Annotated in this window: 49 protein-coding genes, 7 tRNA genes, 1 rRNA gene and 1 other RNA gene (1 of these 58 running past the window's edge); 52 read left to right on the plus strand and 6 right to left on the minus strand. The window is 50.8% G+C overall.

Annotation, left to right across the window (positions count from 1 at the left end):
* The 30 genes from AC0YNS_RS30715 to AC0YNS_RS30860 all read left to right on the plus strand — a co-directional run.
* Window positions 1–107 (plus strand): 23S ribosomal RNA (locus AC0YNS_RS30715); the annotation flags it as partial.
* A gap of 152 nt (window positions 108–259) precedes the next feature.
* Window positions 260–336 (plus strand) — tRNA-Met (locus AC0YNS_RS30720).
* 9 nt (window positions 337–345) lie between these two features.
* Window positions 346–421: transfer RNA gene (locus AC0YNS_RS30725), tRNA-Val, on the plus strand.
* Between the two features lie 14 nt (window positions 422–435).
* A tRNA-Asp gene (locus AC0YNS_RS30730) sits at window positions 436–512 on the plus strand.
* Window positions 513–529: 17 nt separating this feature from the next.
* Window positions 530–605 (plus strand) — tRNA-Phe (locus AC0YNS_RS30735).
* Between the two features lie 9 nt (window positions 606–614).
* Window positions 615–698 (plus strand) — tRNA-Tyr (locus tag AC0YNS_RS30740).
* Between the two features lie 14 nt (window positions 699–712).
* Window positions 713–788 (plus strand) — tRNA-Lys (locus AC0YNS_RS30745).
* Between the two features lie 141 nt (window positions 789–929).
* Window positions 930–1,871: an MraY family glycosyltransferase gene (locus AC0YNS_RS30750; protein WP_475784683.1), complete on the plus strand. Its 942-nt coding sequence runs from the start codon at window positions 930–932 to the stop codon at window positions 1,869–1,871.
* Between the two features lie 168 nt (window positions 1,872–2,039).
* A complete protein-coding gene (locus tag AC0YNS_RS30755; RefSeq protein ID WP_475784684.1) occupies window positions 2,040–3,185 on the plus strand; it encodes a PucR family transcriptional regulator in 1,146 nt (381 codons plus the stop codon).
* Between the two features lie 91 nt (window positions 3,186–3,276).
* Window positions 3,277–4,398 (plus strand): ABC transporter ATP-binding protein, encoded by a 1,122-nt coding sequence (locus AC0YNS_RS30760; RefSeq protein WP_475784685.1) that lies wholly within the window; start codon window positions 3,277–3,279, stop codon window positions 4,396–4,398.
* Between the two features lie 140 nt (window positions 4,399–4,538).
* The gene (gene hprK, locus AC0YNS_RS30765; RefSeq protein WP_475784686.1) at window positions 4,539–5,477 is read left to right on the plus strand and encodes an HPr(Ser) kinase/phosphatase; all 939 of its coding nucleotides are present in this window, start codon (window positions 4,539–4,541) and stop codon (window positions 5,475–5,477) included.
* Between the two features lie 73 nt (window positions 5,478–5,550).
* Window positions 5,551–6,567: a prolipoprotein diacylglyceryl transferase gene (gene lgt, locus AC0YNS_RS30770; protein ID WP_475784687.1), complete on the plus strand. Its 1,017-nt coding sequence runs from the start codon at window positions 5,551–5,553 to the stop codon at window positions 6,565–6,567.
* An 11-nt stretch (window positions 6,568–6,578) separates the two neighbouring features.
* Window positions 6,579–7,235: a pyrophosphatase PpaX gene (gene ppaX / locus AC0YNS_RS30775; RefSeq protein ID WP_475784688.1), complete on the plus strand. Its 657-nt coding sequence runs from the start codon at window positions 6,579–6,581 to the stop codon at window positions 7,233–7,235.
* Window positions 7,236–7,243: 8 nt separating this feature from the next.
* Window positions 7,244–7,741, plus strand: a complete 498-nt coding sequence (locus tag AC0YNS_RS30780) for an acyltransferase (RefSeq protein WP_475784689.1) — start codon at window positions 7,244–7,246, stop codon at window positions 7,739–7,741.
* Window positions 7,742–7,943: 202 nt separating this feature from the next.
* Window positions 7,944–9,212 (plus strand): ATP phosphoribosyltransferase regulatory subunit, encoded by a 1,269-nt coding sequence (locus AC0YNS_RS30785; RefSeq protein WP_475784690.1) that lies wholly within the window; start codon window positions 7,944–7,946, stop codon window positions 9,210–9,212.
* Window positions 9,209–9,889 carry an ATP phosphoribosyltransferase gene (gene hisG / locus AC0YNS_RS30790; protein WP_475784691.1) on the plus strand — a complete coding sequence of 227 codons (681 nt, stop codon included), beginning with the start codon at window positions 9,209–9,211 and terminating at the stop codon, window positions 9,887–9,889. The genes AC0YNS_RS30785 and hisG overlap by 4 nt, the downstream gene beginning before the upstream one ends.
* 76 nt (window positions 9,890–9,965) lie before the next feature.
* Window positions 9,966–11,255, plus strand: a complete 1,290-nt coding sequence (hisD, locus tag AC0YNS_RS30795) for a histidinol dehydrogenase (protein WP_475784692.1) — start codon at window positions 9,966–9,968, stop codon at window positions 11,253–11,255.
* 69 nt (window positions 11,256–11,324) lie between these two features.
* Window positions 11,325–11,927, plus strand: a complete 603-nt coding sequence (gene hisB, locus AC0YNS_RS30800; protein WP_090986089.1) for an imidazoleglycerol-phosphate dehydratase HisB — start codon at window positions 11,325–11,327, stop codon at window positions 11,925–11,927.
* 1 nt (window position 11,928) lies between these two features.
* Window positions 11,929–12,552, plus strand: a complete 624-nt coding sequence (gene hisH, locus AC0YNS_RS30805; RefSeq protein WP_475784693.1) for an imidazole glycerol phosphate synthase subunit HisH — start codon at window positions 11,929–11,931, stop codon at window positions 12,550–12,552.
* A 48-nt stretch (window positions 12,553–12,600) separates the two neighbouring features.
* On the plus strand, window positions 12,601–13,359 hold the full coding sequence (gene hisF / locus AC0YNS_RS30810; protein WP_090986093.1) for an imidazole glycerol phosphate synthase subunit HisF: 759 nt from the start codon (window positions 12,601–12,603) through the stop codon (window positions 13,357–13,359).
* Window positions 13,356–14,039, plus strand: a complete 684-nt coding sequence (gene hisIE / locus AC0YNS_RS30815; RefSeq protein WP_475784694.1) for a bifunctional phosphoribosyl-AMP cyclohydrolase/phosphoribosyl-ATP diphosphatase HisIE — start codon at window positions 13,356–13,358, stop codon at window positions 14,037–14,039. Before hisF ends, hisIE begins: the two co-directional genes overlap by 4 nt.
* A gap of 273 nt (window positions 14,040–14,312) precedes the next feature.
* Window positions 14,313–15,263, plus strand: coding sequence for a ribose-phosphate diphosphokinase (locus AC0YNS_RS30820; RefSeq protein WP_475784721.1), 951 nt, complete (start codon window positions 14,313–14,315; stop codon window positions 15,261–15,263).
* A 143-nt stretch (window positions 15,264–15,406) separates the two neighbouring features.
* Window positions 15,407–17,149: a tetratricopeptide repeat protein gene (locus AC0YNS_RS30825; RefSeq protein ID WP_475784695.1), complete on the plus strand. Its 1,743-nt coding sequence runs from the start codon at window positions 15,407–15,409 to the stop codon at window positions 17,147–17,149.
* Window positions 17,150–17,177: 28 nt separating this feature from the next.
* On the plus strand, window positions 17,178–18,125 hold the full coding sequence (gene trxB / locus AC0YNS_RS30830) for a thioredoxin-disulfide reductase (RefSeq protein WP_475784696.1): 948 nt from the start codon (window positions 17,178–17,180) through the stop codon (window positions 18,123–18,125).
* Window positions 18,126–18,475: 350 nt separating this feature from the next.
* A complete protein-coding gene (locus AC0YNS_RS30835; RefSeq protein ID WP_090986100.1) occupies window positions 18,476–19,426 on the plus strand; it encodes an ROK family glucokinase in 951 nt (316 codons plus the stop codon).
* Between the two features lie 50 nt (window positions 19,427–19,476).
* A complete protein-coding gene (rapZ, locus tag AC0YNS_RS30840; RefSeq protein WP_090986174.1) occupies window positions 19,477–20,346 on the plus strand; it encodes an RNase adapter RapZ in 870 nt (289 codons plus the stop codon).
* Between the two features lie 4 nt (window positions 20,347–20,350).
* Window positions 20,351–21,337 carry a gluconeogenesis factor YvcK family protein gene (locus AC0YNS_RS30845; RefSeq protein WP_475784722.1) on the plus strand — a complete coding sequence of 329 codons (987 nt, stop codon included), beginning with the start codon at window positions 20,351–20,353 and terminating at the stop codon, window positions 21,335–21,337.
* Between the two features lie 6 nt (window positions 21,338–21,343).
* Window positions 21,344–22,273 carry a DNA-binding protein WhiA gene (gene whiA, locus AC0YNS_RS30850; RefSeq protein ID WP_475784697.1) on the plus strand — a complete coding sequence of 310 codons (930 nt, stop codon included), beginning with the start codon at window positions 21,344–21,346 and terminating at the stop codon, window positions 22,271–22,273.
* Between the two features lie 103 nt (window positions 22,274–22,376).
* Complete coding sequence (locus tag AC0YNS_RS30855) at window positions 22,377–22,646, plus strand: HPr family phosphocarrier protein (protein WP_090583454.1); 270 nt, start codon at window positions 22,377–22,379, stop codon at window positions 22,644–22,646.
* A 147-nt stretch (window positions 22,647–22,793) separates the two neighbouring features.
* Window positions 22,794–23,567, plus strand: a complete 774-nt coding sequence (locus AC0YNS_RS30860; protein ID WP_475784723.1) for an SIMPL domain-containing protein — start codon at window positions 22,794–22,796, stop codon at window positions 23,565–23,567.
* 91 nt (window positions 23,568–23,658) lie between these two features.
* On the opposite strand, the gene sda is transcribed toward AC0YNS_RS30860, so the two are convergent.
* From sda to AC0YNS_RS30875, 3 genes are all read right to left on the minus strand, one after another.
* Window positions 23,659–23,973: a sporulation histidine kinase inhibitor Sda gene (sda, locus tag AC0YNS_RS30865; protein ID WP_475784698.1), complete on the minus strand. Its 315-nt coding sequence runs from the start codon at window positions 23,971–23,973 to the stop codon at window positions 23,659–23,661.
* Window positions 23,974–24,212: 239 nt separating this feature from the next.
* Complete coding sequence (clpP, locus tag AC0YNS_RS30870) at window positions 24,213–24,794, minus strand: ATP-dependent Clp endopeptidase proteolytic subunit ClpP (RefSeq protein WP_475784699.1); 582 nt, start codon at window positions 24,792–24,794, stop codon at window positions 24,213–24,215.
* Between the two features lie 292 nt (window positions 24,795–25,086).
* Window positions 25,087–25,161 (minus strand) — tRNA-Arg (locus tag AC0YNS_RS30875).
* A 242-nt stretch (window positions 25,162–25,403) separates the two neighbouring features.
* Here AC0YNS_RS30875 and AC0YNS_RS30880 point away from each other — a divergent pair.
* The 7 genes from AC0YNS_RS30880 (at window position 25,404) to AC0YNS_RS30910 (ending at window position 33,814) form a co-directional block, all read left to right on the plus strand.
* On the plus strand, window positions 25,404–26,438 hold the full coding sequence (locus tag AC0YNS_RS30880) for a sugar-binding transcriptional regulator (RefSeq protein WP_475784700.1): 1,035 nt from the start codon (window positions 25,404–25,406) through the stop codon (window positions 26,436–26,438).
* Window positions 26,439–26,528: 90 nt separating this feature from the next.
* Window positions 26,529–27,533 (plus strand): type I glyceraldehyde-3-phosphate dehydrogenase, encoded by a 1,005-nt coding sequence (gap, locus tag AC0YNS_RS30885; RefSeq protein ID WP_475784701.1) that lies wholly within the window; start codon window positions 26,529–26,531, stop codon window positions 27,531–27,533.
* Between the two features lie 430 nt (window positions 27,534–27,963).
* Window positions 27,964–29,145, plus strand: coding sequence for a phosphoglycerate kinase (locus AC0YNS_RS30890; protein WP_475784702.1), 1,182 nt, complete (start codon window positions 27,964–27,966; stop codon window positions 29,143–29,145).
* Window positions 29,146–29,165: 20 nt separating this feature from the next.
* Window positions 29,166–29,918, plus strand: a complete 753-nt coding sequence (gene tpiA, locus AC0YNS_RS30895; RefSeq protein ID WP_475784703.1) for a triose-phosphate isomerase — start codon at window positions 29,166–29,168, stop codon at window positions 29,916–29,918.
* 1 nt (window position 29,919) lies between these two features.
* Window positions 29,920–31,452, plus strand: coding sequence for a 2,3-bisphosphoglycerate-independent phosphoglycerate mutase (gpmI, locus tag AC0YNS_RS30900; protein WP_475784704.1), 1,533 nt, complete (start codon window positions 29,920–29,922; stop codon window positions 31,450–31,452).
* Window positions 31,453–31,566: 114 nt separating this feature from the next.
* Complete coding sequence (gene eno / locus AC0YNS_RS30905; RefSeq protein ID WP_091225610.1) at window positions 31,567–32,859, plus strand: phosphopyruvate hydratase; 1,293 nt, start codon at window positions 31,567–31,569, stop codon at window positions 32,857–32,859.
* A gap of 178 nt (window positions 32,860–33,037) precedes the next feature.
* Window positions 33,038–33,814 (plus strand): sugar phosphate isomerase/epimerase family protein, encoded by a 777-nt coding sequence (locus AC0YNS_RS30910; RefSeq protein WP_475784705.1) that lies wholly within the window; start codon window positions 33,038–33,040, stop codon window positions 33,812–33,814.
* A 76-nt stretch (window positions 33,815–33,890) separates the two neighbouring features.
* Here the strand turns inward: AC0YNS_RS30910 and AC0YNS_RS30915 are convergent, their stop codons facing one another.
* On the minus strand, window positions 33,891–34,811 hold the full coding sequence (locus AC0YNS_RS30915) for a helix-turn-helix domain-containing protein (RefSeq protein ID WP_475784706.1): 921 nt from the start codon (window positions 34,809–34,811) through the stop codon (window positions 33,891–33,893).
* Between the two features lie 150 nt (window positions 34,812–34,961).
* On the opposite strand from AC0YNS_RS30915, the gene AC0YNS_RS30920 reads away from it, so the two are divergent.
* The 5 genes from AC0YNS_RS30920 to ssrA all read left to right on the plus strand — a co-directional run bounded on the left by AC0YNS_RS30920 (window position 34,962) and on the right by ssrA (window position 40,693).
* Window positions 34,962–35,897 carry a phytanoyl-CoA dioxygenase family protein gene (locus AC0YNS_RS30920; RefSeq protein ID WP_475784707.1) on the plus strand — a complete coding sequence of 312 codons (936 nt, stop codon included), beginning with the start codon at window positions 34,962–34,964 and terminating at the stop codon, window positions 35,895–35,897.
* Window positions 35,898–36,010: 113 nt separating this feature from the next.
* On the plus strand, window positions 36,011–36,247 hold the full coding sequence (gene secG / locus AC0YNS_RS30925) for a preprotein translocase subunit SecG (RefSeq protein WP_090986128.1): 237 nt from the start codon (window positions 36,011–36,013) through the stop codon (window positions 36,245–36,247).
* Between the two features lie 202 nt (window positions 36,248–36,449).
* Window positions 36,450–39,509 (plus strand): ribonuclease R, encoded by a 3,060-nt coding sequence (gene rnr / locus AC0YNS_RS30930; RefSeq protein ID WP_475784708.1) that lies wholly within the window; start codon window positions 36,450–36,452, stop codon window positions 39,507–39,509.
* Between the two features lie 115 nt (window positions 39,510–39,624).
* Window positions 39,625–40,104, plus strand: a complete 480-nt coding sequence (gene smpB / locus AC0YNS_RS30935) for an SsrA-binding protein SmpB (RefSeq protein ID WP_091225616.1) — start codon at window positions 39,625–39,627, stop codon at window positions 40,102–40,104.
* Window positions 40,105–40,327: 223 nt separating this feature from the next.
* Window positions 40,328–40,693: a transfer-messenger RNA gene (ssrA, locus tag AC0YNS_RS30940) on the plus strand.
* 96 nt (window positions 40,694–40,789) lie between these two features.
* On the opposite strand, the gene AC0YNS_RS30945 is transcribed toward ssrA, so the two are convergent.
* Together AC0YNS_RS30945 and AC0YNS_RS30950 are read right to left on the minus strand one after the other, a co-directional pair.
* A complete protein-coding gene (locus AC0YNS_RS30945) occupies window positions 40,790–41,734 on the minus strand; it encodes an ABC transporter permease (protein ID WP_475784709.1) in 945 nt (314 codons plus the stop codon).
* Complete coding sequence (locus AC0YNS_RS30950) at window positions 41,727–42,656, minus strand: ABC transporter ATP-binding protein (protein WP_475784710.1); 930 nt, start codon at window positions 42,654–42,656, stop codon at window positions 41,727–41,729. The genes AC0YNS_RS30945 and AC0YNS_RS30950 overlap by 8 nt, the downstream gene beginning before the upstream one ends.
* Before the next feature lie 330 nt (window positions 42,657–42,986).
* Here AC0YNS_RS30950 and AC0YNS_RS30955 point away from each other — a divergent pair, with 330 nt between their 5' ends.
* The 10 genes from AC0YNS_RS30955 to AC0YNS_RS31000 all read left to right on the plus strand — a co-directional run.
* Window positions 42,987–45,689 (plus strand): UxaA family hydrolase, encoded by a 2,703-nt coding sequence (locus tag AC0YNS_RS30955; RefSeq protein WP_475784711.1) that lies wholly within the window; start codon window positions 42,987–42,989, stop codon window positions 45,687–45,689.
* 31 nt (window positions 45,690–45,720) lie between these two features.
* On the plus strand, window positions 45,721–46,686 hold the full coding sequence (locus AC0YNS_RS30960; RefSeq protein WP_475784712.1) for an aldo/keto reductase: 966 nt from the start codon (window positions 45,721–45,723) through the stop codon (window positions 46,684–46,686).
* Between the two features lie 232 nt (window positions 46,687–46,918).
* Window positions 46,919–48,838, plus strand: a complete 1,920-nt coding sequence (locus AC0YNS_RS30965; RefSeq protein WP_475784713.1) for a YhgE/Pip family protein — start codon at window positions 46,919–46,921, stop codon at window positions 48,836–48,838.
* 163 nt (window positions 48,839–49,001) lie between these two features.
* On the plus strand, window positions 49,002–49,553 hold the full coding sequence (locus AC0YNS_RS30970; RefSeq protein WP_475784714.1) for a GNAT family N-acetyltransferase: 552 nt from the start codon (window positions 49,002–49,004) through the stop codon (window positions 49,551–49,553).
* A 49-nt stretch (window positions 49,554–49,602) separates the two neighbouring features.
* On the plus strand, window positions 49,603–51,399 hold the full coding sequence (locus AC0YNS_RS30975; protein WP_475784715.1) for a sensor histidine kinase: 1,797 nt from the start codon (window positions 49,603–49,605) through the stop codon (window positions 51,397–51,399).
* Entirely contained in the window at window positions 51,396–52,472 is a 1,077-nt protein-coding gene (locus AC0YNS_RS30980) for a response regulator transcription factor (protein ID WP_475784716.1), read from the plus strand. Before AC0YNS_RS30975 ends, AC0YNS_RS30980 begins: the two co-directional genes overlap by 4 nt.
* Before the next feature lie 127 nt (window positions 52,473–52,599).
* On the plus strand, window positions 52,600–54,318 hold the full coding sequence (locus tag AC0YNS_RS30985) for a type 2 periplasmic-binding domain-containing protein (protein WP_475784717.1): 1,719 nt from the start codon (window positions 52,600–52,602) through the stop codon (window positions 54,316–54,318).
* Between the two features lie 117 nt (window positions 54,319–54,435).
* Entirely contained in the window at window positions 54,436–55,326 is an 891-nt protein-coding gene (locus AC0YNS_RS30990) for an ABC transporter permease (protein WP_475784718.1), read from the plus strand.
* 14 nt (window positions 55,327–55,340) lie between these two features.
* Complete coding sequence (locus tag AC0YNS_RS30995; protein WP_475784719.1) at window positions 55,341–56,228, plus strand: carbohydrate ABC transporter permease; 888 nt, start codon at window positions 55,341–55,343, stop codon at window positions 56,226–56,228.
* Between the two features lie 177 nt (window positions 56,229–56,405).
* On the plus strand, window positions 56,406–57,671 hold the 5' portion of the coding sequence (locus AC0YNS_RS31000; protein ID WP_475784720.1) for a hypothetical protein. 12 nt of this gene lie beyond the right edge of the window; only the first 1,266 of its 1,278 coding nucleotides appear in the window; the start codon lies at window positions 56,406–56,408; its stop codon lies beyond the right edge, outside the window.

Genomic DNA, 57,671 nt, shown 5'->3' on the forward strand with positions numbered 1-57,671 from the left:
TTCCCAGTATGTAAGACCCCTGGAAGACGACCAGGTTGATAGGTTCGAGGTGGAAGTGCAGCAATGCATGCAGCTGACGAATACTAATCGGTCGAGGGCTTATCCTACGAATATCTGCTCGGATGTTCAACTTCGGACAATAATCAGCTAATGAAAAACCTTCGCAAAGGTTCGTATCCAGTTTTCAGGGCGTAAGTTAACCTGGTTATTACGGCTGCCTCAGTCGTGATGGACAAGCAGTACTATGAGGCAATTGTGTGGCGGTGTAGCTCAGCTGGCTAGAGCATTCGGTTCATACCCGGAGGGTCGGGGGTTCGAGTCCCTTCGCCGCTACCACACCTATATGGAGGCTTAGCTCAGCTGGGAGAGCATCTGCCTTACAAGCAGAGGGTCGGCGGTTCGATCCCGTCAGCCTCCACCATAATTTTTAAATGCGGAGCCGTGGTGTAGTGGCCCAACATGCCTGCCTGTCACGCAGGAGACCGCGGGTTCGAATCCCGTCGGCTCCGCCATTTAACTTTAAAAGTAAGGCTCGGTAGCTCAGTCGGTAGAGCAGAGGACTGAAAATCCTCGTGTCGGCGGTTCGATTCCGTCCCGAGCCACCATTATCTTGTGGAGGGCTAGCGAAGTGGCCAAACGCGGGAGACTGTAAATCTCTTCCTCACGGTTCGGTGGTTCGAATCCATCGCCCTCCACCATTCCTTTACAGTAAGAGTCATTAGCTCAGTTGGTAGAGCACCTGACTTTTAATCAGGGTGTCGTAGGTTCGAATCCTACATGACTCACCATTTCATAAACCATTCACCTGTAGGTCATTGACCTACAGGTTTTTTGTTGTTTTCTGCCCAAATATTACATGAGAGGTCAGAGTATTTCACCCTACTGCGGGTAAACTGAACACAAAGGGCTGTTCAGGGGGTCATATAGAGATGAAATACGTATTTGCTGCCATGCTTTGCTTTGCCATTGTTGTCGTATTGGTACCGATACTAAGGAAATATGCGATTCGTATGGGTTTTGTAGACAAACCATCTTCGCGTAAAATTCATCGCACTCCCATTCCGCTGATGGGCGGAGCTGCGCTGTATGCAGGTATTGTGATTACCTTGTTTATATTTCAAGGCGCAACCCCGCTAAGTATGGTCATCAGTATTGGCGGCCTGATGCTCGTAGTCATTGGTTTAGCGGATGATGCGGCGAAGGCAAACGGAGCGGAATTCCCGGTATGGCCCCGGGTGCTGATCTATTTGGCTGCGGCGATTCTGCCGCTATTCTTTGGTATTCGAATCGAAGGGCTGTCGAGTCCGAGCGGATTGATCCATTTTCCGACATGGCTCGGCACCATAAGCTCGATTATTTGGGTATTTGCACTGATCAATATGATTAATTTCATTGATGGCGTAGATGGTCTCGCTTCAGGGGTTTCGACCTTCTCTTCATTAACGCTATTTATTGCCGCGCTGCTGAAGCACCAACCTTCCACTGCGATGCTTGCCGTTATTCTCGTCGGGGCATGTCTGGCGTTTCTTATCTATAATTTCTATCCGGCCAGAATCTTCATGGGAGATGCCGGTGCTGCCTTCCTTGGTTATGCCCTGGCTGTAACTGCGGTGGATGGTGCTTTCAAGAGTGCTACGCTTGTTACCGTGGCAGTGCCGCTTCTGGCGCTGGGTGTGCCGATTCTGGATACTGCAGTCGTTATGCTTCGCAGACTGCTATCGGGCAAGGGACTGCACCGGGCGGACAAGCTGCATACCCACCATGTCTTGATGCGCTGGGGGCTAACCCAAATTCAAACCGTTTCCTTCATCTACCTGGTAGCGGCGTTGTTCTCCTTATTATCAATCGTTCTGCTGCTTGCCTTAAGCTGAAATAGATCCCAATCTATGGTACAATGTCCCAAGAAGAAACAGCTGCTACCGCCTGCACATGGTGGTGGAATAACGTTCTTCCCTAGAAGATAAGCGAAGTATGGTTAGAATTGTTACTTCCTTATATAATAAAGCGCATTTAGGCGTGGATAGGATAGGGGCAAGCCGATGAGTGAAGCAAAATGGATGGCGCAATTGCAAGCTGTTCTGGATTGCCCGGTCCGAGAGCATCAATTGCCAATTCAAGATTGGAGAATGCTGGCCGAGGAAAGTGCAAGCACAGAAGAGCAATCATCAATTAAAAATAATACGATTAGCATTGGGGATTACGTGCATGGTACCGAAGGTACCGTTTGGTTTGTCATGAATGTGAATTTGCACACTGTCGACCTGCTCGAAATTGAGCGGAGTCAATTAAGCGAGAAGGAACAGCGCCTCATTAGCTGGACATTATCCGAAATGCTGGCTGTACGCTCCAAGAGCTACGAAGGCGTTACGGAATCTGAACGTTACGCGCGAGAGCTGGGTGCCTGGATTGATGAGCAGCTTGATTCCACGGAGCCGAAGCACTCATTGCCGGAGCGACTTATCGCACGAGGAAGATTATTCTCCTCCATGATTCCTTTCATGCTCGTCTGTGAGCAGGCTGAATCCGGTCGATCCAGCTATAGCGAATTGGAGAAGCTGCTGCGTACGTTCCTTGCGGAAGAGGTCATTATCATTCCTCTTAAGGAGCAGGAATGGCTTGTATTAGGACCAGTTTCACTTATTCATGAAGCGCAGTCCGAGGAACGCGATGACGAAGAAGAGGAATCGGTCGAGGAAAGCTTAGCGTCCATCGTCAACGGCTTGAACGATATGCTGACCAGCGAATGGATGGGGGAATGCCATCTTGCCGTTTCCCAGCCGATCTCACCGGCAAATTCACTGGTTGGAACGACAGCGCTGCTGCGTGAGACGGTGCATTTGGGAAGAACGTTTTATATCGGATCCAATATTCATTTGCCATGGCTGCTGCATTTAGAGCGGCTGTTAAACACGATTCCTGAAACACATCGTCTTAAGTTTGTAGAGCAAGCGCTGAAGCGTACAGATGCTTTTCTAGACCCGGAGATCTTAACAACGCTGGAAACGTTCTTCAGTCTGGACTGCAATGTGAGTGAAACGGCGAAGAAACTCTATATTCACCGGAATACACTTCTGTACAGACTTGATAAGCTAAAACAAGAGACAGAACTGGATGTTCGGCAATTCCGTGATGCTGTACTCGTCAAAATTATTTTACTATTGTATAAAGTGACGAAAAGGTCGTAGTTTTTTTGTAAAGTATGTGCATAGTCATTAGGACAGCACTGATATAAACTAAGGTTATTGAATTACACTATTTCTTTTAGGGGGAAATACAATGGCTGGTGTACGCTTAGAGCACGTTTACAAAAAATACGCGGGAACTGATCTCGCTTCCGTAAAAGATTTCAACCTCGACATTAAAGACAAAGAATTTTTGGTTCTTGTCGGTCCATCGGGTTGCGGTAAATCCACAACACTTCGGATGATCGCAGGTCTGGAAGAAATCTCCGAGGGTAAACTGTTCATCGGCGAGCGTCTTGTTAATGACGTTGCCCCTAAAGACCGTGACATCGCGATGGTATTCCAATCCTACGCTTTGTACCCACACATGAACGTATACCAAAATATGGCGTTTGGCCTTAAACTTCGTAAATTCAAAAAAGCAGAGATCGACAAACGCGTTCGTGAAGCTGCTAAAATTCTTGATATCGAGCATTTGCTTGACCGTAAACCAAAAGCATTGTCCGGTGGTCAACGTCAGCGTGTTGCCCTAGGCCGCGCAATCGTTCGTGAACCACAAGTATTCTTGATGGATGAGCCGCTTTCTAACTTGGATGCTAAACTTCGTGGTCAAATGCGCGCGGAGATCTCCAAACTGGCTAAACGTCTTGAAACAACTGTTATCTACGTAACGCATGACCAAATCGAGGCAATGACAATGGGTGACCGTATCGTCGTTATGAAAGACGGTATCATTCAACAAGCTGCTTCCCCGGAAGAGCTGTACAACCACCCAGTTAACATTTTCGTAGCAGGCTTTATCGGCGCTCCTTCGATGAATTTCATCACGGGTACGCTTAGCGAAGGTGGCGGTACTGTTCGCTTCAAATCGACTAACATCGATGTTCTTGTTCCAGAAGGCAAAGCACAACAATTGAAAGAAAAAGGCCTTATCGGCAAAGAGATCATTCTTGGTATCCGTCCGGAAGATCTGCACGAAGAGCCTGTATTCCACGAAGCTTCCCCGCAAACAATCGTGAACGCTCACGTTGAAGTTGCTGAGAACCTTGGTCACGAAATGTTCTTGTACCTGAACGGTCTTGGCAAAGACACAGTAATCGCTCGTGTTGACGGCCGCTCCGGCGTTAAAGAAGGTACAAACGTTAAGCTTGCTCTTGATATGAACAAAGTTCATGTCTTCGACAAAGAGAGCGAACTGAACGTATTTGAAGTATAAGATAAGGCGCTGAGCCTTCCCTGACAACCGCCCGAATTATCGGGCGGTTGTTTTTATTTGTTATTTCCGATACGATAACGATATCTGGTTAATTAATCTAACAACTCGTAGCTGGCTGCGATTTTGAGGAGGCCGAAATAGTGGCTAAGAAAGTGAAAGTGTCCGATCTGGTAAGTCAATTTCAGCTTGAAATACTAAGTGGAGAAGACGGACTCCGCCGCAGCATTACGTTAGACGATTTATCGCGCCCCGGACTTGAGGTAGCAGGTTATTTCGACTACTATCCGAAGGAGCGCGTACAAATTCTGGGGAAAACCGAAATTTCTTTCATGGATACGCTTAGCACACAAGAACGTGTAGATCGCATGGAACGTTTATGCGATGATGAAACGCCTTGTTTCATCATTACCCGTGGCATGGATGCGCCGGCTGAACTGCTTGAGCAATCCAATCTGAAGCAAATTCCGGTACTTCGCAGCAATGCGGCTACGACAATCTTTTTAAGCCGAATTACCAACTTCCTTGAACGGAAACTGGCACCTTCTGCTACTATTCATGGTGTTCTTGTCGATGTCTATGGAGTGGGTATGCTCATAACGGGCGGCAGCGGAATTGGTAAGAGTGAGACTGCGCTTGAGCTGGTAAAGCGAAGCCATCGCCTTGTCGCGGATGATGCTGTTGAAATTCGCCAGACCTCAGATGGACAATTGCATGGTACGGCACCTGAACTTATTCGCCATTTACTTGAAATTCGCGGTCTTGGTATTATCAATGTCATGACGCTGTTCGGCGCCGGTGCAGTTCGCAACATGAAGAAGATCAGTGTGGTAATCAAGCTTGAGAATTGGCAAGCGGACAAGCAGTATGACCGGCTTGGTCTGGATGAAGAAACAACGAGAATTATCGATACCGACGTGCCGATCGTTACTGTCCCCGTTCGTCCGGGCCGAAATTTAGCAGTTATTATCGAAGTGGCTGCGATGAACTTCAGGCTGAAACGAATGGGCTATAATGCAGCTCTGCAGTTTACGAATAAGTTGACAGAAACGATCGCTGAAGATGCGGATGATTTTGATTGATTGTCGTCGTAGATACAATGAATGAATAGGTAGCCAGACTATCGATTATGGAGAGAGAAGGAGCCGTTGACGCATGTATGGATTACGTTTAGATCCGATTGCTTTTTCGCTGGGCCCTATTACTGTGCATTGGTACGGTATTATCTTGGGTACGGCAGCGCTTGTAGGATTGCTGCTAGCAGTCCGCGAAGGAAAACGATTCGGTTTATCTCCGGATTTCTTCATGGATTTACTGCTGCTTGGTGTTCCGTCTGCTATCCTAGGCGCGCGAATCTATTTTGTAGCGTTCAAGTGGGACGAGTATAAGGGCAATTTGCTCGATTTCTTTAAGATTTGGAATGGCGGTATTGCGATATTCGGAGCGCTTATAGGTGCGTTCATATGCGGTATTATATATTTCCGATATAAGGGCTACAGCTTCTGGAGAATTGCGGATATCTGTGCGCCATCGCTTATCGCCGGCCAGATGATCGGTCGTTGGGGGAACTTCGTCAATCAGGAAGCTTATGGCGGACCTGTTGAAGAGAGCTTCCTGCGTGACACGCTTCATCTACCGAATTGGATCGTAACCAATATGAATGTTGACGGTATATTCCATCATCCAACCTTCTTATACGAATCACTGTGGAACCTGCTTGTGCTGGTCGTGCTGCTTGTTATTCGTCGTCGTCCATTCCTGCGTGCAGGTGAGCTGTTGATGACGTACTTCATCGGTTACTCCATCGGACGTTTCTTCATAGAAGCATTACGTACAGACAGCTTGGCTTTCCATGGCGCTTCGTGGGCGGCTTCCGTTATGAATGCACTATGGTCGCCGATGGGCATTGTTTTCGATCAAGGTTACTTGAACCCTGCAGAGGGGAACATTCGGATTTCGCAGCTGGTATCGGTATTGCTGATTATCGCGGCGGTCGCTATGATCATCGGACGTCGTACTACTGGTGAAGCGAATGCACGTTATAGCGATCCGGTTATCAATTACAAAACCGGTTTAGAAGCAGGTGCAGCGCCTGAGAAGAAGGTTGATCGCACTGAGCCGGATAAGAAATCGGACGGTCAAGGTCACGGAGAATCGACATTAAAGGAGTAATAAATAATCGCATGGCAGCAGTAGTGAAAACAATGTTGTTTGACTTAGACGGTACGATTATGGACACGAATGAGTTGATCATTCAATCGTTCTTGCACTCTTTACAAGGAATCGTCCCTCCTGAGTTTGATCGGGAACATATTATTCCAAGCATGGGACAGCCGCTTACTATGCAAATGCAGCTATTCTCAGGTCGCGAAGATGTTACGGACCTAGTTGCGGCTTATCGTGAAATCAATCTTAAAATGCATGACGATTATGTATCGGCTTTCCCACAGGTTGTGGAAGTGTTCGCGCGTCTGCATGAAGCCGGGATAAAGATCGGAATCGTAACGACCAAAATGCGTCTGACGACGGAACGCGGTTTGCGTTATGTAGGCCTGTACGATTACGTGGAGCCAGGCGCGATCGTGACAATTGAAGATGTCGAGCATCCGAAGCCGCACCCGGAGCCGGTTCTGAAAGCATTAGAAGCATTAGGCGCAGATCCGGCGACGACATTGATGGTTGGCGATAGTGTGGTCGACATCGAAGCTGCTGAAGAGGCTGGGGTTATCTCGGTCGGAGTGGCGTGGTCACTGAAAGGTGAAGCGAAGCTGAAGGAAAGCGGTGCTCGTCATGTAATCCATGACATGCGCGAGCTGTATGCATTCGCGGGATTGGAGTAGAGCCCTACTTGAGAAACGTTGAGCGTTATCCGGTCGAAGGGCCAAATGCCCTATGGCAAGTATACCGAACGGTCAGCAGATGGAAGGCCGTACGGAATTTTATCTTCATCCAGATAGCGCGCTATTGTCCTTCTCTGCCAGTAAAGAACTGGATTTATCGGCATGTGCTTGGCATGAAGGTAGGGCGGCATTGCGCGTTTGCACTCATGGTAATGGTTGACGTCTTCTTCCCGGAGAAGATTAGTATCGGGGAGAACTCAATCATCGGCTATAATACGACAATATTGACGCATGAGTATTTGATTAAGGAATACCGGCTTGGCGAGGTTCGAATCGGCTCCAATGTCATGATTGGCGCGAACACGACGATCCTTCCCGGCGTTGTTATTGGGGATGGTGCTGTCGTCGCGGCCGGATCGGTTGTTCATAAGGATGTGCCGCCCGGAGCTTTCGTCGGAGGGAACCCGATTGCGATTATACGCAGCGGGACGGAACAAGGTACATAATGGCACTCTTTGCGGGTCAGAAACGGAGAGCGATGCTCTCCGTTTTTTCTATATCTACAGGCTTTGACAGTTGGATACAATTGGCTGTTTATGTATTGACGAATAGAGGGACGCGTGTTATTATTACGTCTAATCCTTTATTTTGGCAGTATGGTAATATGGTAACACGTTAACTAACTAAAGCATTGTAGGTGAGCATATAATGTCTAAACCGAAGGTATTTGAGAAGCCGATTGGCGTGAAAGATTATTTGCCTCATGCTGTAACGAAGCTGAGACAAATTGAGAATCAAGTGCTTGCATGCATGAGCTCATGGGGGTATGAGCAAATCATGACCCCTACTATGGAGTATTACGATACAGTCGGTGTTGCCAGCTCGACTTCCGACCAGAAACTATTCAAGCTGCTTAACAATCGCGGGACGACGCTTGTGCTTCGCTCCGACATGACGGCACCGATTGCGCGTGTCGTTAGTTCCGTATTGAAGGATGCGCAATTCCCTGTTCGTCTTTCTTATCATTCTAATGTGTTCCGGGCGATTGAAGAGGAAGCAGGCCGTGAGGCGGAATTCTTCCAAACCGGCGTTGAGCTTGTCGGAGACGCTTCCCCTGAGGCGGATGCCGAAGTGGTTGCGCTTGCGATCGCCTCGCTTAAAGCAGCAGGTGTGAACCGCTTCAAGATTGCAATCGGGCATGTTGGCTTCTTGAACGGTCTGTTCGAGGAAGCATTACCGGGGCAGGCAGTTGCTCAAGAAGAGCTGAAAGCCTACTTGCTTGGACGAGATTATGTCGGGTACCGCGAAGGCTTGCGGAAGCTGACACTGCCTGAGGCGATGCGCAGCGAGCTGGAAGGGATTACTCGTCTACGCGGCGGGCAAGAGATCTGCAGTCAAGCGCTGGCGCTTAGCCTTGATCAGACGGCGCAGGCTTCGATTCAGCATCTCTGCGAGATGTGGGATGTGCTTGAGGCGTATGGGGTGTGCGAGCATGTATTGATTGATTTGACGATGATTGGCGATTTTAAATACTACACCGGCATGACGTTCGAAGGCTATGCGGCGGATCTCGGATTCCCGGTAGCAAGCGGCGGCCGCTATGATAACTTATTGAAGCAGTTTGGCCGTCCGGCACCTGCAACAGGGTTTGCGCTTAAGACAACGAGGATTCTGGAGCTTATTGGGGACCATGCCAGCGAAACGAGAACGGAACGCGTGCTGATTGGTTACGATGCTGCCGGTCGTGCAGCGGCGCTCAATAAGGCGCGTGAGCTTCGTGAAGCGGCGGATACGATTAAAGGCGCCAATTGCGACGAGGCTATCAACGTGGTGACGGAGAAAATGGACGGGGCTGACGCCCAGCAGGCTTTGCTTGCTGCATCGGATTCAGTCGACGGTCAAGTGATCTACAAAGGCGTCACGTTTACGAAGCTGTTGACGTTCTTCGGCGGCGTTCAGGGAGGGACTTCAAGATGAGCATGACGAGCAACGGTTTATATACCGGCGACATATCGGGACGCGAGCTGCTCAAGGTCGCGATGCCTAAGGGACGTATCTATAAGGTGGCATCGAATCTGTTTCGGGAAGCCGGCGTGCCGATCCCCAGTGATTTTGACGACACACGGAAGCTTATTATCGAACTGCCGGAGCTAGGCATGTCTTTCATCATGGCGAAACCCGTCGATGTACCGACCTATGTCGAGTACGGCGTGGCGGATATCGGCATCGTAGGCAAAGATGTACTCATGGAAGAAAATAAAGACGTTTATGAGCTGCTTGATCTGGGTATCGCCAAATGCCGCATGTCCGTCATCGGACTGCCGGATTGGAAGCCGGTCATTCATCCTCGCGTGGCGACGAAGTATCCGAATGTGGCTTCGCAATATTTTCGCGAGTTGGGGCAGCAGGTGGAAGTCATTAAGCTGAATGGCTCTATTGAGCTGGCGCCGCTTATTGGGCTCGCTGATCGCATTGTCGATATGGTGGAGACCGGGCAAACGCTTCGCGAGAACGGACTTGTAGAGATGGAGACGATCTTCGGGATTACGAGCCGGTTGATTGCCAACCGTGTCAGCTACCGGATGAAGAATGATGCGATTCAGAGCTTATGCGACAAGCTGCAGACTGCGATTGCAGCTAAAGCAGGCGTATAGATAGCGAGAGAAAGCTGTCACCGCTAAGCGTAAACAAGTTTATGCGGTGGGAGAAGTGAAAGGAGCGGGTGGCGTTATGCGGAAGCTGCGTGCGGAGCAGTTTGGATTAACACGTAAGGTGGACTATGGCTCACCGGAACAAAATGAATCAGTACGTCAAATCGTTGAAGCGGTACGTACTGAAGGAGACGCGGCCTTGCTGCGCTATACCGAGCAGCATGACCGCGTAAAGCTGGATGAGTCGCAGCTGCGTGTCACAGAGCGTGAGATACAAGCCGCTTATGATCATGTCGATGAAGGTTTTCTTACGGCGATTCGTGAAGCTGCAGCGAACATTCGGAAATTTCACGAGAAGCAGATGCGTCAATCCTGGGTGGATGTACAGCCGGACGGTACGATGCTTGGACAACTGCTTAGACCGCTCAAACGTGTAGGGGTCTATGTCCCAGGTGGGAAAGCCGCTTATCCGTCTTCGGTGCTGATGAATGTCATTCCGGCACAGGTTGCGGGTGTTCCGGAAATCGTAATGGTGACACCGCCTTCTACAGGCGGCAAAGCCGGAATCGATCCCTATATTCTTGTAGCGGCTGCTGAAGCAGGCGTGAAGGAAATGTACCGCGTCGGCGGTGCGCAGGCGGTAGCGGCTCTGGCTTATGGTACGGCGACGATTCCGCCGGTGGATAAAATCTGCGGACCGGGCAACATCTACGTAGCCCTCGCGAAACGCTCGGTTTATGGGGTTGTCGCGATTGACAGTATCGCAGGTCCGAGCGAGATCGTTGTATTGGCCGACGAGACGGCTGACCCGGCTTACGTGGCCGCGGATTTGCTGTCGCAAGCGGAGCACGATGAGATGGCGTCCGCGATTCTTGTAACGACATCTGAAGCGCTTGGCGATGCTGTCGCGATCGAGGTCGAGCGTCAGCTGGCGCTGCTTCCGCGCGAAGGCACGGCGAGACAATCCATTGAGGGTTATGGCGCGATTCTGATCGCCGAAACGATGACCGAGGCGATTGACGCAGTGAACCGCATGGCGCCGGAGCATTTGGAAATTATGACGGCAGAGCCGATGGCGCTGCTCGGCCGAATCGAGAACGCCGGTGCGATCTTCGTCGGACCGTACAGCTCGGAACCGGTCGGCGATTATTATGCCGGTCCGAATCATATTTTGCCAACGAACGGCACGGCTCGCTTCTCGTCTCCTGTGAATGTGGATGACTTCGTGAAGAAGTCGAGCTTGATTTACTATAGCAAGGATGCGCTGCTTGCGAACGGCGATAACATTATGACGCTTGCTCGCCATGAAGGGCTTGAAGCGCACGCTAGGGCGATCGAAATTCGGCTGGAGCGGGAGCGTAACGCTTAGTAGCAGTCATTCGTTAGGGCAGCAATCGTCAAAAATATAGGGTACAGTGGAAAGAAGGATGGATGTTACATGGCAGAGAATCTCGCAATCCGCGCGGCCGAAGTTGCGCGTAAGACGAATGAAACGGACATTAAGCTGGCATTCGGAGTGGACGGAACAGGGATCTCCAAGATCGATACCGATGTTCCTTTCCTGAACCACATGTTGGATCTATTCACGAAGCACGGTTTATTCGACCTTACTGTGGAAGCACGCGGCGATGTAGATATTGACGATCACCACACGGTTGAAGACATCGGTATTTGCCTGGGTCAAACGCTTCGCGAAGCAGTGGGAGATAAACGCGGCATTAAACGTTACGCTTCCGTGTTCGTACCCATGGACGATGCGCTGGCTCAGGTGGTCATTGATCTGAGCAACCGTCCGGCTTTCGAATATCGCGCGCAGTATCCATCCCAGCAAGTGGGCAGCTTCCAAGTGGAGCTGGTTCACGAGTTTCTGTGGAAGCTGGCGCTTGAAGCGCGCATGAACCTGCATGTTATCGTACATTACGGCGTGAATACGCACCATATGATCGAGGCGGTGTTCAAGGCGCTTGGCCGTGCGCTGGATGAAGCGACTACCATTGACCCGCGCGTGCAAGGAGTGCCTTCGACGAAAGGAGTGCTGTAGGATGATCGCGATCATCGATTACGGCATGGGTAATCTACACAGCGTCAGCAAGGCTGTAGAGCGACTGGGGTATGAAGCGGTCATAACCGCGGATGCCCAGGAGATCATGGAGGCGGACGGCGCGATTCTGCCGGGTGTTGGCGCCTTCGGTGATGCGATGCAGAATTTGCAGAATACCGGCCTCGAAGAAGTGACTCGCTACTATGCCGCATCCGGCAAGCCGCTGCTTGGCATTTGTCTTGGCATGCAGCTGCTGTTCAGCGAGAGCGAGGAGTATGGACAGCATCAAGGCTTGGGGCTGTTGCCCGGCAGCGTCATCCGCTTCCGCGGAGACTTCAAAGTGCCGCATATGGGCTGGAACAAGCTGACGTTTAAGCAGGAGAGTCCGCTGTTTAAAGGGCTTGAGGAAGGACATGTGTACTTCGTCCATTCCTTCCATGCGAAGCCGCAGCGCGGCGATGATCTGCTTGCGATTACGGACTATAACGGTCCGGTTACCGCGATTGTCGGCAGAGGCAATGTGTACGGCATGCAGTTCCATCCGGAGAAAAGCGGCGAGCTCGGCATGAGCCTGCTACGGAATTTTCTGGCACTTACGACAGAATCACTTGAAACCGCTCGATAGCAGCGAGTGGTGTTCTATATATCAAGCTAGAAGGGAGGCGGCATTCGGATGCTGGCCAAACGTATTATTCCATGTCTGGACGTGAAGGACGGCCGGGTTGTGAAAGGAGTCAACTTTGTCAACTTGCGCGATGCAGGCGATCCTGTAGAGCTTGCAGCCATTTACGACAAGGAAGGCGCGGACGAGCTTGTTTTCCTTGATATCTCCGCTTCGGTTGAAGGCAGAGCGACGATGATCGAGGTCGTCAAACGAACGGCCGGCGAAATTACGATACCTTTTACGGTAGGCGGTGGCATCTCTCACGTCGATGATATGAAGCGGCTGCTTCGCGCCGGAGCCGACAAGATTGGCATCAATACGGCAGCGGTAAAGAACCCTTCGCTAGTGAAGGACGGAGCTCGAAAGTTCGGCTCCCAATGTATCGTGGTTGCGATCGATGCCAAGTTCAACCCGGCTTGGGGCGAATGGGAAGTGTACACGCACGGCGGACGTACAGCGACCGGGATTAAGGCGCTTGCTTGGGTGAAAGAAGTGGAGTCGCTTGGAGCGGGCGAGATTTTGCTCACAAGCATGGATGCGGACGGTACGAAGGACGGGTTTGATATTAAGCTGACTCAAGCGGTATCGCAGTCAATCGGCATTCCGGTTATCGCGTCCGGCGGTGCCGGCAAGGTGGAGCATTTCTACGATGTATTTCAGCAGGGTCATGCAGATGCGGGTCTTGCAGCAACGATTTTTCATTATAAAGAATTGACGATCCGCGATGTGAAGGATGACTTGCGGCTGAAAGGAGTCGAGATCAGGTGAGTACTGGACAAGGAATAGAGACGGTTGCTGCAGCGATCAAATGGAATGAGGCCGGACTCGTACCGGCAATCGTGCAGGATGCCAATAGCAAAGAAGTTCTTATGATGGCTTATATGAATGAGGAGTCGCTTGGTCGTTCGATCGCGACAGGCGAGACATGGTTCTGGAGTCGTTCGCGGGGCGAATTGTGGCACAAGGGAGCGACAAGCGGCCATACGCAGCGAATCGTCTCGATGCATTATGATTGCGATGGCGACACACTGCTGCTTCGCGTCGAGCAGACCGGACCGGCTTGTCACACAGGCTCGTACAGCTGCTTCACGAATGAAGTGACGGGCATTCAAGGTGTAGATGAGAATGCGACAACGCTGACAAGCGACCGATTCGCGATGCTGAATCAGCTCGAAGCCATAATCGCACAGCGTTATACAGAGCGTCCGGAAGGTGCGTATACAACGTATCTGTTCGAGAAAGGCGTCGACAAGATCTTGAAGAAGGTCGGCGAAGAGTCGGCAGAAGTCATTATTGCAGCTAAGAACAAAGACAATGATGAGCTGCGCTGTGAAACGAGCGATCTGATCTTCCACTTGATGGTGCTGCTTCGCGAGCGCGGCTTGTCCTTGGACGAGGTCATGACTGAGCTTGGTCGTCGTCACAACAAATCCAAACAGCCGAAGTAATTGAAGTCAAGCGGCTGTATAAGGAACCGAGCCTGATTGTCAGTGCTCGGTTCTACGGCGTTTTGCCATAAAACGTTCATAAATCGGGACAAACCGAGCTAGCTGTTGAAAGATGCCGAGAACGTGCAATTGTTGCGGATAATGGGTCTTTTTGCGCATTTGATCGTTTTTTGAAATATTACGATTTCCATGTATAATGAAGGGTGTCGAATCAAGCGGTGTTTTTGATGCATGTAAATAAAAAGTGGTCTAATCGCTCAGGAGGGTATTATGTTGTTTAGCGACAAGCTGCGTATTTTCTCGGGGTCCTCGAATCCCAAACTTGCGGAACGGATCTGCGAGAATCTAGGTCTGGAGCTCGGTAAAATCAAAGTGTCTCGTTTCAAAAGCGGTGAAATTTATGTTCACTACGAGGAAACAATCCGTAATTGTGATGTATTCCTTGTACAGTCGTTCTCACATCCGATCAATGATCATTTTGTCGAATTGCTCGTCATGATCGATGCGGCGAAGCGTGCTTCCGCGCGTACCGTCAACATCATCGTGCCGTACTATGGTTACGCACGCCAAGAGCGCAAAGCGGCTCCGCGTGAACCGATCTCGGCTAAAATGCTTGCGGACGTACTGACGACCGTTGGTGCAAACCGCGTGATTACGATTGATCTGCACGCACCGGCGATCCAGGGCTTCTTCAATATCCCTGTTGATCATCTGACTGGCCTAGATCTAATCAGTGATTACTTGAAATCGAAGAACATTAAGAATCCGATTGTAGTATCTCCGGATGCGGGCCGTGCCTCGACTGCCGAGAAGCTGGCTAACTATCTGGATGCACCGTTCGCGATTATGATTAAGAAACGTCCGGCACACAATGAATCCGTCATAACGCATGTTATCGGTGATGTAGAAGGCCAGACTCCAATAATTATCGAGGACTTGATTGATACGGGCACGACGATCGTCAATGTTGTGGAAGGTCTCAAAGAACGCGGCGCTGAAGATGTGTACGTGTGTGCAACGCACCCGCTCTTCTCCGGCCCTGCAGTGCAGCGATTAGACCATCCGAATATTAAAGAAGTCGTAGTAACGGACTCTATTGCGCTGCCGGAGAACTGTTCCGACCGCTTCACCGTATTGTCTGTAGCGCCAATCTTAGCCGAAACGACGCGCATTATCATTGAAGGCGGCTCCATCAGCACGCTCTTCAAAAATGCCGGAATCTAGGCAATATACGGCCTGTACGTAAGGCCAAACTCCGAAATCGCGGGCGAATGCCCGCGATTTCCCACATATTCTTTCGTGTAAGGATAGGCCGCGCTATGGTATAATCGTAGAATATTTGATGTACCGGGGAGGTGCCTTTTGTTATGAAAGAAAAGAAAATTGCGGTAGCCAGCCACAGCACGAAAGTCATTCCGATACAATGGGACGCAACCTTCTTCTTCGAGCGAGCGGTTCGGTCGATGGATCGTTATCATTATGACAAGGCACTGAAGTATTTCCGCCGCGCGGCCGAGTATGAACCGGATAATCCGGTGAATCATTGCAATATGGCCGGCATTTTGTCAGAAATGGGCAATTACGAGGAATCGAACCGAATCTTGTCGTCGATTGTGAACGAGCTCGATCCGGAGATGACGGAATGCCATTTCTATATGGCGAACAATTTTGCCAACATGGAGAATTACGAAGCCGCTGAGGATTCACTCGTGAAATACCTGGAGGAAGATCCCGAAGGGCAGTTTCTCGATGAAGCCGAAGAAATGATGGAGCTGCTCCACTTTGAGCTGGAGCGTCCGATGAAGCTGGCTTATATCAAGGCGCGCGAAGGATTCTTCGAACATGACCGAGCAAGGTCCATGCTCGAAGAAGGCAAGTTTGTTGAAGCGGTGCGATTGCTGGAGAGTATTGTCGAGAAGAACGGCGAATTTCTTGCGGCTCGCAACAACCTAGCGTTAGCCTACTACTATATGGGTATTTTCGACAAAGCGATGGTCACGATTCATCAGGTGCTGGACATTGAACCGGGCAATTTGCATGCGCTATGTAACCTGGCGATCTTCCATCAGCATGCCGGTGATCAGGAACAGCTGAAACCGTTAGTGGAGCTGCTTTGCAAAACCGTGCCATTCCATCAGGAGCATGTGTTTAAGTTAGCTACAACAATGGGTATTCTAGGGGAACACGGCGAGGCGTACCGTCACTTCATTCGTCTGCTCAAGGACAATGCGTTGAAGTCTGATCCGTGTCTCTACCACTATGCGGCCGTTGCGGCTTGCAATATGGGGCGTTACGAAGAGGCTAAGAAACTGTGGCATCAGGTCAGTAAGCTGGACAGCGAATCGCATGTACCGGGCTACTATCTGGAGCAGCTTTCGCTTATGGAGAAGGGTTTGAATGTGGCGCCTACGAGCTACCATTATCACCTGCCCTTCGAAGAGCAGTTCAAGCTGTGGGAGAAGTCGACCGAAGCGCTGCCTGATCATATGAAGCGGGATCCGCTTGTTCGTTCTTCGTTCTTCTGGGCGCTGCGACATGGCGACAGACATACGAAGCTGCAAGTTATCCAAGCTCTTGGTATGATTGCCGATAATGAAGTGAAGGATGCGCTGCGTGATTTTATCGTAGAGCCGCAGGAAGATGACTATTTGAAACGAATTGCGATCTTCGTGCTTCGTTCCATCGGCGTGCATGAATCGCTTAAAGCGGTGCTTGAAGGCAAAGAAACGGTTATCGAACATAGCCGGATGCCCTCGAGACTTCCGGTTTGGGAGGATAAATGGCAATCGGTTCTTGAAGCAGCATTGCAGCGGATGAACAAGCATTATGACCTCGTTCAGCAGCATGATTTGCTCACGCTGTGGATTGAGTTTCTTTCGCGGATATACCCCAACGTGCCGAAACTTGGAAAAGTGGAAGGCTGGGCTGCTGCGCTTGAGTATTTGACAGCCAAAATGCACCGGAGAGAAATTTCCTACCACGAGGTATCTCAGCGGTATGGGACGTCGATTGCAACGGTTAGCAAATGCGCCAAACGCATTGATGAAATATGCGGTATTAAAGAAAAAATGAGAATGACATTCCCGGGGCTTGCGGAACATCGCGACTAGGGGAGTCCATGCTTAGGAGGTAACATCTGTGCATAAAGCAATTATTATCGGAACAGGCCCTGCAGGGCTGACAGCCGCGATCTACTTGGCTCGTGCGAACATGAACCCGCTTATTATTGAAGGTCCTGAGCCGGGCGGACAATTGACGACAACGACAGAGGTTGAGAACTTCCCGGGTTTCCCTGATGGCATTATGGGTCCTGATCTGATGGCCAACATGCGTAAGCAAGCGGAGCGCTTCGGTGCGGAATTCCGTACAGGCTGGGTTAATTCGGTAGATACTTCGAAGCGTCCGTTCACAATTCAAGTGGAAGGGCAAGGCGAGCTGCAAGCAGAATCCCTCATTATCTCTACGGGTGCTTCGGCTAAATACCTCGGTATTGCTAACGAACGCGAGAATGTTGGACGCGGCGTAAGCACATGTGCAACTTGTGACGGATTCTTCTTCCGCGGTAAGAAAATTATCGTGGTAGGCGGCGGCGACTCCGCTATGGAAGAAGCGAACTTCTTGACGCGTTTCGCTTCGGAGGTCGTACTCGTTCACCGCCGTCCAGAAATGCGCGCTTCCAAAATCATGCAGGACCGTGCACGCGAGAACAGCAAGATTACTTGGGCGCTTGATCGCACACCGCTGGAGGTTGTCGCAAATGACATGGCTGTAACCGGCCTTAAAGTGCGCAACAACCAAACAGGGGAAGAGGAAGTTATCGAAACTAACGGAATCTTCGTTGCGATCGGCCACACGCCGAACACGAAATTCCTCGGCGGCCAGCTGGAAACAGACGAGACAGGCTATCTGATCGTGAAGCCGGGTACATCGGAAACGAACATTCCCGGTATCTTCGCTTGCGGCGATGTACAGGACAACAAGTACCGCCAAGCGATTACAGCGGCGGGAAGCGGCTGTATGGCTGCACTTGATTGTGAGAAATTCATTGAAGGTCACGCCGTGCATGACTGGAGTCAATCGGTATAATAGCAAGCTGCGTACTGCATCAAGAGTGGCTCTGCACAAGTGAATGACGTATGGATGACGCTGTCCGTAGCAACGGACGGCGTCACTTCATGTTAGCGCGGCTGGGGCAGTTTCATCCCTTATATTATTAAGCCTAAGACCCGTTAATTTCACCTGATAGAGCGAGCCTTGAAATACAAGAAAGTAAAGGTTTCACTCTACACTCACCTTGTATTTCTACGGAATGAAACGCGCTGCGCCACCAATGGGATGGCGGCAGCCGTTTCACCTTGACCAGTTGGAAGCGTTCGCTTATAGTTTAGTTGGAACAGAAGTAACCCCAGATCCTTATATTATAGAGGTGGCCTATTATGTCTGAGAAAATAGTCGTTGGAGTAGATATTGGCGGTACAACAATTAAAGTTGGTATTTGCAGTATGGAAGGCGCATTGTTGCATACGTTTGAAGGAGCAACTGAAGTTGAGAAAGGCTCTGACGTCGTTTGCGCGAATATCGCTGACTATGCCAAGCTGATCGTCGAACAGTCCCCATTCACGTGGGAACAAGTAGAAGGCGTAGGCATTGGTATTGCCGGTTTCCTCGATATCCCGAACGGCATCGTAAAGCAGTCGGTTAATCTGTTCTTTGATCATGTTCCTCTGAAAGCGATTCTTGAAGAGAAGCTTGGTAAAAAAGTACTAGTCAATAATGACGCAAACGTTGCAGCACTTGGAGAAGCATGGGCGGGAGCAGGCCGTAATATTTCGGATTGCGTATGCTACACGCTTGGAACAGGCGTTGGCGGCGGTGTAATTATAAACGGTAAAATCGTAGAAGGTTTCGCAGGCATGGCCGGCGAGCTGGGTCATATTCCGATCGTGCCGGATCTCGAAGCGATTCAATGCGGCTGCGGCAGAATGGGCTGCTTGGAGACGGTTTCTTCCGCTACGGGTATTATCCGTATGGCGAAAGATGCTGTCGAACGCGGGGATCGCACTTCGCTTTCGTTCGTAACGAATATTATGGCGAAGGATGTCGTAGATGCAGCTAAAGCCGGAGATGAAGTAGCGGCTCGTATCGTTGCTCGCGCAGCGCATTACTTGGGTAAGTCGATGGCTACCGTAGCGGTTGTTCTTAATCCGCAGCGTTTCATCATTGGCGGCGGTGTATCCAAAGCAGGCGAGTTCCTGTTTGAACAAATTCGTGAAGCATTCAAGAAGTCAGCACCTGAAATGGCGCAAGAAGGCGTTGAAATCGTACCGGCTATTCTTGGTAACGATGCAGGCGTTGTCGGTGCGGCTGGTCTAATTATTCGTGCGTAGAACGTCATGGTAGACGGTGGGGGGGATTGAGTGTGGAAGCGGGAACAGCGATGGCAAAGCTAGTCATCATTACAGGCATGTCCGGTGCTGGTAAAACGATTGCGGTACAAAGCCTGGAGGATCTCGGATTTTTCTGCGTAGATAATCTTCCGCCGGTGCTCATTCCGAAGTTTGCGGAGCTCATAGAACAGTCCAATGGCAAAATCGGCAAGGTCGCACTCGTAATTGATTTACGAGGACGCGAGTTTTTCACGGCTTTGTCTGAATCACTGAACTATATGAAGGAGCACTACACGATTGGGTATGAGATTCTCTTCCTGGATGCAACGGATGGCGTGCTCGTGCAGCGTTATAAGGAAAGCCGCCGACTTCATCCGCTGGCTTCGGAAGGATTGCCGCTGGAAGGCATTAAGCTGGAAAGACGTATTCTTGAGGATCTGAAAGGCTGGGCGACACAGGTTATCGATACAAGTAACTTGAAACCGGCTCAGCTGAAAGAACGAATCATGTCTCGCTTCACGAACTCAGATCTCAATACAATCTCTATTAATGTCACTTCATTTGGATTCAAATATGGAATCCCAATCGACGCCGATCTCATATACGATGTTCGTTTTCTCCCGAATCCGCATTATGTCGATCATTTGCGCCCCAATACGGGCCAAGATCCAGAAGTGTTCGAGTATGTGATGAAATGGCCGGAAACACAGGCATTCCTCACGAAGCTGCTCGATATGCTGCAGTTTCTTATTCCCCTTTATCGGAAAGAAGGCAAGAGCCAGGTTGTGATCGGGATTGGATGTACGGGCGGTAAACACCGTTCGGTCGCCATTGCCGAATATCTAGGGCGAATGCTTGGCAGCAGTGACACAGAGCTCGTTCGAGTCAGTCATCGAGATTCAGATCGTGATCGGAGCTGAGGTAATCGTGGCAGAACGGAGAAAAGAACAGAAGCCCCGAATTGTTGTTATCGGCGGAGGTACAGGGCTGTCGGTCATGCTGCGTGGATTGAAAGAGAAGCCGCTTGATATAACGGCCATCGTAACGGTGGCCGATGATGGCGGAAGCTCCGGTATTCTGCGAAATGAACTGCAGATGCCGCCTCCGGGCGATATCCGCAACGTGTTGATTGCCCTTGCCGACGTCGAGCCGCTTCTCTCCGATTTGCTGCAGTATCGGTTTAATTCCGGAAACGGCCTTGCGGGTCATAGCTTAGGCAACTTGATGCTTGCGGCAATGACCGACATCTCCGGTGATTTTGTGTCCGGCGTTCGAATGCTCAGTAAAGTGCTTGCGGTTCGCGGACGTGTGCTGCCTGCTGCAGGTGAAGCCATTGTGCTGAAGGCGGAGACGGTGGACGGCACGATCATTACAGGCGAGTCGAACATTCCGAAGGCAGGCAAAGCGATTAAGCGGGTCTTTATTGAGCCGCCAGATGTCGAGCCTCTGGAAGAAGCCGTGGAGGCAATCCGTGAAGCCGATGCAATCCTGATCGGTCCGGGCAGTCTCTATACGAGCATTATCCCGAATTTGCTGGTGCCTAAGCTGGCTCAAGCAATCGTGGATTCCAATGCGGTGAAGATGTTTGTATGTAACGTAATGACGCAGCCGGGAGAAACGGATAATTATTCGGTAAGCGACCATTTGGCTGCTGTACATGCGCATATCGGTCATCATCTGTTCGATTATGTCATCGTTAACGACGGTGAAATACCTGAGCAGGTGCAAAATAAGTACGCCGAACGAGGTGCAAAAGCTGTACATCTTGATCTCGAAGAAGTGAAGCGGCGCGGCTATGAAGTTATTGCAGATCGGCTCGTACTGTTTCGCACGTATTTGCGTCATGATGCAGCTAGGTTAAGTCATCATATTTATCAGCTTGTGGAAAACTGGATGGAACGAAAGAGGTGAGTTACATTGTCTTTTGCGGGACAAACCAAAAAAGAATTGACGCTCATCGAAGCCGATCCGTGCTGTGAGAAGGCGGAGCTCTCTGCATTGATTCGAATGAACGGCTCGGTTTCGTTGTCGAGTCGAAAGGTAATACTCGATATATCGACGGAAAACGCGGCGATTGCAAGACGGATCTATTCCCTCATCAAGAAGCAGTTCGCTGTTCATACGGAGCTGCTGGTTCGCAAGAAGATGAGATTGAAGAAGAATAACGTCTATATCGTGCGGATTCCGACCAACGTGCAAGAGATATTGAGTAACCTCAAAATTGTCTCCGAGGGCTTCATGTTTAACCAGGGCATCGACAGGGACATTATTCGCAAGTCATGCTGCAAACGTTCCTACTTACGCGGCGCGTTCCTGGCCGGGGGTTCCGTAAATAACCCGGAAGGATCGTCCTACCACCTGGAGATAGCCACCATGTATGAAGAGCACTGTCAAGCGCTCGTGGAGCTGGCGAATAAGTTTGAACTGAACGCCCGCTGCATTGAACGTAAGAAAGGATTCATCTTCTACATGAAAGAGGGCGAGAAAATTATCGAGCTCCTCAGCATCATCGGTGCCCATCAAGCGCTCTTCAAATTCGAGGATGTACGCATCATGCGTGATATGCGTAACTCTGTCAACCGAATCGTCAATTGCGAGACGGCGAATTTGAACAAAACGATTGGTGCGGCCGTGAGGCAGATCGATAATATTAAGCTGCTCGAGCGTGAGGTGGGGCTGGATACACTGCCAGATAAGCTTCGCGAGGTGGCCAATATACGGCTGTTGCATCCGGATTTGAATTTAACGGAAGTCGGCGAGATGCTCAAGGGCAAGGTGAGCAAGTCCGGTGTAAACCACCGTTTGCGCAAAATCGACGAGTTAGCCGAAAAATTAAGGAACGGTTAGGCAGAAGGCTAGTGTAGACTTTAGAAAAGTGATATAATAGCGAATAAAATGACTTGGTGCAAATGATCGCAAGATTGAATTTCGTATAGGGGGTAAGGTTTCCATGACAAGGCATCCGGTTGTCGTTCGACTGAAGACAGGTCTTCATGCAAGACCGGCCGCACTTTTTGTTCAGGAAGCGAACAAGTTTTCTTCCGAGGTGTTCGTAGAGAAAGACGATAAAAAAGTGAACGCTAAATCGATTATGGGTATTATGAGTCTTGCTATCAGCTCAGGTACTGAGGTTACAATAAGCGCGGAAGGTTCCGACGCCGATCAAGCTGTAACCGCTTTAGTCAACCTGGTTAGCAAGGAAGAGCTTGAAAACCAATAATCAGACATAAACGCATCGAAGAAGCTCCCTATTGGGGGTTTTTTCTATTTAATGGGCAATTATTGGCTGCATTGCCGCAACAAACGATTGGAGAACAGCGTCTGAGTAGATAGAACCAAATATGGAGATTGAAGGGGGCTGAACGTGATGGTGAAGTTGCAATCCAAATGGCTGATGGTACCAGTACTGGCACTTGCGGTAGGCGTAGGGGCAATGTTTGGGGCAAGCGGTCATGGCAGCAATGAGGTGTATGCGGTGGATAATGGGGTCATGGTACAGAAGAGCACGATTACAGTAGCGGGCACTGGTAAGCTGGAGGCGGCACCGGATGTGGCATATCTTAGCGTAGCGGTAGAAGCGCGCGCGGCTACGGCGAAGGAAGCACAGTCGAAGAATGCGACACAGTTCGCAGGCTTGAAGAAAGTGTTGTTCGACACGTACAAGATGAATGCGAAGGATGTCAAGACGGTAGGATTCTACGTGCAGGCGGAATATGAATACAACAGCAAAGACGGCACAAGCAAAATCAAAGGCTATCTGTCCGTGCACAACATCCAAATTACAACACGTGATTTAGATGGCATCGGCAAATTGCTGGATGATCTGTCGGCTAATGGCGCTAACCGGGTAGACGGTGTTCAGTTCAATACCGAGAAGCAAGAGCAATATGAGATTCAAGCGCTTGAGAAAGCAATGGCTAACGCCAAAGTGAAAGCAACTGCACTTGCGAAGGCGGCTGGCAAACAAGTGAAGGAAGTCATCAGCATCTCGCAGAATGGCATGAGCAGCGGACCCATCTACTACGGCCGGGATCAAATGGCTCCGGAAGCAGCGGGTATGGCTGATAAAGCGGAAACGAGTGTGCAAACCGGGGTAATTAATGTATCTGCGGATGTTACAGTCGTATATGAAATGCAATAATACGACGGCGGTATACTAGCGAAAAAATAAGGCAGACCACTCTCCATAATGGAGAAGGGTCTGCCTTATATGATGATCTGGACGACATGAGTTAGGCTAATGATTTCCGCTCATCAGCAGTGGACAAACCACGTTGCTCAATAGCGTGCTCAATCAGCGCAATAAACTCTTCGGATAAACGCATCGCTCTAGCTTCATGATACACTTCAATTAAATGAGTATCGCTAAGTGGACGCAACAGGAGAGACTTGTCCTGCATAGGCAAGAAGAGATTCTGATTATCTGTTTCAGTTGTGGCATGCTGAAAGTTAGGTTCATACGATGGCGTGTAGGAAGTGAAGACGCTGCCAGAATCACTGGATCGAATGAAATTTCGCACGCTTGCGAATGGGTTCGTAAGTTTCATGCGTGTGCAACTCCGTTTATATTAGATTTCCGAAACATGTCCTAAGTGACGGTGGATATGGAATCATTTAGTACATCTTATCATGATTTGATGGAGCAGTCCCTTCCCATTCAGCGCTTCAAATTGTCATTGACATAATCAATTAACTATGGTAATCGATTGAAGGCAGATAAAAAAGAGCGTTAATCCCGCAAAGGATTAACGCTCTCTTCTGTTTCTTATCCGCAATGGCTATTGGCTTACAATTTCTCGATAACCTTATCAACGAGGCCGTAAGCTGCTGCTTCTGCAGCGGACATGAAGTAATCGCGGTCGGTATCGCGCTCGATCTTCTCAAGCGTTTGGCCGGTATTCTCCACTAGAATCCGGTTCAGCGTATCGCGCGTTTTCAAGATGTGCTTCGCACGGATCTCGATATCGCTTGCTTGACCTTGTGCTCCGCCAAGCGGCTGATGAATCATGACTTCACTGTTAGGAAGCGCGTAACGTTTGCCTTTAGCGCCGGCTGACAGCAAGAATGCGCCCATCGAAGCGGCCATACCCACGCAAATGGTGGAAACAGACGGTTTAATGAAATTCATCGTATCGAAAATGGCGAGACCTGCAGAGACCGAACCGCCAGGGCTGTTAATGTAAAGCGAGATGTCCTTATCCGGATCGTCGGCTGCAAGGAACAATAGCTGCGCGATAATGGAGTTAGCCACCATATCGTTGACTGGCGTGCCTAGGAATACAATTCGATCCTTCAGCAAACGGGAGTAAATGTCGTATGCGCGTTCGCCGCGGTTGTTCGATTCGATAACCATTGGTACGAAACTCATCGTAAGTCCCTCCTCTAGAACATTCATATAGTGGTGAAACGCAGATGCAGCAATCGGAGTGGTATGATCACCCTTGATTATTGAACTGCTAATAAATTCATCATAACGGATTGTGAATTAAAAGTCAAAGATGGTCAAATTGTCTGTAAACAAGCTAAACAGGCAGAAATGAAGGTTACATTCGAGTAGAAATGGAGATGCTGTTGGAGGTGAGCTTCTGCCTGAAACATGAAGAAGGACCCTCCGATAAATCGGAAGGTCCTTCATTATGAGACATTCATTATAGTTATTATGGCGCGCCCGCGAGGAATTGAACCTCGATCTCAGGCTCCGGAGGCCTACGTCATATCCATTGGACCACGGGCGCAAAGTGACAGCGAAGATAAGTATATGTGATTGAGGAAAGAAAAGCAAGGCTGCTAGAGAAATTAATTTTGTGCAAATCGTGACAGTAAACGGTTTCATTAGGCAAACTGATCTTGCCCCTGACTTCAGTTTGGGTTACAATAGCTGTGGGACTTAAAAAGAGCATATGGGACGAAACGCGTCCCTGTGATTGTCCTAAGAGATATGAAAGCCTCTCTCTGCAACAGGAGTTGATGTTGGAAGATGCAATCTCTCATCGAAATACAGCAGCAGCTTCTGCCAGACTTACTAATCGTCATGAGGAAAAGGTATCTTATTCTCCGTCAGGTCATGCTCTCGGATATGATCGGTCGGCGCACGTTAGCGGCTTCACTCGATATGACAGAGCGGGTGCTGCGCGCAGAAACGGATTTTCTCAAAGCACAGGAGCTTCTCCTCATTGATGCTGCAGGGATGCGGATCAGTGATGCCGGTAAACGGCTGCTTGAGGATATGGAGCCTTTCTACAAAGCGATGTTCGGATTGTCGGAGCTGGAAGAGAGAATTCGCAAGCATTTTGGTTTAAAGCAAGTTGTTATCGTCTCCGGTGATTCCGATGCTTCCCCTCATACTAAGCGGGAGTTGGGACGAGCAGGATGCGCAGTACTGAGCAGAGCGATGAAGAACGACGATGTCATTGCCGTAACAGGCGGATCGACATTAGCTCAAGTCGCCAATCAACTGACTGTGCAGACACCGCTCAAAGGCAATTGGTTCGTACCGGCGCGTGGCGGACTTGGCGAAAGCTTGGACTACCAAGCCAATACGATTGTTTCGACAATGGCTAAGCGAACAGGTGCGCAATACCGGATGCTTCATGTACCGGACCACTTGGGCGAAGAAGCGTACACCTCCTTGATGCAGGAACCGAACGTGAGGGAGATTGTGGAAGTTATTCGCAAAGCCCGCATCGTCGTTCATGGGATCGGGGACGCTATGGTAATGGCTCGTCGCAGACGCGTGGATGCGGCAGTCGTCGATGCACTCAAGGCTGAAGGAGCGCTTGCTGAATCATTCGGGTACTATTTTGACCGGAGCGGTTCTGTCGTTCATAAGATGCTCACTGCAGGTCTTCGAATCGAAGACATTATGGAAACTGAGGTTGTCATTGCGATTGCAGGCGGCCGCAGTAAAGGTGAAGCGATCGCAGCTGTAATGCGCTTTGGACATGATGATGTACTCGTCACCGACGAGGCAGCTGCCCTTGAAATTGCAGCGATCATCGATCAGGAACAGTAAGTGTTGTGATCTTGACGAGTGGACTGCCGGAAACCGGTGTCCAACGCCTCGTCTTGAGATAAATGAAATTATGCCTAGGAGGAAACTAAAATGGTAAAAGTTGGTATTAACGGATTTGGTCGTATCGGCCGTAACGTGTTCCGCGCAGCATTGAACAACCCGAATGTACAAGTGGTGGCTGTTAACGATTTGACAGACACAAACACACTGGCTCACTTGCTTAAATATGACACTACTCATGGTAAGCTGGAAGCTACTGTAGAAGCTAAAGAAGGCGCGCTGATCGTAAATGGCCGTGAAATCAAGGTTTTTGCTGAACGTAACCCTGAGAACCTTCCATGGGCTTCTGTAGGCGCAGAAATCGTTGTTGAATCCACTGGTATTTTCACAGCGAAAGACAAAGCTGAGCTTCACTTGAAAGGCGGCGCGAAGAAAGTAATCATCTCCGCTCCAGCTACTAACGAAGATATCACTATCGTAATGGGCGTTAACGAAGATAAATACGATGCTTCCGCTCACACAATCATCTCCAACGCTTCTTGCACAACGAACTGCCTTGCACCATTCGCTAAAGTAATCAACGACAAGTTCGGTATCGTAAAAGGTATGATGACTACTATTCACTCGTACACTAACGATCAATCCGTATTGGACGTTCCACATAAAGACCTGCGCCGTGCTCGCGCTGCTGCAGAAAACATCATTCCTTCTTCCACAGGCGCTGCTAAAGCAGTATCCCTTGTACTGCCTGAGTTGAAAGGCAAATTGAACGGTATGGCTATGCGTGTTCCTACGCCTAACGTTTCCGTAACTGACTTGGTTGCTGAATTGAAAGTTAACGTAACTGTTGACGAAGTAAACGCAGCATTGAAAGATGCAGCTGAAACTTCCCTTAAAGGCATCATGAACTACTCCGATGAGCCGCTTGTATCGAGCGACTACAACAGCGACCCGGCTTCTTCCACAATCGACGCTTTGTCGACTATGGTTGTTGAAGGTAACATGGTTAAAATCATTTCTTGGTACGACAACGAGTGGGGCTACTCCAACCGTGTAGTTGACCTTGCTGCTTACATCGCTTCTAAGGGTCTGTAAGAACCCTTTAATTCCTAGGACGATCCCCCTAAGTCCCCCTTGAAAAGGGGGATTCCAAGGGTTCCCCTATGGACACCCAATAACCGTCGAAGGAGCTGCTTGTGGCAGCTCCTTCGCGATAGTTTGCGGATGCTCGCCATACGAACTTCGTGATACGCCGCATGGCGCATCACGGGATCGTAAGCTTTCATGCGGCGCTCCCTAGTTCAGAGTTCAAGAGTTTTTAATGCATCTGCGGCTCCCTTCAGGGGATCCGGATGCTTCTTTTTATTAGCGGTTGCCCGTTGCAACCTGCAACGCCGGTTTCCCTGCGGGAAACTAGAGCGAAACATATAGATATAAACCCGCACAGACTGCGGGATGGATAGCAAGTGGAGAATTTTAATATACTTAAGACCTTTATCATGGGGTTCCCGGGAGGATTTCACTAATGAACAAGAAGAGTGTGCGTGACGTTGAAGTAGCCGGTAAACGTGTATTTGTTCGTGTGGATTTTAACGTACCAATGGAGAACGGTGCGATTACGGATGATACGCGTATTCGCGAGACGCTGCCTACCATCAAGTATCTGATCGAGAACGGTGCGAAAGTGATTTTGGCGAGCCACCTGGGACGTCCAAAAGGTCAAGTCGTTGAAGGCATGCGTTTAACTGAAGCCGGCATTCGTTTGTCGCAATTGCTTGGCAAGCCGGTTGTCAAAACAGACGAAGCCGTTGGTGAATCTGTTAAAGCGCAAGTGGCTGCTCTTAAAGAAGGCGACGTGCTGTTGCTTGAGAACGTTCGTTTCTACGAGGGTGAAGAGAAGAATGATCCGGAATTGGCGAAGCAATTTGCCGAGCTGGCGGATCTGTTCGTCAATGATGCTTTCGGCGCTGCTCACCGCGCTCATGCATCGACTGAAGGTATCGCACACTATTTGCCGGCTGTATCCGGTCTTCTGATGGAGAAAGAGCTTGACGTGCTTGGTCGCGCGCTCCTGAAACCAGAACGTCCATTCACGGCGATTGTCGGCGGATCCAAGGTTAAAGATAAAATCGACGTTATCAACAAAATGATCGAAATCGCAGATAACATCATCATCGGCGGCGGTCTTTCCTATACGTTCTTCAAAGCGCAAGGCCATGAAATCGGCCAATCGCTCTGCGACAACTCCAAGCTTGATCTGGCGCTTGAGTTTATCGAGAAAGCCAAATCGATGGGCAAGCAGTTCCTGCTGCCGGTTGATATCGTCATTACGGACGAGTTCAGCGCGAAAGCAAACACGCAAATCGTTGATGTTGACGGCATCCCTGCTGAATGGGAAGGCATCGACATCGGTCCGAAAACACGTGAGCTGTATGCAGATGTAATCAAGAATTCCAAGCTGGTTGTATGGAACGGACCGATGGGCGTATTTGAAATCGAGCCATTCTCGCACGGTACTCGTGCAGTTGCAGCGGCTTGTGCAGATACAGATGCTTACACGATTATCGGCGGCGGCGATTCCGCGGCTGCTGCAGAGAAGTTCGGTCTTGCTGATAAGATGGACCACATCTCCACTGGCGGCGGCGCTTCGTTGGAATTCATGGAAGGCAAGGCGCTTCCGGGCGTCGTTGCACTGAACGATAAGTAAGGGATAAGGGGCGAATAACGATGCGTAAACCAATTATTGCAGGCAACTGGAAAATGTTCAAAACGGTTTCTGAAGCGACTGCATTCTTCGCAGACGTTAAAGGCAAAGCAGAGGTTGACGGTGTTGAAACAGTCATCTGCGCGCCATTCACAACACTGCCTGCGCTTGTAGAAGCGGCTAAAGGCACAGCGATCGCAATCGGTGCGCAAAATGTCCACTTCGAGGACAACGGTGCGTTCACGGGCGAAATCAGCGGCGTTATGCTGAAAGACCTTGGCGTTCAATATGTAATCATCGGTCACTCGGAGCGCCGCGCATATTTTGCGGAATCCGATGAGATTGTAAATAAGAAAGTCCATGCTGCATTCAAGCACGGTCTCACGCCGATCGTATGTGTTGGCGAGAAGCTGGAAGAACGCGAAGCAGAGCAAACCAAATCGGTTTGTAAAGTGCAAACCGAAGCAGCTTTCCAAGGTTTGTCCGCAGCACAAGCGGCAGAAGTTGTCGTTGCTTATGAGCCTATCTGGGCAATCGGCACAGGCAAATCTTCGACTTCCGCTGATGCAGAAGACGTGATTGCATTCATCCGCGATGTTATCGTGGGATTGTACGATGCAGCAACGGCTGATGCAGTTCGCATTCAATACGGCGGCAGCGTGAAACCGAACAACGTAAGCGAATATTTGGGTCAATCCAATATCGACGGCGCATTGGTTGGCGGTGCAAGCTTAGAGCCTGCATCCTTCATCGCACTTGTCGAGGGGGCGAAGTAAGATGACAGCTCCGGTTGCACTTATTATTTTGGACGGATTCGGTTTGCGTAACGATGTTACCGGCAATGCGGTTGCACAAGCGAACAAACCGAACTACGACCGCTACTGGAATACCTACCCGCATACGACATTAACGGCGTGCGGAGAGGCAGTAGGCTTGCCGGAAGGTCAAATGGGCAACTCCGAAGTTGGCCATTTGAACATCGGCGCAGGCCGTGTCGTCTATCAAGACCTGACTCGCATCAGCAAGTCGATCCGCGACGGTGAGTTCTTCGACAACGAGACGTTGATGGGTGCCATCCGTCACGTGAAGGAGAGTGGCAAGAAGCTGCATTTGTACGGCCTGCTGTCTGACGGCGGCGTACACAGCCATATTGCACACTTGTTCGCCCTGCTTGAGCTTGCGAAGAAGGAAGAAGTCGAGGAAGTGTACATTCATGCGTTCTTGGACGGCCGCGACGTGTCGCCGGACAGCGCAAAAGGATACCTCGAGCAACTTACAGCTAAGATCGAAGAAATCGGAGTAGGCAAAATTGCGACTGTTCAAGGCCGCTACTACGCGATGGATCGCGACAAACGTTGGGAGCGTACCGAGAAATCGTACCGTGCAATGGTTTATGGAGATGGACCGCAATATACAGATCCAATTAAAGCTGTTGTGGAATCCTACGAGAAATCGGTTTATGACGAGTTCGTCATGCCGACTGTTATCGTCAAAGAAGACGGCAGCCCGGTAGGTGTGGTGGAATCCGAAGATGCGGTTATTTTCTTCAACTTCCGTCCTGACCGTGCCATTCAGCTGTCGCAAGTGTTTACAAACAGCGACTTCCGCGGTTTCGACCGTGGACCGAAAGCGCCGGAGAATCTGTACTTTGTCTGCTTGACACTGTTCAGTGAAACCGTTGGCGGCTTCGTTGCGTATAAGCCGAAGAACCTCGACAACACGCTGGGTGAAGTGCTCGTGCAGAATGGGAAGCGTCAGCTTCGCATCGCCGAGACGGAGAAATACCCGCATGTTACGTTCTTCTTCAGCGGCGGTCGCGATGCAGAGCTTCCTGGCGAGACGCGTATTCTGATTCCTTCTCCGAAGGTAGCCACTTACGATCTTCAGCCGGAAATGAGCGCGTACGAAGTAGCAGCTGCAGCTGTGAAAGAAATCGAAGCAGATCGTCAAGATGTCATCATCTTGAACTTCGCGAACCCGGATATGGTGGGTCACTCCGGTATGCTGGAGCCGACGATCAAAGCGGTTGAAGCAACGGATGAGTGTCTGGGGCAAGTCGTGGAAGCGGTGCTGGCTAAAGGCGGCGTATGTCTGATTACGGCTGACCACGGCAATGCTGATATGGTGATCGATGAGAATGGTCGTCCGTTCACGGCCCATACGACAAATCCGGTTCCATTCATCGTCACCAAGCAGGTTGGACCTCTTCGTGAAGGCGGCGTCCTCGCGGATATCGCGCCGACGATTCTATCTCTTGCAGGTCTCTCGAAGCCGGAAGAGATGACAGGAACACCTCTGGTGCAAGGCTAAGAACGACAATGGTAAATTGCCTAGGCAGGTTTACTATATTCATTCATGCGTTTAATGATTAATGACGATAATCTAGGTAAAGAATCAATCAAAATTAAAGGAGTGTTTACGAACATGTCTATCATTACTGACGTTTATGCACGCGAAGTACTTGATTCCCGCGGTAACCCTACTGTTGAAGTTGAGGTTATGCTGGAGTCCGGCGGCAAAGGCCGCGCAATCGTTCCATCCGGTGCTTCCACAGGCGCTTACGAGGCTGTTGAGCTTCGTGACGGCGACAAATCCCGTTACCTGGGTAAAGGTGTTCTGACGGCTGTCGAGAACGTAAACACAATCATCGCTCCTGAAATCATCGGTTTGGATTCGCTTGATCAAGTGCTGATCGACCGTAAAATGATCCAGCTTGATGGCACGCACAACAAAGGCAAATTGGGTGCGAATGCAATTCTTGCCGTATCCATGGCTTGTGCACGTGCAGCAGCTGACGCGCTTGATGTACCTCTTTACACATACCTAGGTGGATTCAACGCGAAAACACTTCCGGTTCCAATGATGAACATCGTTAACGGCGGCGAGCACGCTGATAACAACATCGACGTTCAAGAGTTCATGGTTCTGCCGGTTGGCGCAGAAAGCTTCAAAGAAGCTCTTCGCATCGGTACTGAAATCTTCCACAACCTGAAATCGGTTCTGAAAGATAAAGGCCTGAACACAGCTGTAGGCGACGAAGGCGGTTTCGCACCGAACCTTGGTTCCAACGAAGAAGCCATCACTACAATCATCTCCGCTATCGAGCGCGCAGGCTACAAGCCGGGCGTTGACGTATTCCTCGGTATGGACGTGGCTTCCACTGAGTTCTACAAAGACGGCAAATACCACCTTGAAGGCGAAGGCCGTTCGTTCACTTCCGCTGAGTTCGTGGACCTGCTTGCTTCGTGGGTTGAGAAGTACCCGATCATCACAATCGAAGACGGCTGCTCCGAAGACGACTGGGAAGGTTGGAAATTGCTCACTGACAAATTGGGCGGTAAAGTCCAACTCGTTGGTGATGACCTGTTCGTAACCAACACAGAGCGTTTGTCCGACGGTATCGACAAAGGTGTAGGTAACTCCATCTTGGTTAAAGTAAACCAAATCGGTTCCCTGACTGAAACATTCGATGCGATCGAAATGGCAAAACGCGCCGGCTACACAGCTGTAATTTCCCACCGTTCCGGCGAGTCCGAAGACAGCACAATTGCAGACATCGCAGTGGCGACAAACGCAGGCCAAATCAAAACAGGCGCACCGTCCCGTACGGACCGCGTTGCAAAATACAACCAATTGCTTCGCATCGAAGATCAATTGGGTTCCACAGCTCAATACGCAGGCAAAAGCGCGTTTTACAACCTGAAAAACTTTAAATAAGTTTCGAGGGAAAAACGACTGAAGCCAAAATGGCATAAGAGTGTCCCAAAAGGTGAGGTAGTTTAAGCCTAGGCATTCGCTATAATTAGGGAGAGATAACAAGGCGCAAGACTTGTTGCTCTCCCTTTTTGCATGGAAAGAGCAGGAAGGGCAGAACAAAAAACTATAGAGCTATGAGGTGGAAGCATTGGCTAAACCGGTTGTAGGCTTACAGTTGTATACGCTTCGTGATCAAACGGAGAAGGATTTCATCGGAACGATTCGCAAGGTAGCCGAAATGGGCTACAAAGCAGTAGAATTTGCAGGTTACTTCAATACGCCTGCGAAGGAATTGAAAGCCTTGTTGGACGAGCTTGGCTTGCAAGCTCCATCGGCGCATGTCGGTCTAAACTTCGGTGAGCCTGAGAAAATCGAAGCCGACCTGGCAAAGCAAATTGAATATGCTAAAGAAATCGGTCTTCAATATATCGTGACACCATGGGCTCCGCTGCCTGAGAACCCGACGGCAGAAGATGTGAACAAACTGGCAGACATTCTGGCTGCAGCCGGTAAGCAAGTATCGGAAGCGGGACTTATCTACGGCTATCATAATCATGATTTCGAATTCAAGCTGGTTGAAGGTAAACCGGTTATCGATCTGCTTCTGGAGAAAGTGCCTGCAGAATACCTCATTGCCGAATTTGATTTCGGCTGGGTACACATGGGCGGACAAAACCCGGTTGAGTATGCAAACCGTTATGCGGGCCGTTTACCTTTGGCGCACTTTAAAGATTTTGGCCAAGGTCGCAGCGACACCGAGGTGGGCAAAGGAATCGTGAATTTGAAAGGCGTCTTGGACGTAGCGGAGCAATCCGGAATTCAATACATCTTCGTGGAACAAGAGCAGTTCGTTTCTTCGTCGCTGGAGAGCGCGAAGATCAGCCTTGATTTCTTCCGCGAGAACGACTACCTATAATCGTTAAGTATAGAAAGGCTCTGCGTTCCCGGCTTGGGATTGCGGAGCCTTTTTTGCATGCTGCATGCTGCCAGTGCTAGATAAAGCGAGAATGCTTGCGGAATTGACCTGGAGGTACGCCGGTCTGTTGTTTAAACCATTTGGTAAAGTTGTGAATGGAACCGACCTGAAGCTCATCGGCGATGGCGAGGATCGAGTGCTCGGAATGGGCTAGCAGCTCCTTGGCTAGCAGCAATTTGCGACTCATGAAATAATCATAGGGGGTCGTTCCCATCTGTGCGCGGAAGAGTCTTGCCATATGATCAGGGTGGTAGGAGCTCCACTGTCCAAGCCAGTTATGGTCATAACGTTCGCGAGCGTGCTCGTCGCATTTGGCTGCGATCGCGCTAATGATAGGAGTTAGGGGCTGCTGCTTGCTGGACTTGCGAAGCTCATCTTGCTTAATGGCAGCAAGCAGTTCTAGCAGAAGTCCGCGAAGGAGCGGAGCTGTATAGGCTCGCGATTCGGCACTGTAGCATTCGGCCAGACGTGCAAAGCGAGGCTCGAACCGATCCACAGACAGCTGCCGCATATCTTGGAATTGGAGACAATCATCCGGAAGATCTGCGCTTCCGACCAGCATTCTATTATCTTGCGTAGTGTCTTGCGCCGGGTCGAATTTGGCGGTATCGCGAATCTTAATCCCTGAGCTTCTCTCTAAGGGGTTATGTTCTTCCCAGCTGAAGTGCAAGCCGTATAAGAGAAACGGAGCTGCCTCATCGGCGATGAAGTGATGCACCGTATCGGGGCCGTAGTAGAACAAGCAGCCGGGGAGAGCGCTGTAAGACTCGCCTTGAATGAAAGCCGTTCCGTGACCGGCGGCAACGAAAATAAACTGATGCTCATCGATAACCCTTGGACCGAACGAGAAGCCCGGCAGACACTGCAGTTTATTGGCATACCAAACGGCAGGCTGCAGCGATTGCCAGCTAATGGTTGGCGCGGGACCGTTGGACAAGTTGAGTGCCCCCTCTTGTGAATCAGAATGTCGCTCAGAGTTAAAAATCCGTCGGATGCAAATAAATACACCGCTTTCATCTAAGCATATAATGGATTTATAAAGTCGACAATCGACAAATTCCTAATGGGATGAAAGGGTGGGATGGCGATGGATCCGGCAATTAAACCGGCAACGCGGTCTTTTGAAGATGCGACACCTTTATTGGCGGCACCTGAGGAACTAAGACGCGAAGCGGAGAAGAAGGGGTATCTGTTCTTTAAGCATTTCTTCACTCGGGAAGAAGTGATAGAGCTTCGGGGGCAGATGTTGAATGTCCTGCAGGAAGAAGGGCTTCTGGACGATGAAGCGCCGCTGCTTGATGGGATTGGCAATCAGCCGCTTATTGACAACATGACGGTCGAAGAGCTGAACTGGAATGGAATCGGAACGACGCAGCAGGTTTATCATAAGGTTCAGAAGCTGGAATCCTTCCATGCTGTGGCTCATCATCCCAAGCTGCTTGGTTTGTTCGATACGTTGTTCGGTGAACGCACCTTCCCGCATCCTCGCAATATTGCTCGTATTATGCTGCCAAGCGACAAGCTGAACGTGACGCCGCCGCATCAAGATTTTCTCCATATCCAGGGCAGCTACACCACATGGACCTGCTGGGCACCAATCGGCGATGTGCCTAAGGCGCTCGGCGGTTTATCGGTACTTGAAGGCAGTCATGATACGGGGCTGCTTACGGTGACGGCTAATCCCGGTGCCGGGGGATTGGAGTCGATTCTTTGCGGGCTTGGTTATGAATGGGCGGAGACCGACTATGAAGCGGGAGACATCTTGATTTTCCACAGCTTGACGGTGCATAAGGCGCTTGCCAACACGATTCCCGGACGGGTGCGCTTGTCGCTCGATTTGCGGTTTCAGCCTGCCAGCCAACCAATCGAGAACGCCTCCTTGCTGCCGCACGGGCCATTCGAGTGGGATGAACTGTACGAGGGCTGGACACGCGAGGAGCTGCAGTACTATTGGAAGAAGGAGCAGTTCACGTTCCTGCCATTCAACGAGGAGATCCGCTGGCAGAAGGACAAAATCTGTTAGCTTGTATTAGCCACCTTGCTATGGTACAATAATATTGTTGTTTCTAGGTCTTGTCTCCTTAGGCAAGGCACGGCAAACTTTAAATTTGCTCCTTGTGCGCAGGAGGTGGAACTATGGAAATCACTTTTAAAATTTTGCTTATTATTTTCTCCTTGGCTCTGATCTCAGTTGTACTTTTGCAAAAAGGGAAGAGCGCTGGGTTGTCGGGTGCAATTTCCGGCGGTGCTGAGCACTTGTTCGGTAAGACTAAAGCACGCGGCTTGGACCTGTTCTTACAGCGTATGACAATTGCAGTGGCAGCAGGCTTCTTTATTACTGCTCTGGTTGTTGCGTACCTAGTTAAGGCGTAAATGAAATAAGATGTACAGAAAGCGGGCTTAGGGCTCGCTTTTTTTGTTGCTTGTTGGAACTGGAAAAAGTTGACTGAGTATATACCACCGGCGAAAATTGTTATTTTTGCCAGGCTGGTGCGGATGGTGGCCATACCTTTCGTGTATACTATATAGTATATGGCAAATCTATCAACCGAAGTGGTACATGAGGTGAGAAGTTATGGTAACAGAGCAGCAGCTGCTGGAGTTTATGCGTGAGCAGGCGTACAAGCCGATGACCTACCAAGAGCTAGATAAGCAGCTGGGCGGAGAGGGAGATGCGGCATCGTTCCGCAATTTCCTTGTAGTCTTAAACGAGCTGGAGAATGAGGGCAAAGTCGTACGGAATTCCAGCGACCGCTACGGGCTTCCGGAGCGGATGAATTTGGTGCGCGGGCGGGTACAGGGTCATGCGAAAGGTTTTGCTTTCTTAATCCCTGAGGACAAGGGACATGGCGATGTGTACATCAACGCCAACGATCTGAAGAGTGCGATGAACGGCGATATCGTGCTCCTGCGCGTCACTTCGAAGAGCGCATCCGGCGGTCGCATGGAAGGCGAAGTCGTGAAGATCATCGATCGCGCTGTGACGCAAATTGTCGGAACATTTGATCATCATGAGTCGTATGGTTTCGTGCTGCCGGATGATAAAAGGATTAATCGGGATATTTTTATTCCACAGGGTCAATTTAAAGGCGCGGTAACCGGCCAAAAGGTTGTCGTGCGCATCGTGTCCTATCCGGAAGGCCGTTCGGCGGCTGAAGGTGAAATCATTGAGGTGCTCGGTCATAAGGATGACCCGGGCATTGATATTCTCTCCATTATTCGGAAGCATCAGCTGCCTGAGAGCTTCCCTGATGATGTGATGGCAGAAGCCGAGGCAGCTCCGGATTCCATCACGGAGGATGAGATTGTGCGTCAAGGCCGCCGTGACCTGCGCGATAAGGTCATTGTAACGATCGATGGCGAGGACGCTAAAGACCTGGATGATGCAGTTAATGTGGAACGCCTCGAGAACGGCAACTTCGTGCTGGGCGTGCATATAGCAGACGTCGGTTACTATGTAAAAGAAAATTCGGCACTGGATCAAGAAGCTTACCGCCGCGGATGCAGCGTGTACTTGGTGGACCGTGTTATTCCGATGCTGCCTCACCGCTTGTCGAACGGGATCTGTTCCTTAAATCCGCAGGTGGATCGATTGACGCTATCCTGCGAGATGGAGTTTGATGCAGCTACGCTTAAGCGCGTGCGCCATGAAGTGTTTACGAGCGTCATTCGGACGAAAGAGCGTATGACCTATACGAATGTTCGCAAAATCGTCGCGGATGAGGATCCCGAAGTTATGGAGCGCTATGCCGAGCTGGTACCGACGTTCAAGCTGATGGAAGAGCTTGCGATGCGTTTGCGCAATATGCGGATGAAGCGTGGCGCGATTGATTTTGACTTCATCGAGTCCAAGGTCATTGTGGACAGCGATGGCAAAGCGATCGACATCGTGAAGCGTGAGCGTTCCATTGCGGAATCGATTATCGAAGAGTTTATGTTAGCAGCGAACGAAACGGTGGCGGAGCATTTCCACTGGCTGAAGGTACCGTTCCTGTACCGGACGCATGATAATCCGGATCAAGAGAAGCTGCTGCATTTCGTGCAGTTTGCGGCTAACTTCGGGTATACGATTAAAGGCAAAGGCGGAAGCGTCATTCATCCGCGTGCGCTGCAGACGCTGCTTGAGGATGTGCGCGGGTCGAAGGAGCAGACCGTTATATCGACGGTGATGCTGCGTTCGATGAAGCAGGCGAAGTACGATGCGGAGAGTCTCGGCCACTTCGGCCTTGCCGCCGAGTTCTACTCGCACTTCACGTCGCCGATTCGGCGTTATCCCGATCTTGTCATCCACCGCGTCATGCGCGAAGTATTCGAGAATGGCGGCACGCTGACGGATGCTCGTCAGGAAGCGCTGACAGCGCGTATGCCCGATATCGCGCAGCAGTCGTCGGAGCGGGAGCGCCTCGCGGTTGAAGCGGAGCGCGACACGGAGAAGCTGAAGAAATGCGAGTACATGCTCGATAAAGTCGGCGAAGATTTCGACGGCATCATTAGCAGCGTGACGAGCTTCGGCATCTTCGTGGAGCTGCCTAATACGGTCGAGGGGCTCATTCGATTGAGCGAGCTCTCGGACGATTATTATCACTTCCACGAGCAGCACATGCTGCTGATCGGCGAGCGTACGTCGAAGACGTACCGCATCGGCGATGAGGTGCGCATCCGCGTGGAGCGGGTGAATATGGATGAGCATACCATTGATTTTGGGATGCTCGAGAATAAGAGCGCTGACGGCGCCGACCGTGCGCGCGAGTATGGGCTTGGCGGCGGCCGCAGCGGAGCCGGCCGCGGTTCGCGCAGCGGCGGCGGAGGCCGCGAGCGTGGCGGCGCAGCCGCGCAGCGCAGCGGGCGCGGAGGCGCAGGCGCGCGCGAGGGCCGCGGAGGCGGCAGCGCGCCGGCGGTGGCGCGCGAAGCGGCCGTTGGGCCGCGCGGACGCGGCCAGCGGCGCGGCGGCGCAGCTGCGGCGGAGCCGGGCGCGACGCGCAGCAGCGGAGCGGGAGCGCCGCAGGCGGAGCGCGGCGGCAGCGAGCGCGGCGGACGCAGGCGCAAGGGCCGCGGCGGCGAAGCGGCGCGCAGCGGCGGAGCGGCGACGCAAGGCGCGGGAGTCGTGCCGGTGCGTCGCGAAGGCGATACGCGTGCATGGAAGCCGGAGGATGATTTCAACCTCGATCGGCTTCTCGGTACGGATGGTGCAGCGCGTAGTGGCGGCGAGTCCGGTGAAGCTAAGCGTAAAGCAGTCCGCACGGATATGTGGGGCTTGCCGATTCTGAATGCAGGGTCGCTTAAGGATAACGGTGAAGATCCGGATGCTTACCGTTCGCGCGGTCGTGATGGTGGCGGTGGCCGAGGCTCACGCAGCGGCGGCGGTGACCGCGGATTTGGCGGTCGTTCTTCCGGCTCCGGTCGTGGAGGATCTTCCCGAAGCGGCGGCGGCAATGGTGGCGGAAGCGGCAGTGCTGCCGGTGGAACCGGCTCTCGCCGTAAGAAACCGGCTGGCGGTGAGTCTACGCCTGTAACGCCTGCACCTGATGCAGGGAGCACTAGCACAGCCGGTACTGGCGGCACTGGCTCGAAGCCGCGTAAGAAGAAGAAAGACGGCAACTCGACCGCAGCTTTTGTGCGGAAGAAACGCTTGTAATACGCGGTTGAAGCTTGCTTTTACCAAATCTTGATTTCAATCTGTAAAGTTGTTACAATGGACTCCTGACTGCAATGGTTAGGAGTCCGTTTATTACTGGAGAGGTGGGATAGAAGTGGCGAAGAAGAGTGACGGGAAACAGCTGGCACAGAATAAGAAGGCTTCCCATGACTATTTCATCGAGGATACCTTTGAAGCGGGCATGGTGCTGATGGGAAGTGAAATTAAGTCGCTTCGGATGGGACGGGCCAACATTGGTGATGCGTTTGCCACGATTCGGAACGGTGAGATTTTCATTCACAATTTGCACATCAGTCCTTTCGAGCAAGGTAACCGAAGCAATCCGGATGATCCGACTCGGACGCGCAAGTTATTGATGCACAAGGTTCAGATTCATAAGCTGCTTGGGTTGTCCAAGCAAGATGGCTATGCAATCGTGCCGCTTAAGATTTATGTTCGCAACGGTTACGCGAAGCTGCTGCTCGGCCTTGGTAAAGGGAAGAAGCAGTACGATAAACGAGAATCGGCGGCGAAGAAGGATGCGCAGCGCGATATTCAACGTGCATTGCGTGAGAAGCAGAAGGTTGCCAGATAGTCGGGATTGTTCGGCTGCTGGTTGTAATGGTGAACGTCGCCATCGCTTCCAGAAAGACATGCCTTCACGAAGGCGGCACCTGTGTTATACTAAGTAAGCAACGAACGACGAAGTATCGTTTTACATGCTCAAGTACGTTGAGACTGCCTGAACGTTAGGCGGTACCAGTCGACAGAGCGTCTTACCTGCTAAACGGAACGTATGGAGCCGTTTATGCGATATTGGGGGCGTTTATGGATTCGACGGGGATAGTTCGAGCATGGGTTGCGGGTAGTGGGGACGCGTCCACTTCATCAACGCTAAAGCCTATTAAACGGCAAATCACAAAACAACTACGCTTTAGCAGCTTAATAACCTGTTAGCGTGCTCCTCCTCAGCATCGCCCATGTGACTGGGATAGGGGCTCACATATAGTGGGATACGCCGCTTCGGTCTCCGCCTGGGGTCGACGGAAGAAGATAATCAGGCTGACCCAACGCAGAGCCGGTTACGGGGCGCTGCTCGGGTGACATCAAAACTGTGACTACACCCGTAGAAGCCTGTGTGGCGTTGTCTTCGGACAGGGGTTCAAATCCCCTCGCCTCCACCAAATGTAGAACCACATCCGCATGAGGATGTGGTTTTTGCTTTTGTAGAGCTGCAAATAATTCGTCGCTACTGATGCCTTTCGTTCACCACTTCACAATCACGCAGCAACATCCCTCTTCGTAAATACGAGCCAAGAGACCAGATTGAACACGATGAAGTAAACGATCAGTACAGCAACTGAAAAAGCAAGGGTCATCCCTTCTTGATAAGGGTGGCCTGATAAATAGGGGGACAGATCGATATTCGCAAACAAAATGTACTTGCTCCAGGCATAGGGGCGGAGGAACTCGGTAGCGATCTGACCCGCAAACATGGCAAAGAGGGAGATTCCGATGGCCATCGCACTGCTGCGAAACGCTGTCGAAATCATGAAGGCAATGGTAACGAACATAATCGTCGATATCCCTTTAAGCAAGTACGTTTGCAGCAGGTTCGCGACCATGTTCTGTTCCACAACATCTCCGTCAGCATTAACGCTTAGCAAGGGCAAGTCGATGTGCCCGAATCCATACAACATTCCGTTAATCAAGATCGATACGATAAACAGGATGATCAGGAGCGTGATCCCGAATAGAATCATGGATACATATTTAGACAGAAGGATTTTGAGCCGGCTGCTCGGTCGGATCAACAGCAGCTTGATCGTGCCGGAGGAGAATTCGCCGGCCATGCTGTCCCCTGCGACAATAACGGTAAATAACGTAACCAGAATCACGAAGTTCGTCGATATATGAATACCCATCCAAAGCGTGCCATCGACCGGCCGGATATCGTGCTTAAGCTGATATTCGTATAGGGCTACCAGCTCTTCATAGTTGCTTTGACTTTCCTTGCTCAGATCCGGCTTCTGCAAAGCTTGCAGTCGGGATTGTTTCTCCGCGGCGACATGCTCCTGCCAAGTACCGCTCTTCGGGTCATTACTGTAGTCGTTCCATGCCGCGAAGTTCACAAAGCCAAGAATAACGATCATGACTCCGATCATGATCCACGTTCGGATTCGGCGATACAGCTTCATATTTTCGTTTAGCAACAGACTACCCAATTTGTCCGCCTCCCGTTATTTCTAAGAATCGATCCTCCAAGGATTGACGTTGTGCTTGAACACCGTAAATTCTGACATCCACTCTCATCAGATCCATCAGGATATCCGGAATCCGCTCCTTCTCAGCCACAAACGCCAGCCCTTCAGGAAGAGCCTTCACTTCCTTCACATACGCAATCGCCTTCATGGCATCCAGTGCGCGATCGACCGGTTTCGCCTCTATGACGAAGGTTTGCGTTTGGTTTGCCGACTGAACAAACTCCTGAATCGGTTTCACATCGACCAGCTTGCCTTGTTGGAGGATGGCAACGCGATCGCACATCAGCTCCATCTCGGACAATAAATGGCTGGAGACAATGACGGTAATTCCTTCCGTGCGGGTCAACAGGCGCAAATAATCGCGAAGCTCGCGAATGCCCGCCGGATCAAGCCCATTGGTCGGCTCATCCAGAATGAGCAGGGACGGACGATGCAGGAGTGCCTGCGCTACTCCTAATCGCTGACGCATTCCCAGAGAATACTTCTTCACCTTGTCACGGATCCGATTGTCCAGCTTAACGAGGCTGACTACCTCATCGATGCGTGCCTTGGTCACGCCCGGCACCATTCGCGCATAATGAACGAGATTGTGATAGCCGCTCAAATACTTGTACATTTCCGGATTTTCCACGATGGCTCCGACATGACGGATCGCTTGCTCGAACTCGGTTTTTATATTTTTCCCTTTGATGAAGATTTCGCCTTCGGTAATGGACATTAAGCCAACCATCATGCGAATGGTGGTCGTCTTGCCGGCCCCGTTGGGCCCTAAGAATCCGAAAATTTCTCCCTGCGGAACATCGAATGTTAGATTATCAATGATCGTGGAACGGCCGATTCGTTTGGTTACTTGACGCAAGCTGAGGACGGGTTCATTGCTCATGATCGATCTCCTTCTATATGGTAATGGCTGAAGCGTGTGAGCGAGCACTTCAATGTTTTAATATGATTCTAATTCAATAATTATTGTTTTACAATAAATTTTTACTATATAAAGATGTATTATTGTTGTTAAAAGGTGACTGCTCCTCTGTTTTCCACTACGTGTTCCTATGAATTAGATGAAGAAGGATCTACGCCACGCAACCTTAATCTCGTGATATAATCTTACTAAACATGCCAGTTGGCCTTATAGGAATGGATGATATGTAAGCGCACCCAACGATAGAGTTGGATGTCGCGGGAATTTTGATGTTAAGGGAGCCGATTATCGATGGACGTCGTTTACCAATTTGAAGAAGTAGCCAGACTTCCTTTGCCCGGGGATAACTGCGCCGTTGCGATTCGCCAATTGAACGCCGGCACTGTCATTCAGTATGAAAACCAATCCTTCGTCTTGGATTACACCGTTATGGAAGGCCATCGGTTCGCGGTACGAGCGATCGCTCCCGGCGATGAGCTGCTTTCGTGGCAATTGCCTTTCGGCGTGGCGCTTATGCCGATTGATCCCGGTCACTATGTAATCAACGAAACCGTTCTGGCAGCGCTCAGTGTGCGCAAGTTGGCATTCGTGCTGCCGCCTGTGCCCAATTTCGCGGATCAAGCTCATCCTTATATCCTGGATGAGGAGAACTTCCAGCCTGCTCCGGCATCGCCGGCTTATACGGATACGCGCAACTTTATGGGGTATCGCCGGCATGAAGATCGCGGGGTCGGCACGCGCAACTACGTCGTACTGCTTGGCACCACGTCGCACACGGGCAGTTATGTGAAGATGCTAGCCGCTCGTCTGCAAGGCGAATGCGATAACTATTCGAATATCGATGGAATTGTCCCCGCTGCGCACACGGAGGGCGGCACGGAGAAGCCGAATAACGTGGACTTGCTGCTTAGGACGCTCGCCGGTTTTATGGTCAACCCGAATGTCGGTGCGGTATTGCTTGTCGATTACGGCAATGAATCGGTCACGAACCAGATGGTGGAGGCTTATGCACGCGAGCATAGCTACCCCATTGATGAAGTCCTTCATAAGTTCGTATCGCTCACGGGCAGCTTCGAAGAGGAACTGATTATAGGTGAAGCATTAGTACGGGAGTGGCTGCCGACGGTCAATGCGATGCAGCGGACGCCTGAATCCATAAGCCACTTGCGAATCGGCTTGCAGTGCGGCGGTTCGGACGCTTTTTCCGGCGTATCCGCGAATCCCCTTCTTGGCTGGGTTTCGGAACAATTGGTTCGTTACGGCGGCGCGGCCAGCCTGGCCGAAACCGATGAATTGATTGGCGCAGAGCCCTATGTCCTGTCAAAGGTACGCAATGTGGAAACCGCGCGTAAATTTCTGGAGCTGCTGGACCGCTTTAAGGAGCGCACGTCTTGGCATGGAACAAGCGCGGAAGGTAACCCGTCCGGCGGTAACATGTATCGCGGCTTGTACAACATCTATCTCAAATCCATAGGCGCCGCGATGAAGAAAGACCCTGCAACGCGGATTGATTATGCAACCGAGTACGGAGAGCTCATGAAGGATGGCGGCTACTATTTCATGGACAGCCCCGGAAATGATCTGGAGAGCATCGCCGGGCAGGTGGCCGCAGGCTGCAACATGATCTTCTTTACGACGGGAAATGGTTCGATAACCAATTTCCCGTATGTGCCGACGGTCAAGGTGGTCACGACAACTCGCCGCTTCCAGCTGCTGTCGAACGATATGGATGTGAACGCAGGTCAGTATCTGGAAGGCAAGTCGATGGATGAGCTGGGACAAGAGGTATTCGAATTGGCGATTCAAATTGCCTCCGGCCAGCAAAGCGTCGGCGAGAAAGCGGGCCATGCCCAGGTACAAATTTGGCGCAACTGGCAGCAGAACGATGCGAGCCAGCTGCAGACGCTGCTGCACGCACCCACACCGACAGGAGCTCCGATCGCCATTCAAGAGGATGCTGCAGCGTTGGCCAACCCGATTCAATTTACTTTGACTCGGCAGCGTGATCGGCAGTCCAGCGGGAATATCGGCTTGATTGTGCCGACCAGCCTCTGTGCCGGTCAGGTAGCGGGCATGATCACCAAGCGACTGAACAAGCAAGGAGCGGGGCAGTCCGATCTCTCGGGCTTCGTCGCGTTAGCACACACGGAGGGCTGCGGCGCTTCCGGGGGATCGGCCGAATCGCTGTTTGCCCGCACGATGATCGGCTACATCACGCACCCGATGGTAGAGCATTGTTTGCTGCTCGAACATGGCTGCGAGAAAACGCACAACGATTATATGCGCCATCAGATGGAAGTCAATGGCGTTGATGCGAGCCGTCTCGGCTATGCGAGCATCCAGCTTGACGGCGGAATCGCCAAGGTGAGCGAGAAGGTCGAAGCTTGGTTCGCCGAACGATTGGTCGCGGCTGCGCCTGCGGAGAAGGTGACGGTCGGACTGGAAGGACTGCGCATCGGGATCGTTAGCGACGGCGCCATAAGCGACGATGCCGGCGAGCAGCTGGCAGCGCTTGCCAAGATGGTTGTCGGTGCAGGAGGTTTGGTCGTCGTTCCTGAGAATAGCGGATTGCTTGCGGTGGATGCGTTCGGCCAACATCTATTTACTGCACCTCAAGCTCAGCCATCCATCGCCTATGGGGAACATGTTCGCCGCAATGGATTCCACATTATGGAGACGCCAACGACACATTGGGTCGAGACGGTCACGGGACTTGTAGCTACCGGTGTGGAAATTGTGATCGCGTTGATCGGCAATCGACCGATGCAGACGCATCCTTTCGTCCCGATGCTGCAAATCGCATCCGAGCAGGCCGTGCTGCAGAAACATCAGCAAGATGTCGATTTGGTGCTCTCGGGCAGCCCCGATGTATGGGCGAACCAAATTCTCGAGCTCAGCAAGCAAGTGCTGGAACATACTTATTCGCCGCGTCTCTATCAGCAAGGTAATATCGATTTCCAATTGACGCGGGGCTTTTTAGGCGTATCACTATAACGCAGCCATCTATGAAAGTGAGGATCACGCAATGTCGAACACACTATTATCCAAACGGCCGCTCGGTAATACCGGCCTGCACGTAACGTCGCTATGTCTTGGAGCCGCCCCGCTCGGGGATATGCCGGAAACCTTTCAATATGGCACGCCGGAAGAACAAGCCTTGGTAACGCTGCGCACCGCATTTGAAAGTCCCATCAACTTTATAGATACAGCTGCATCCTATGGCTTTGGCGAGAGCGAGCGACGGATCGGCAAGGCCATTCAAGCCAATGGCGGGCTTCCGGCGGGTTACGTGCTCGCCACCAAAGCCGACCGCGACTTCGCGACCGGCGATTTCAGCGGCGAACAAATCAAACGTTCCGTCGAAGAAAGCCTTGAGCGCTTGGGACTTGATCGTCTGCAATACGTTTATATCCACGATCCTGAACATACCACTTTCCACAATGTCATGGGATCCGGAGGTCCGCTCGAAGTACTGCAGAAGCTTCAGAGTGAGGGAGTCATCGATCACATCGGCATATCCGGCGGACCGATCGATTTGCTCATTCAATACGTAGAAACGGGAGCGTTTAGCGCGGTGGAAACTCACAATCGCTATACGCTGCTTAATCGAGCTGCCGAACCTCTGCTTGATGTCGCGAGTCGCATGGGCGTCGCCGTCATCAACGGTGCTCCTTATGGCAGCGGCATCTTGGCCAAAGGTCCGGATGCATACGCCCGTTATGCCTATAGCGAAGCTTCGCCGATCGTATTGGAAAGAGCGCGCTCGTTCGTCAAAGTGTGCCAGGAGTTTAATGTCCCTCTGGCAGCCGCAGCCCTTCAGTTCTCGCTTCGCGACCCGCGTGTCACCAGCACGGTCGTTGGCATGAGCAAGCCGGAACGTGTCGCTCAGACGGTGGAACTCGCGAATTACCCGATTGCCCCTGAATTATGGCCGGCGCTTGATGCCTTCGGCTACGATGTGGACGATCCGGAAGCGAATCGATTTGATTAATGGCTAAGCATAGTGGCTTAACATAGCCGCGGCTAGCCTCCACCAAATGTAAACCCCATCTGCCATTGCGGATGGGGTTTTTAGGCTTTCCGGGTTTTCTTTTACCTAATTGGAAGGGTAATTGTTGTGCATGAATAAGCTGGCATCTTCGGAATGATTTCTCTCGTTTGATAGATACTAAGAAAATGGTGGTACGAGGTCGAATCGGTTGAATTTTCGGGAGGCGAATGTCTTGAACTGGTTATGGAATGAATGGCGCACGCTCTTTGGATCGCGGAAAAGGCTCGTACCGATAATCGCAATGTGCTTAATACCCTCACTTTACAGCGGTACTTATTTATGGACCTATTGGGATCCTTACGCGCACTTGGAAAGGCTGCCGGTCGCTGTCGTGAATGAGGACCAGCCGGTTGATTCTCAAGGTAAAACGTTTGCGATTGGCAATGATCTCGTGAACGAGCTCAAGAAGGACCGTTCCTTAGAATGGCGGTTTATTAATGCGGAGGAAGCGGATGAGGGGCTGCGGAACCGAAATTTTTATTTCGAAATATTCATTCCTTCCGACTTTTCGCATCGGGCGACAACCTTGGGGACAGATCAGCCAACGCCGCTTGAGCTGACCCTGAAGCTGAACGAAGGCCTTAATTATATCGTGAGCAAAATTGGCAAATCGGCAGTCGAAACGATCAGGCAACGTCTATCGGAAGAGTTATCGGCAAGCTACGCGAAAGCCATTTACGAACAGCTGACCCCGCTCGGCACGGGCTTCCAGAAGGCGAGCGATGCAGCATCACGGCTCGATACCGGCCTTATGCAGTCGGCTGACGGCACGAAAGCGCTTCTCGAAGGATTACGTAATGGACAAGCTCCTATATCGAGGCTGGAACAAGGTGCTGCCGAGCTGGCGTCTGCTTCGGGGCGCTTATCCGGAGGCGCCGAGCAGTTAGGACAAGGCGCCACTAAGCTTTCCGGCGGCTTGGGAAGTCTGAGCAGCGCGATGGATCAGCTCAAAGCCGGAAGTACGGACGCTGCTCAAGGGGCGGATAAAGCGTCGGCTTCGGCAAAGCAACTGAGTGATGCGTTGTCGAAATGGCTGGCAGCTCACCCTGATGAGGCCAAAGATGCAGAGCTGACGCTCATCGGAAAACAAAGCAAGCAGATGTCCGATGCGATCGATCGAGTAAGCGGCGGTGTAAACGCGCTGTCCAAAGGCGTTGCGGAAGCCGGCGGCAGTGCGGCACAGCTATCGAACGGAGCCGGACTCTTCGCGAGCCAGCTGGCGGCACTTGGAGCTGGCGCATCCAAGCTGCGCGACGGCGTAACTGCTGCTGCGGATGGTATCCATAAAGTGGCCGGCGGGTGGAGCAGTCTTACGACCAACGTTGGTAAATTGTCGGACGGCCAGCAAGCGCTCGCGCAAGGAGGCGCAGAGCTGAGCCGGGGGTTATCGGAAGGGGCGGCGAAAGCGGCAAATATTCACGCGTCGGATCATTTATTCGCGATGCTCGCCAATCCCGTCCATTTGAAGGAGCAGGCCCTTCATCCATTGCCAAACTACGGAACGGGGGTCGCGCCGTTTTTCGTCTCGCTCAGTCTCTATATCGGTGCGCTCTTATTTGGCAATGTCTTTTCCTTCCGAGCGACGAGTGCGCCTCCCCCGTCGGGATTGTTATGGTTCTTCTCGAAATTCGGCGTGCTCGCCCTCATCGCGTTCGTTCAGAGCGCCGTCGCCAGCTTAATTCTGATCCCCGGGGTCGGCTTAAGTCCGTCTTTCCCGTTCGAATTTTTCGCTTTCGCCTTTTTATCCAGCCTTGTATATATGTCCGTCGTTCAAGTGCTGATTACGGCGTTTGACGATTTCGGGAAGCTGCTGGGCATTATCGTTCTCGTCCTGCAACTGACGGCTACCGGAGGCGTGTTCCCTGCGGAGTTGACGCCGGGCATTATGCAGGCGCTTCACGGGGGATTACCAATGACGTATTCGGTGGAAGGATTCCGCGCACTGCTTTCAACAGGCGACTACGCGCTTGTGCGGCAGGATGCGCTGATATTGGTCATTTTTGCGGTAGTTCCGGCCTTGCTCACATGGATGGTTCTGTCGTACTTGCATAAGAAATTGAAGGTAAGAAGCGGGCTCGCGGAAGGCACTTAATCCATTGTCTACAGCCAGCTGGTGCCTTCAACGCGAAGTAGAAGTTTACAAAACCTATAACTGGAATTCATATAAACCCCTACCTCCTTTTATAAACTGGAATGGTCCAAGAGACGAATCAGAAGGAGTAGGGTGGTCGTTCACAATACTAAAAAAACATGATTTGCATGAATGCCATTCGCTGCATCATTTGATGGTCGATCCTGCCGTTTTTCCTTACGTCCGTAATAAGTGCCGGTCCTATGAAGAATATTTGTTCACCACTAAACAGTGGATCGCACAGGAATCACAGGGAACCTTGATTTCGAGAACGATTATGAATGAGCTTGGACATCCGATTGGTACGATTCAGTTATACGATATTGGGAATAGAACAGGCTTTTTGGCGACATGGATAGGAGCTCCTTATTTTGGCCAAGGGTACAATGCGCGGGCAAAAGAATGCTTCATGACAGAGCTGTTTCTTGAACATCGCATCGAGACGGTGTATTTGAAGATTCGCAGCCACAATATTCGTTCCAAAAAGGCGGTAGAGAAGCTGCCGTATGTTCAGCTCGCGAATGATCGCAACCCGCAGCTCTATGAATCGATCAATTCGACGCAGCAAGTCTATGATCTGTATCAAGTGGAGCGGGCCGGCTTCTTAGAGAGGCAAAGTCGAATCCTGCCAACCAAGATGACAAGAGAATGGTCAGTTTTGCTGCAAGAAGGATAAACCACCCAAACGGCGAATATTGTTCCATACTTAAAGTGAGGTGGCGGAGGTGCGGGGCATTCGCTCGATAAAGACGACCAGAACGATTCCCAGGAAAATAAGTTTCTTGCATGTGCTGCTTAATCGGTTTGGTTTCTCCTCGCTGCGCAAACGAATTATGATCTTGCTGACTGTTGGCTTAGTCGGCTTCGCCAGCTTAATGGCACTGGTCTCTTACAATGCGATCTATACCATGCAGCACGATAAAATCAAGACCTCCATGGCTTTCGATCTATACCAGCAAACAACGAAGCTGAACCAAATGTACAATAACTTGCTTCAGGTTACGCAGCAGATGACGCCGGAAGGCACGGTGGGCAATCTGATGGAGTCTTATCTCTCTGCCAAGGACTCTTATAGTCAGCGTATTCTCTCTCGTGATATCTCCTACAATATTGGATTAATCACATTTTCTAATCCGGCCATGGAGCTGGTGATGTATTTTCATACCGAAACCGGACAGCCTACTTTATCGAATTTGCCTCTGCGGGGAGACTTTACGCTGCAATCCTTACCTGATGTCTCTGGTATGGGGCAGCTGAAATACCAGTCCCCGCATAAATCGTTGTGTCGATTCAGCGATGATCAGGTGGTGTCCGTCACACGGGAAGTGAAATTCTCAGACGGAACGCAGTTAGTCGTTTATGTAGAAGCCAAGACCGACATTTCGACAGATATGAATTCGCTTTCAGAAAGCGTAAACATGCCCTATTCGCTTGTTTTCACGGATTCTGCGGGTTTGGTGACCTATAATAGCAGCGATTCAACGGCTTTTGCGGCCGGCCAACGGCTCATGCTAACGGGACAATCGGGTTCAACAGACGGTTATGTATGGAACCGAATGACTGGCGATTACGGCTACGGCATTACGCTGCTGCTTCCCGTCTCTTATTACAATCATGAGCTCTATACATGGAAGAATCATATGTATTGGATTCTCGCTATTGCCCTGCTGATGATGTTTCTGCTTACGCTGCTGTTGCGGCGGCTCATTAACGGTCCGTTTCAACTCATTGAGAGGGAAATGAGGACGTTTGGCAAGGGCTACATGGGGACCAGCCAGTATCGTACGGGGATCGATGAATTTGACCGGATATTCGATCAGTTCAATATTATGAAACGGCAAATTCAGCAGCTCATTATAGACGTGGAGCAGAAGGAGAAACGGCGGCATCAGCTGGAGATCGAGAAGCTGGCTTACCAGATTAATCCCCATTTTCTGATGAATACGCTCAATTCGGTGCGCTGGCTGGCAGTGATGCATAAGCAGGCGAAGATTGAGAAATTTGTTTCTTCGCTAATTAATCTGTTGAATTATAACTTAGGTAAATCAAAGGAAACCGCGACCTTCCGATCGGAAACAGAGGTCATGCGAACTTACCTGGAGCTTCAGCAGATGCGGCATGATTTTGAAGTAAAGCTGGAGATCGAGGAAGGGAGCTATCTGGATAGCCCCGTAGCTAGGTTTATCTTGCAGCCCATCGTAGAGAATGCCGTCTGTCACGGCCTTGATGATCACGGCATGCTGGAAATCTCCATCTCTCCTGATGAAACGGCGCAGATGGTGCACATTATCATCCGCGATGATGGCAAAGGGTTAAGTCATGAGACGCTGGCACTGCTGCAGCGCGATACGCCGGATCAGCAGCAGACGGGATGGGGGATCGGGCTTCGTTATGTGCGATCCATGCTGGAATCATTTTATGGCCATAACGCTCGTATGGGTATAGAGAGCACGCCGAACCAAGGCACAACGGTAACGTTAGATCTACCTTATCTTCAGCATAGAGAGGAGAAAGCGATTTGATCCGAGTATTAGTCGTTGATGATGACAAACTGGCGCGCAAAGGATTGATTTCGATCATGCCTTGGTCAAGTCACGATATGGTTGTTGTCGGGGAAGCGGCCAACGGCGCGAAGGCGCTGGAGTTTATGGAAAGGCATGAGGTGGATCTCATGTTCGTGGATCTCTCGATGCCTGTCATGTCGGGCATGGAGCTGCTTCAGGTGACAAAGCAACGATTCCCGGGGCTGCGCTCCGTGATCTTATCCTTCCACGAAGAGTTCGAGAATGTGCAAACGGCTTATCGCATGGGGGCACTCGATTACCTATCGAAGGTCCGATTGGAATCCGAGGACGACGAGCAAATATTGAAACGAATCCAGCAGCAAATGACCGGCGAAAAGTCGCGTCAGACCGAAGCTAAGTCGCCTGCGATATCGCTTGCTTCTCCTGACCCAGAGTCCAACATTCGCTCACAAGAGGAAGAAGTTTGGTCCGCGCTGGAGCAAGAGTGGCGCTCACACTACTGGCTGTATAATGAATCGGTTTTTCAGCGCTTATGCAAGCAGACAATTGAAGCCAAGGTTTCTTTTCGCCGAGTAGAAGGCCTGTTCATGCGTGTCCTTTCCCAACTCGAGACGATTACGGCACTGGATATCGAACTCCGCTCGGAGGCCAATGACGTTCGCTCGGCGGTTGAATGGCTGCGCGATTACAGGAAACGTGTGTACGCACAGGTTAGGGCCTCAGCGGACTTTACGAACACGACGACCAGTATTCTCAAGGCGGTATGGTTCATTCGCGAGCAGGCTTCCAACACGCTGCATGCCGAGGAAGTCGCGGATCATGTGCATATGAGCCGGAGTTATTTTAGCCAATGCTTTAAGAAGCTGACGGGTTCGACGTTCAATGATTACTTAAGGCAAGAGCGGATGAGAGCTGCCGAGCGGCTGCTGTGCGAAACCAATCAGTCCATCGCATGGGTGGCTCATGCCGTAGGCTACAATGATTCCAAGTATTTCTCTCAGCTCTTCTATGAGCAGACGCGTCTGTTGCCCTCCGAATTTCGAGCGCAATTCCACAAGGGGGACGATTGATTGCAATCGATCGAACAAATATCCACCTCAGTCCTGTATTCGCCGCAAAACGCGGCACATCCGTCTGACTTTTTTTCTTCGCTTCCCATGTACAATGAAAAGGCAAGAAACAAAGGGGAGGGTTAAGATGAAAAGGAAAATGGCATTGTTGCTTTCCACTGCATTACTTGGTTTAACTGTGACGGCATGTAGTTCCAATGATTCATCGAACAATGATTTGAAAGCGTCTTCAAATTCAGACTCGAACTCCGCAACCCCGGCATTAACGGGAGATGATCTGGCTTTCTCTAAATTCCCGAAGCCTGTTGATGTTCACATCGGCATGGTGGTGGATCCGACGGACAAGACGCTGCCGGAAGGCGACAGTGTAAGCAACAACCCGTACACACGTTATCTGAAGGATAAGTACAACATCAACATTATTGTCGATTGGACCGCGGCTACCGGTAACGACTTTAAGCAGAAGGTCAGCTTGACTATCGCTTCGGGTAAGTTGCCCGACGGTATGGTTGTCGACGACCGTTCCTTTATGACCAAAGCAGCCAGCTCAGGATTGCTGTATAATATCACCGATATTTTCAATCAATATCAATCTTCGCAGGTGAAGGAAATCATGGCGAGCACCGAGGGCCGTGCACTCGAGAATGCCAGCTATGACGGTAAAATGGTAGCGCTTCCGAACATCACGGTGGATACCGATGGCGTTCACGTTCTCTGGATTCGCAAGGATTGGCTGGATAAGCTGAGTCTGCCGGTGCCGAAGACTTTGTCTGATATCGAGAAAACGGCGAAAGCGTTTATTGATAACAAGCTTGGCGGGGACAAAACGATCGGTATCGCCGGTCCTTCCAAAAACTCGTTCCCTTATTCAACCTTCCTCGTTTCCTCCAATAACATGGGCGGCTTCGATCCGATTTTTGGTGCGAATGATGCTTATCCGGGCTACTGGCTCGACAATGGCGACGGATCGGTATCGTACGGAACGACTTCCGACAATACGAAGAAAACGTTGGCTTTGCTGGCTGACTGGTACAAAAAAGGGCTTATTGATCCCGAGGTGGGCACACGTGACAACGTGGGCGATCCGATCAATGCCAATCAGACGGGGATTTTCTTCGGTCCTTGGTGGAATGGCGGCTATGGCAACGGGGACTCCTTCAAGAACGATCCGACTGCGAACTGGCAGGCCTATCCGGTTTATACAGACGACAACAAGTGGAATACACATATGAAGACGACCGGCAGCACGTACACCGTTATCAGTAAGAACGCCAAGCCGGATGTCGTTAAAGCCATCATGATCATGAATAACGCACTTGTGCGCGATGAATCGACCTTCGATTTATCGGTTAATGTGGGCTGGTATCCGCTCCGCAACGTTATGGCTGCGGCCAACGAGACGGAATACGAGTATACCGAGCTGCTGAAAGTACTGAAGGGCGAGACGAACGCTGAGGATTACAACAAGCCTAACAGCTTGTACAAACTGATGTATGCGGATGCCAAGAAGGTCAAGGACGTCGTTAAGCCTCCATACGATGATCTCAATGTCAGCAACTTCAGCACGGCGAACTTCGGCGACTTCCAGCGCTTGTATTCCCTCTTGATTGGCGATCGTCCGTTCACAACGGTTCCAATTGATAAGAAGGTCTTCAGCGTAACCTACAACCAGACGCTAACCATGGAAACCAAATGGGCGAATCTGAAGAAGATGGAAGATGAGACGGTTATGAAAATCATCCTGGGCCAAGCGTCCATCGACTCCTTCGACAAGTTTGTGAGTGATTGGAAGTCTCAAGGCGGAGATGAGATCACGGCGGAAGTTGCACAACTCTTGAAGAAGTAATGATGCAGAAGCTTGCGGAAGGCACTGCCGGTTCGGGTGCCTCTCGCAAGCTTTACTATCCGGCGAGAGACAGGGATAGGAATAAGAATAGGGAAAGGGAGAGGGAGGTTAGACGGAATGAGAAAATTGGGCCATCAGAAGCACTATTATTTGATGCTGCTGCCGGGTATGGTCTGGCTTGTGATGTTCAGCATTGTGCCGATGTTCGGCATTCTGATGGCATTTCAGAATTATAATCCGGGAGCGGGACTGTTCAAATCCGAGTGGGTCGGGCTGGAGAACTTCAAGTATATGTTTCAGCTTAATGACAGCAAGACGGTTATCGTCAATACCTTAATCATCGCTGTCGGCAAAATCGTGCTTAATCTGATTGTGCCGCTTATCTTCGCCATTCTGCTAAATGAGCTTCGCAGCTTGCGTTACAAGAAGCTGGTTCAGACCTTTGTTTACCTGCCGCACTTTCTGTCATGGGTGATCATGTCCACGATTGTCATTGGGATTTTCGGCTATTATGGCGTTATCAATACGGTTATCGGCATGTTTGGCCATGATCCAAAACTGTTTATGGCGGATGCGGGCATTTTCCGGCAGATCGTCATTGGAAGTGATGTGTGGAAAGAGTTCGGCTATAACGCGATTATCTATCTTGCGGCACTGACAGGCATTAATCTCAATCTGTACGAGGCGGCTGCTATTGACGGCGCTAATCGCTGGCAGATGATCCGGCATGTCACGCTTCCCGCGCTGACGACCACGGTTGTTCTGCTGGGCGTCTTAAGTTTAGGTAACGTACTGAACGCCGGCTTCGATCAAGTGTATAACCTGTATAACCCGCTTGTATTTTCAACCGGAGATATTTTGGACACATGGGTATACCGGCTGGGCTTGCAAAATCTTCAGTTCTCGCTGGCGACGGCTGCCGGGTTGTTCAAGTCGGTCATTAGCTTTGTACTGATTTTCATATCCTATCGTCTGGCGTATCGCTATGCCGATTACACGGTATTCTGAAGGAGGACGCTGCATTGGTCAGAAATACAACGTTAGGCTCGCGGACGTTTGAAATTGCCAATATTATCGTCCTCGGTATTCTGCTTATTAGCTGCGTATACCCGCTGTGGTATACGTTCTGTGTATCCATCTCCATCAAGTCGGCCGCTAATGCAGGCTTGGTTACCATTTATCCGATCGGCTTCTCCTTGGCCCCGTATAAGGAAATTATCAACGACAGCCTGTTCTTTAACGCGTTCTGGATTTCCATCCAGCGCACCGTGCTAGGTACATCGTTCTCCTTGCTGATGACCGTATTAATGGCATACCCGCTGGCTCGGCCTAAGAGAGATTTTAAAATGCGCAATACTTTCATGTGGGTCCTTGTCTTCTGTATGCTGTTTAACGGAGGATTAATCCCCTGGTATCTCACGATTCAAAACTATCACATGATCGATACGATCTGGGCGTTGGTGTTGGGCGGAGGTGTGCCGGTCTTCGACGTCATTCTGATCATGAACTTCTTCAAGAATCTGCCGAAGGAGCTGAATGAGGCAGCCGTAGTCGACGGAGCCGGTCCGTGGTCCGTTCTGTTTCGGGTATATATCCCATGCTCGATTCCTGTGCTTGCTGCGGTTGCGTTGTTCCTTGCCGTTTATCATTGGAACGAGTTCTTTAACGGCTTGGTGCTGATGAATACGGCTGCGAAATATCCGCTTCAAACTTATATCCAGCAGTTGGTCGTCAACATTCCGGTTGGCACCAGCCTGACGCCGGAACAATATAAGAAGCTTTCGGAGCTGTCTAACCGGACGCTGAACTCGGCAAAGGTGTTTATCGCCATGGTGCCGATGCTAATCGTATACCCTTTCCTGCAAAGATACTTCGTATCCGGTATTATGCTCGGCGCCGTGAAGGAGTAGAACTGATAGGAAGAACGGTACAAACCCACATCCGTATGAGGATGTGGGTTGTTGCTATTAATATCGTGAATTAATGATAGCGATTACATTAATATTTGACGCGCTTTAGTTTCCAAATTATGATGGATTGTGTATTGAAACGTTTCAATAGAATTTGGTAGTGAAGGAGAGAGTGTTATGAAGCAAACGATGGAAGTATACGAACAGCTTTCGGAGAAGGTCAAAGCGTTCGCTGATCGCCAGCATATGGATTCGTACCGCTTGATTGACGCTTGCCGCAATCCGCGTACCGGTCTGTATGGCGACGCCTATTTCAGCTTTGGTAGTAATCCAGAGCAAATGTGCTCTGTGGCTGCTACCGGAGTCGGCTTAATCAGCCTATGTGTCGCGGATCATGAAGGTTGGGATGATCAAGCGGCGGAGAAGGTGAAGCTTACTTTAAACGCCGCACTGGGCAACGTAGATGGCTGCCGTCCTACTAGAGATGAATCGACCGGCTTCTTCGCGCATTTCATAGATATGGACTCGGGCAATAACGACGTGGGTTCTGAAATATCGACGATTGATACGACGTTGCTCGTAACCGGAGCGCTCTTCGCTGGACAGCATTTTAAAGAAAATGCGCCGGAGATCGACGTGATGGCCCATGATTTGCTGGATCAGATCGATTGGAGTGTCGTCATCGCCGATAAGGATAAAGGCATCATCAACATGATTGTCAAAGACGGTAAAGGAATCGCACCGCTGCCCGCTTTTAACGAATATGTAATGGTTGCTTATTTGGCCAAGCTCGCCGAGCCGGATCACCCCGATATCGCCGAGCTATGGGATAACACGTTTGCGGTTGATAAAATCAACCATTATCCGCAGAAGCTTTACCGGGATATTCCGGTCATCACCGACACGAACACAACCGACAACCATCTGGCGTTTCTGTCTTCATTCGTGCATCAGTTCCCTTACTATTTAGTGCCGGACTATGCGAAGAGCGAAACCTACAATAAGTTCTATGAGAATGCTTGTCTGGCAGACCGGTTGAAGTGGAAAGAGCTTAGCGATGTGCCTTCCTACGTGTGGGGGTATGGAGCGGGAGCCAATGACGGCCTCTATAACACGTATCACGCCGATAAAATCAATGATTCGCCGGGAAATGTCGCTTCCGCTTATATCGTAGCCGGCTTCTTGCCGGTGTACCCTGCGGGCATTCACGATATGTATGCGATGTATCAGTTGCATATTCCATATGACGTGTATACAAATCCACAAGACCCGGTAGATGAGGCCAAATTCAAAGCTGCCTACAAATACGGGGTGCATCGTTTCTCCTGGTGGCATCTTGAAGGAGCAGAGCGCTGGTATCCGGAGAAGGTAACGGTGATCGATTGGAGCTCCATGCTGTATGGCATGACGGCGTTCAAACGAGGCATGTCCTTCTTTACCGAC

This window comes from Paenibacillus sp. J22FR21, from assembly GCF_056269135.1.

Bases quoted from the DNA above. Each gene is read 5' to 3' on its own strand.
- tpiA (WP_475784703.1), top strand. From the start codon at position 29,166: ATGCGTAAACCAATTATTGCAGGCAACTGGAAAATGTTCAAAACGGTT.
- rnr (WP_475784708.1), top strand. From the start codon at position 36,450: ATGGTAACAGAGCAGCAGCTGCTGGAGTTTATGCGTGAGCAGGCGTAC.
- AC0YNS_RS30920 (WP_475784707.1), top strand. From the start codon at position 34,962: ATGGATCCGGCAATTAAACCGGCAACGCGGTCTTTTGAAGATGCGACA.
- AC0YNS_RS30750 (WP_475784683.1), top strand. From the start codon at position 930: ATGAAATACGTATTTGCTGCCATGCTTTGCTTTGCCATTGTTGTCGTA.
- ppaX (WP_475784688.1), top strand. From the start codon at position 6,579: ATGGCAGCAGTAGTGAAAACAATGTTGTTTGACTTAGACGGTACGATT.
- sda (WP_475784698.1), bottom strand. From the start codon at position 23,973: ATGAAACTTACGAACCCATTCGCAAGCGTGCGAAATTTCATTCGATCC.
- AC0YNS_RS30825 (WP_475784695.1), top strand. From the start codon at position 15,407: ATGAAAGAAAAGAAAATTGCGGTAGCCAGCCACAGCACGAAAGTCATT.
- hisD (WP_475784692.1), top strand. From the start codon at position 9,966: ATGCGGAAGCTGCGTGCGGAGCAGTTTGGATTAACACGTAAGGTGGAC.
- hisB (WP_090986089.1), top strand. From the start codon at position 11,325: ATGGCAGAGAATCTCGCAATCCGCGCGGCCGAAGTTGCGCGTAAGACG.
- AC0YNS_RS30860 (WP_475784723.1), top strand. From the start codon at position 22,794: ATGGTGAAGTTGCAATCCAAATGGCTGATGGTACCAGTACTGGCACTT.
- hisG (WP_475784691.1), top strand. From the start codon at position 9,209: ATGAGCATGACGAGCAACGGTTTATATACCGGCGACATATCGGGACGC.
- eno (WP_091225610.1), top strand. From the start codon at position 31,567: ATGTCTATCATTACTGACGTTTATGCACGCGAAGTACTTGATTCCCGC.
- AC0YNS_RS30760 (WP_475784685.1), top strand. From the start codon at position 3,277: ATGGCTGGTGTACGCTTAGAGCACGTTTACAAAAAATACGCGGGAACT.
- AC0YNS_RS30785 (WP_475784690.1), top strand. From the start codon at position 7,944: ATGTCTAAACCGAAGGTATTTGAGAAGCCGATTGGCGTGAAAGATTAT.
- AC0YNS_RS30955 (WP_475784711.1), top strand. From the start codon at position 42,987: ATGGACGTCGTTTACCAATTTGAAGAAGTAGCCAGACTTCCTTTGCCC.
- AC0YNS_RS30985 (WP_475784717.1), top strand. From the start codon at position 52,600: ATGAAAAGGAAAATGGCATTGTTGCTTTCCACTGCATTACTTGGTTTA.
- AC0YNS_RS30890 (WP_475784702.1), top strand. From the start codon at position 27,964: ATGAACAAGAAGAGTGTGCGTGACGTTGAAGTAGCCGGTAAACGTGTA.
- gap (WP_475784701.1), top strand. From the start codon at position 26,529: ATGGTAAAAGTTGGTATTAACGGATTTGGTCGTATCGGCCGTAACGTG.
- hisH (WP_475784693.1), top strand. From the start codon at position 11,929: ATGATCGCGATCATCGATTACGGCATGGGTAATCTACACAGCGTCAGC.
- secG (WP_090986128.1), top strand. From the start codon at position 36,011: ATGGAAATCACTTTTAAAATTTTGCTTATTATTTTCTCCTTGGCTCTG.
- hisF (WP_090986093.1), top strand. From the start codon at position 12,601: ATGCTGGCCAAACGTATTATTCCATGTCTGGACGTGAAGGACGGCCGG.
- gpmI (WP_475784704.1), top strand. From the start codon at position 29,920: ATGACAGCTCCGGTTGCACTTATTATTTTGGACGGATTCGGTTTGCGT.
- clpP (WP_475784699.1), bottom strand. From the start codon at position 24,794: ATGAGTTTCGTACCAATGGTTATCGAATCGAACAACCGCGGCGAACGC.
- AC0YNS_RS30755 (WP_475784684.1), top strand. From the start codon at position 2,040: ATGAGTGAAGCAAAATGGATGGCGCAATTGCAAGCTGTTCTGGATTGC.
- rapZ (WP_090986174.1), top strand. From the start codon at position 19,477: ATGGCAAAGCTAGTCATCATTACAGGCATGTCCGGTGCTGGTAAAACG.
- AC0YNS_RS30855 (WP_090583454.1), top strand. From the start codon at position 22,377: ATGACAAGGCATCCGGTTGTCGTTCGACTGAAGACAGGTCTTCATGCA.
- AC0YNS_RS30950 (WP_475784710.1), bottom strand. From the start codon at position 42,656: ATGAGCAATGAACCCGTCCTCAGCTTGCGTCAAGTAACCAAACGAATC.
- AC0YNS_RS30960 (WP_475784712.1), top strand. From the start codon at position 45,721: ATGTCGAACACACTATTATCCAAACGGCCGCTCGGTAATACCGGCCTG.
- AC0YNS_RS30990 (WP_475784718.1), top strand. From the start codon at position 54,436: ATGAGAAAATTGGGCCATCAGAAGCACTATTATTTGATGCTGCTGCCG.
- lgt (WP_475784687.1), top strand. From the start codon at position 5,551: ATGTATGGATTACGTTTAGATCCGATTGCTTTTTCGCTGGGCCCTATT.
- AC0YNS_RS30835 (WP_090986100.1), top strand. From the start codon at position 18,476: ATGTCTGAGAAAATAGTCGTTGGAGTAGATATTGGCGGTACAACAATT.
- AC0YNS_RS30880 (WP_475784700.1), top strand. From the start codon at position 25,404: ATGCAATCTCTCATCGAAATACAGCAGCAGCTTCTGCCAGACTTACTA.